General features: G+C 42.0%; 47 protein-coding genes, 1 tRNA gene and 1 pseudogene. 44 read left to right on the forward strand and 5 right to left on the reverse strand.

Translation table 11 applies throughout. From position 1 onward, the window contains the following. Positions 1 to 71 precede the first annotated feature (71 nt). The 3 genes from V8I28_RS12225 to V8I28_RS12235 form a co-directional block, all read right to left on the reverse strand. Positions 72 to 359, reverse strand: a complete 288-nt coding sequence (locus tag V8I28_RS12225) for a hypothetical protein (RefSeq protein WP_258115713.1) — start codon at positions 357 to 359, stop codon at positions 72 to 74. Between the two features lie 287 nt (positions 360 to 646). Next, positions 647 to 769, reverse strand: coding sequence for a hypothetical protein (locus V8I28_RS12230; RefSeq protein WP_341780375.1), 123 nt, complete (start codon positions 767 to 769; stop codon positions 647 to 649). Positions 770 to 895: 126 nt separating this feature from the next. Then, on the reverse strand, positions 896 to 1,645 hold the full coding sequence (locus V8I28_RS12235) for an XRE family transcriptional regulator (protein WP_341780376.1): 750 nt from the start codon (positions 1,643 to 1,645) through the stop codon (positions 896 to 898). Positions 1,646 to 1,800: 155 nt separating this feature from the next. Between V8I28_RS12235 and V8I28_RS12240 the strand changes: the two genes are divergently transcribed. From V8I28_RS12240 to V8I28_RS12450, 43 genes and pseudogenes are all read left to right on the forward strand, one after another. Further along, entirely contained in the window at positions 1,801 to 2,043 is a 243-nt protein-coding gene (locus V8I28_RS12240; RefSeq protein WP_341780377.1) for a helix-turn-helix domain-containing protein, read from the forward strand. 20 nt (positions 2,044 to 2,063) lie between these two features. Then, a complete protein-coding gene (locus V8I28_RS12245) occupies positions 2,064 to 2,777 on the forward strand; it encodes a Rha family transcriptional regulator (RefSeq protein ID WP_341780378.1) in 714 nt (237 codons plus the stop codon). Positions 2,778 to 2,950: 173 nt separating this feature from the next. Continuing rightward, a complete protein-coding gene (locus tag V8I28_RS12250; RefSeq protein ID WP_341780379.1) occupies positions 2,951 to 3,073 on the forward strand; it encodes a hypothetical protein in 123 nt (40 codons plus the stop codon). After that, complete coding sequence (locus V8I28_RS12255; protein WP_341780380.1) at positions 3,064 to 3,354, forward strand: hypothetical protein; 291 nt, start codon at positions 3,064 to 3,066, stop codon at positions 3,352 to 3,354. Before V8I28_RS12250 ends, V8I28_RS12255 begins: the two co-directional genes overlap by 10 nt. Then, a complete protein-coding gene (locus tag V8I28_RS12260) occupies positions 3,345 to 3,557 on the forward strand; it encodes a hypothetical protein (protein WP_341780381.1) in 213 nt (70 codons plus the stop codon). The genes V8I28_RS12255 and V8I28_RS12260 overlap by 10 nt, the downstream gene beginning before the upstream one ends. A gap of 2 nt (positions 3,558 to 3,559) precedes the next feature. Continuing rightward, positions 3,560 to 4,045 carry a siphovirus Gp157 family protein gene (locus V8I28_RS12265; protein WP_341780382.1) on the forward strand — a complete coding sequence of 162 codons (486 nt, stop codon included), beginning with the start codon at positions 3,560 to 3,562 and terminating at the stop codon, positions 4,043 to 4,045. A 9-nt stretch (positions 4,046 to 4,054) separates the two neighbouring features. Continuing rightward, positions 4,055 to 4,738: an ERF family protein gene (locus V8I28_RS12270; protein WP_341780383.1), complete on the forward strand. Its 684-nt coding sequence runs from the start codon at positions 4,055 to 4,057 to the stop codon at positions 4,736 to 4,738. Next, positions 4,731 to 5,162, forward strand: a complete 432-nt coding sequence (gene ssb, locus V8I28_RS12275; protein ID WP_341780384.1) for a single-stranded DNA-binding protein — start codon at positions 4,731 to 4,733, stop codon at positions 5,160 to 5,162. Before V8I28_RS12270 ends, ssb begins: the two co-directional genes overlap by 8 nt. A 10-nt stretch (positions 5,163 to 5,172) precedes the next feature. Next, positions 5,173 to 5,730, forward strand: a complete 558-nt coding sequence (locus V8I28_RS12280) for an HNH endonuclease (RefSeq protein WP_233670540.1) — start codon at positions 5,173 to 5,175, stop codon at positions 5,728 to 5,730. A 9-nt stretch (positions 5,731 to 5,739) separates the two neighbouring features. Continuing rightward, positions 5,740 to 6,447, forward strand: a complete 708-nt coding sequence (locus tag V8I28_RS12285) for a putative HNHc nuclease (RefSeq protein ID WP_341780385.1) — start codon at positions 5,740 to 5,742, stop codon at positions 6,445 to 6,447. Beyond that, entirely contained in the window at positions 6,422 to 7,141 is a 720-nt protein-coding gene (locus tag V8I28_RS12290) for a conserved phage C-terminal domain-containing protein (RefSeq protein WP_341780386.1), read from the forward strand. Before V8I28_RS12285 ends, V8I28_RS12290 begins: the two co-directional genes overlap by 26 nt. Before the next feature lies 1 nt (position 7,142). Next, positions 7,143 to 7,913 carry an ATP-binding protein gene (locus V8I28_RS12295; protein WP_341780387.1) on the forward strand — a complete coding sequence of 257 codons (771 nt, stop codon included), beginning with the start codon at positions 7,143 to 7,145 and terminating at the stop codon, positions 7,911 to 7,913. Positions 7,914 to 8,083: 170 nt separating this feature from the next. Then, the gene (locus V8I28_RS12300) at positions 8,084 to 8,503 is read left to right on the forward strand and encodes a hypothetical protein (RefSeq protein ID WP_341780388.1); all 420 of its coding nucleotides are present in this window, start codon (positions 8,084 to 8,086) and stop codon (positions 8,501 to 8,503) included. Between the two features lie 155 nt (positions 8,504 to 8,658). After that, on the forward strand, positions 8,659 to 9,054 hold the full coding sequence (locus V8I28_RS12305; protein ID WP_341780389.1) for a YopX family protein: 396 nt from the start codon (positions 8,659 to 8,661) through the stop codon (positions 9,052 to 9,054). Between the two features lie 126 nt (positions 9,055 to 9,180). Further along, complete coding sequence (locus V8I28_RS12310; RefSeq protein ID WP_341780390.1) at positions 9,181 to 9,372, forward strand: hypothetical protein; 192 nt, start codon at positions 9,181 to 9,183, stop codon at positions 9,370 to 9,372. A gap of 28 nt (positions 9,373 to 9,400) precedes the next feature. Then, positions 9,401 to 9,616: a hypothetical protein gene (locus tag V8I28_RS12315; protein ID WP_341780391.1), complete on the forward strand. Its 216-nt coding sequence runs from the start codon at positions 9,401 to 9,403 to the stop codon at positions 9,614 to 9,616. 12 nt (positions 9,617 to 9,628) lie between these two features. Then, positions 9,629 to 10,054, forward strand: a complete 426-nt coding sequence (locus tag V8I28_RS12320) for a transcriptional regulator (RefSeq protein WP_341780392.1) — start codon at positions 9,629 to 9,631, stop codon at positions 10,052 to 10,054. A gap of 74 nt (positions 10,055 to 10,128) precedes the next feature. Further along, positions 10,129 to 10,186 (forward strand) — tRNA-OTHER (locus V8I28_RS12325). Between the two features lie 374 nt (positions 10,187 to 10,560). Further along, complete coding sequence (locus tag V8I28_RS12330; protein WP_341780393.1) at positions 10,561 to 10,728, forward strand: hypothetical protein; 168 nt, start codon at positions 10,561 to 10,563, stop codon at positions 10,726 to 10,728. Continuing rightward, positions 10,706 to 11,218 carry an HNH endonuclease gene (locus tag V8I28_RS12335; protein ID WP_341780394.1) on the forward strand — a complete coding sequence of 171 codons (513 nt, stop codon included), beginning with the start codon at positions 10,706 to 10,708 and terminating at the stop codon, positions 11,216 to 11,218. Before V8I28_RS12330 ends, V8I28_RS12335 begins: the two co-directional genes overlap by 23 nt. A gap of 482 nt (positions 11,219 to 11,700) precedes the next feature. After that, positions 11,701 to 12,159, forward strand: a complete 459-nt coding sequence (locus V8I28_RS12340; RefSeq protein ID WP_341780395.1) for a phage terminase small subunit P27 family — start codon at positions 11,701 to 11,703, stop codon at positions 12,157 to 12,159. A 30-nt stretch (positions 12,160 to 12,189) separates the two neighbouring features. After that, a pseudogene (locus tag V8I28_RS12345) lies at positions 12,190 to 14,097 on the forward strand (terminase large subunit). Then, positions 14,087 to 14,284 (forward strand): DUF1056 family protein, encoded by a 198-nt coding sequence (locus V8I28_RS12350; protein ID WP_341780396.1) that lies wholly within the window; start codon positions 14,087 to 14,089, stop codon positions 14,282 to 14,284. The pseudogene V8I28_RS12345 and the gene V8I28_RS12350 overlap by 11 nt, the downstream one beginning before the upstream one ends. Positions 14,285 to 14,286: 2 nt before the next feature. Next, positions 14,287 to 15,468: a phage portal protein gene (locus V8I28_RS12355; protein ID WP_341780397.1), complete on the forward strand. Its 1,182-nt coding sequence runs from the start codon at positions 14,287 to 14,289 to the stop codon at positions 15,466 to 15,468. Beyond that, entirely contained in the window at positions 15,446 to 16,177 is a 732-nt protein-coding gene (locus tag V8I28_RS12360; protein WP_445928214.1) for a head maturation protease, ClpP-related, read from the forward strand. Before V8I28_RS12355 ends, V8I28_RS12360 begins: the two co-directional genes overlap by 23 nt. Next, positions 16,177 to 17,409 carry a phage major capsid protein gene (locus V8I28_RS12365; RefSeq protein ID WP_341780399.1) on the forward strand — a complete coding sequence of 411 codons (1,233 nt, stop codon included), beginning with the start codon at positions 16,177 to 16,179 and terminating at the stop codon, positions 17,407 to 17,409. Before V8I28_RS12360 ends, V8I28_RS12365 begins: the two co-directional genes overlap by 1 nt. 22 nt (positions 17,410 to 17,431) lie before the next feature. Further along, entirely contained in the window at positions 17,432 to 17,758 is a 327-nt protein-coding gene (locus tag V8I28_RS12370) for a head-tail connector protein (protein ID WP_341780400.1), read from the forward strand. After that, entirely contained in the window at positions 17,742 to 18,098 is a 357-nt protein-coding gene (locus tag V8I28_RS12375) for a phage head closure protein (protein WP_203561590.1), read from the forward strand. The genes V8I28_RS12370 and V8I28_RS12375 overlap by 17 nt, the downstream gene beginning before the upstream one ends. Next, on the forward strand, positions 18,091 to 18,510 hold the full coding sequence (locus V8I28_RS12380; protein WP_341780401.1) for an HK97-gp10 family putative phage morphogenesis protein: 420 nt from the start codon (positions 18,091 to 18,093) through the stop codon (positions 18,508 to 18,510). The genes V8I28_RS12375 and V8I28_RS12380 overlap by 8 nt, the downstream gene beginning before the upstream one ends. Further along, positions 18,497 to 18,892 carry a DUF806 family protein gene (locus V8I28_RS12385; RefSeq protein ID WP_341780402.1) on the forward strand — a complete coding sequence of 132 codons (396 nt, stop codon included), beginning with the start codon at positions 18,497 to 18,499 and terminating at the stop codon, positions 18,890 to 18,892. The genes V8I28_RS12380 and V8I28_RS12385 overlap by 14 nt, the downstream gene beginning before the upstream one ends. 3 nt (positions 18,893 to 18,895) lie before the next feature. Then, entirely contained in the window at positions 18,896 to 19,531 is a 636-nt protein-coding gene (locus tag V8I28_RS12390; protein ID WP_341780403.1) for a phage tail protein, read from the forward strand. A gap of 163 nt (positions 19,532 to 19,694) precedes the next feature. After that, entirely contained in the window at positions 19,695 to 20,063 is a 369-nt protein-coding gene (locus V8I28_RS12395) for a phage tail tube assembly chaperone (RefSeq protein ID WP_341780404.1), read from the forward strand. A gap of 218 nt (positions 20,064 to 20,281) precedes the next feature. Next, positions 20,282 to 25,243 carry a phage tail tape measure protein gene (locus V8I28_RS12400; protein WP_341780405.1) on the forward strand — a complete coding sequence of 1,654 codons (4,962 nt, stop codon included), beginning with the start codon at positions 20,282 to 20,284 and terminating at the stop codon, positions 25,241 to 25,243. Beyond that, the gene (locus V8I28_RS12405) at positions 25,230 to 27,218 is read left to right on the forward strand and encodes a distal tail protein Dit (RefSeq protein WP_341780407.1); all 1,989 of its coding nucleotides are present in this window, start codon (positions 25,230 to 25,232) and stop codon (positions 27,216 to 27,218) included. Before V8I28_RS12400 ends, V8I28_RS12405 begins: the two co-directional genes overlap by 14 nt. Before the next feature lie 16 nt (positions 27,219 to 27,234). Further along, positions 27,235 to 29,829, forward strand: a complete 2,595-nt coding sequence (locus tag V8I28_RS12410) for a phage tail spike protein (RefSeq protein ID WP_341780408.1) — start codon at positions 27,235 to 27,237, stop codon at positions 29,827 to 29,829. Continuing rightward, positions 29,826 to 30,896 (forward strand): tail fiber domain-containing protein, encoded by a 1,071-nt coding sequence (locus V8I28_RS12415; RefSeq protein ID WP_341780409.1) that lies wholly within the window; start codon positions 29,826 to 29,828, stop codon positions 30,894 to 30,896. The genes V8I28_RS12410 and V8I28_RS12415 overlap by 4 nt, the downstream gene beginning before the upstream one ends. Beyond that, positions 30,893 to 31,132 (forward strand): hypothetical protein, encoded by a 240-nt coding sequence (locus V8I28_RS12420; protein WP_341780410.1) that lies wholly within the window; start codon positions 30,893 to 30,895, stop codon positions 31,130 to 31,132. The genes V8I28_RS12415 and V8I28_RS12420 overlap by 4 nt, the downstream gene beginning before the upstream one ends. Beyond that, the gene (locus V8I28_RS12425; RefSeq protein ID WP_341780411.1) at positions 31,125 to 33,470 is read left to right on the forward strand and encodes a hypothetical protein; all 2,346 of its coding nucleotides are present in this window, start codon (positions 31,125 to 31,127) and stop codon (positions 33,468 to 33,470) included. Before V8I28_RS12420 ends, V8I28_RS12425 begins: the two co-directional genes overlap by 8 nt. A gap of 163 nt (positions 33,471 to 33,633) precedes the next feature. Beyond that, positions 33,634 to 33,993 carry a hypothetical protein gene (locus V8I28_RS12430; protein WP_341780412.1) on the forward strand — a complete coding sequence of 120 codons (360 nt, stop codon included), beginning with the start codon at positions 33,634 to 33,636 and terminating at the stop codon, positions 33,991 to 33,993. A 1-nt stretch (position 33,994) separates the two neighbouring features. Further along, positions 33,995 to 34,168, forward strand: coding sequence for an XkdX family protein (locus tag V8I28_RS12435; protein WP_341780414.1), 174 nt, complete (start codon positions 33,995 to 33,997; stop codon positions 34,166 to 34,168). A 56-nt stretch (positions 34,169 to 34,224) separates the two neighbouring features. Continuing rightward, the gene (locus tag V8I28_RS12440) at positions 34,225 to 34,653 is read left to right on the forward strand and encodes a hypothetical protein (protein WP_341780415.1); all 429 of its coding nucleotides are present in this window, start codon (positions 34,225 to 34,227) and stop codon (positions 34,651 to 34,653) included. Next, positions 34,646 to 35,464 (forward strand): GH25 family lysozyme, encoded by an 819-nt coding sequence (locus V8I28_RS12445; RefSeq protein ID WP_341780416.1) that lies wholly within the window; start codon positions 34,646 to 34,648, stop codon positions 35,462 to 35,464. Before V8I28_RS12440 ends, V8I28_RS12445 begins: the two co-directional genes overlap by 8 nt. Further along, entirely contained in the window at positions 35,464 to 35,736 is a 273-nt protein-coding gene (locus V8I28_RS12450; protein ID WP_341780417.1) for a hypothetical protein, read from the forward strand. Before V8I28_RS12445 ends, V8I28_RS12450 begins: the two co-directional genes overlap by 1 nt. Positions 35,737 to 35,886: 150 nt before the next feature. Here V8I28_RS12450 and V8I28_RS12455 read toward each other — a convergent pair whose 3' ends face one another. Both V8I28_RS12455 and V8I28_RS12460 read right to left on the reverse strand, forming a co-directional pair. Further along, positions 35,887 to 36,216 (reverse strand): DUF5388 domain-containing protein, encoded by a 330-nt coding sequence (locus V8I28_RS12455; RefSeq protein WP_233449253.1) that lies wholly within the window; start codon positions 36,214 to 36,216, stop codon positions 35,887 to 35,889. Next, positions 36,209 to 37,018, reverse strand: coding sequence for a ParA family protein (locus V8I28_RS12460; protein WP_015474642.1), 810 nt, complete (start codon positions 37,016 to 37,018; stop codon positions 36,209 to 36,211). Before V8I28_RS12460 ends, V8I28_RS12455 begins: the two co-directional genes overlap by 8 nt. 2,078 nt (positions 37,019 to 39,096) lie before the next feature. Between V8I28_RS12460 and V8I28_RS12465 the strand changes: the two genes are divergently transcribed. Then, entirely contained in the window at positions 39,097 to 40,545 is a 1,449-nt protein-coding gene (locus tag V8I28_RS12465; protein WP_341780419.1) for a hypothetical protein, read from the forward strand. The last annotated feature ends 286 nt before the right edge of the window (positions 40,546 to 40,831 follow it).

A 40,831-nucleotide genomic window follows, 5' to 3' on the forward strand; every position in this document is an offset into this window, starting at 1 on the left:
CTAATTAATCAACGACCATTAAAAATACATCATCAACAGACTGCCATTGAAAGATTCCGGGCTTGTTCGGATTAAACTTGTAATTTGCCTTGAGAATAAATCATATCGTTTTGTTTTATTAGTAACCAATTTTGTTCAACTACGGCGTTTAGGTCATTTAACATGGCATTCTCTGCATTGGTCATATTAAGGGAAGTGAATGCCTTAAAATATCCATTCATGAATAGCTCATCTGTTATGTTTTTGACCAGCTTATGTGTTTCTGGGTCCAATGATTCCAGACCCTTCAAATGTAGAAATGATTGTATTTTTTGTTCTTGTTGTTCTTGCTTTTCTTCAGCAGATTTAAAAAGTCCCATAGCATTATTCTCCTAGAACGGGTCCAGCTTTTACCGACTTCCGTATCTGGTCTTATATAGTTATAATACCGCTAATCATGAGAATTGACGGTATTTATTTAAACAAAATCCAGATCCATTAGGGATTCTTCCAAGCTATCAATGGTTTCATTGCGTTCCATATAATCAACCCAGCCATCATAAGATTTTCGCTGACGGGGCTTCATGGCTGAACTCAATTTGGCTTGGATATTGCTAATGAATTTGATGACAGCACTGCTGGTCTCATTTTTAATGCGCAGGCTACTCTACTTCTTATTGGTGGGGCGGTCTGCGTTTTGTTCGTTTAAGAACGCAGCATATTTATCCCGAAAATTGTCGACAATCTGGCTATGTGCTTCCAAGTATTCTTCTAATTCAAACGTTGTCATAATAGCAACCTCCATATTTAAGTTGTGACTCGACTGATTACATAGGACTCGGACCCATGATCAACCACCCGGCTAATCAAACGTATGTTCTTTTGAAGTGCTAAGATAAGTCCCCATATAGGGGACTTATGAAAATACAACGCCTAATACTTTGACGCCAGTCTCTTTATCAACCTTGATATTAGGATATTGTGGGTTGAGTGATACCAGCGTAGCCTCACCATCAACTACTGACAGCTTTTTCAGATACGCGCAACCGTCCATAACCGCGGCGATGATCTGACCATTACGGTAATCGTCTTCCTTTTTGACGAAGACAACTTGCTTGTCCTGGTAAACAGGCTCCATTGAGTGGCCGTTGATCTGGAAGGCATAGTCATAATTACTAGGGACAGGCTTATGCACGGTTACAGTGAATGGATTAGTAGAATCATCAAGGAACTCACCAACACCAGCAGAGAGGACACCGCTGGCCGTAATTTCGATGGTGTCATCGTCTTTGGGGAACTTGATGACGTTAGATGCTGTAGACAAACGTTTTTTGATGAAGTTAATTGTTTCTTTTTTCCCGTTTGAATCTAGCTGGTCGTATAAACGCATTAATTCAGAACTATCATTCTGTACATTAACAGTTGAACTAAACCTAGGGTCAATGTCTGACTTTAGTACATTAAAAAAGTCTGCCAATTTTTGCACATTTCCCAAGGTGGGAAGTGAAGTACCTTTAAAATATCCAGTTAAAGTGCTCTTGGGTATCTTCGTTGCTCTATGAATGTCGATCTGCTTTTTGTTCTGAGAATTGAGCAAATTGTTTAAATTTGCTGATACTATTTTCTTATTTAATGTATCTTGTGGTGTCAATTCTGGACGTGCCATAAATGTACCCCCCCATTTCATTACCTATATTATATCGAATTAATCCGAACTATTCAACAAAATATTTAAAAAAATACTGATTAATTCGAACTTTAGACTTGAAAGTTCGAATTAATTCGTATATAATCAATTATGCTGTTAGGAGGTGATAATAAATGAAACTGATTAAGTTCTCCTTAGAGGCTTGCCGAAAAAATGTGGGAATGAATTTAAAAGATGCGTCGGAATATGTTGGGATAAATTATCAGACACTATCTAAGTATGAACACGATAGCTCGAATATTCCTCTGAGCTTGCTCAACAAATTATCTGTTCTATATAACGTTCCAACGGATTATATTTTTTTGGGTAAAAAGGACGAATTAATTCGAACTTTAAGATCAACGCAGTCTGCTTAGACTAGAAAGGAATGATCCACATGAATGACTTAGTAATTATGAAAAACAAACAAGCAGTCACCAGTAGCTTGCAAGTAGCAGAAACATTTGGTAAGCGACATGATCATGTTACGCGTGATATTGAAGAACTGATTGCACAATCTGGTTCCCCAAAATTGGGGAACGAAATGTTTGCCACAGGAACTTATGAGAATCGTGGTAAGCAATATCCAATGTATTACATGAACCGCGACGGCTTTACCTTGTTAGCAATGGGCTTCACAGGAGATAAGGCACTGCAGTTTAAACTTCAATACATTAAGGCGTTCAATGAGATGGAACAGCAAGTTAAATTCCAAGTGCCATCTACGTTGCCAGAAGCATTACGTTTGGCCGCTGACCAAGCAGAGAAAATTTCAGTGCTGCAGCCTAAAGCAGACTACACCGATAAGATGTTAGCTAATCCAGGATTGGAAACAACATCGGTAATCGCTAAGAACTACGGATACTCAACGCGTGAATTTAATAAGCTGCTGCACGGACTGGGCATTCAATACAAGCAAGGCAAAACGTGGTTACTGTATGCCAAGTATCAGGATCAAGGCTACACGCATGTCGAACCTTACGGATACGCCAACAGTGATGGCATCGAAATGGTACGCAACACCATGAAGTGGACGCAAAAAGGGCAACGTTTCCTTTATGAATTTCTCGAATCAAAGGGAATCATGCCTAAAGTTGAGCAGACAGCATAAGGAAGGAATGGTTATATGTACGAAATTTATCTGATAGTTGGCTTTCTAGCTTTTTGGGCAACGGTAATTGTATTGATCGCCTCAGCTGGTTATCAGCTACGGAAGTCAGTGGTGCGTGCCGGCGGATGGGCACCATTTTGGAAAGACTTCTTTGGAATGGAGGTCGTCGATCGATGAAATTATGGCATGAAAAAAGAGCCCTGACCTGGCCGCCAGAGCTCGAAAAGATGAAACGTTTGTCAAAACTATTCTATGACAATTCTACTCAGAAAGTGGGGCGTTGGCAATGGCTTTAGCACCAGACGCAGCAACGTTTGATTTTGTCCGGTACATGAATCGGCTGGAATCGCAGCCTGAGACGGGACTCATGGTCAAAGATACCAATGGCAACCCCATGATTTCTGGTGAAACTTATTGGGAAGCAGAAGGCCGATATGTACCAACCGATGAAGATTCAATGCACGACTTTTTAGATGCTGAGGGTGAGGATTACGGAGCCCAGATTGATTGGGACTATGACCATCTGGCAGCTATCTTGGAAGATTTTAAAGGCGCGGAGGTGATCTCATGGACGTAGTCAAGGTACACACAAGCAGTCGTTTCCAGCCTAAAGCAGTGGTTGCTACTAATTTAGCTGAACTAGATGACATTAAATCTGATCTATTCAAAGAAGTTCAATTGTTGGCCGAGAATGATCGGCTTAGCAATGATGAGATTGATCGGCTATACAGTATCAGCGACGAGCTTGTTGCTTGGTCACCCAATTTGGAGGAGGAATAAGCATGAATCTATACGAACTTGATGGCAATTTATTGAATGTCGTTGAATTAGCCAGCAGTGCCAAACCAGAAGATCAGCAGCTGTTCGATGACACAATTGAGAGCTTGCAAGATAGCATCGCTGACAAAGCAATTGACTACGGAAAAGTTATTAAGCAGCTGGTAGCTGACAAAAAGCAACTGACAGACAAAATTAAACACGACCAAGAACGAAATCGTGCGTTGTCCAACAATATTAGTCGGTTGAAATTGGCACTACAGCACGCGATGGAAACAGCGGGCAAGGACAAAATCAAAGATATTGACCTGTCTATTTGGATTCAAAATAACCCCGTTAGTGTTGCTGTGACGAACGATAAATTTATTCCTGATGAATTTACTGAGGTAGAAAAGAAACTGAATAAAGCGGCCATTAAACAGGCACTCAATGATGGTGACGAGGTTCCTGGCGCCAAGCTAGTACAGACACGGTCAATTCGAATTAAGTAGGAGGAAGTCATGGAAAAAAGTGAATCAATTAAAAACTTGGCCACCAGTATGGCACAATTCCGTAAGAATTTACTCAAAGCACAACCAAGTAAAGATGGAAAAAGTCATTATGGGAACTATGTAACTTTGGAAGACCTAACCGCTGCAGTAGATGGAGCGTTGCCAGAGTCGTTAGGTTATACGCAGGAAGCGACCAGCGATCCTAATGGTGTTTCTATTACGACTATGCTGTTTGATGCTAGTGGCGAGTACATTATTTACAATCCGCTTAGCATGCCAGTACAGCGCAAAGATGCGCAGGCATTCGGATCTGCTGAAACTTATGCACGACGATATAGCTTATCAGCAGCGTTCGGCGTATCCGCGTCTAAAGATGACGATGGACAACAAGCAACTAAAGCGGCTCCTAACAACCGTACGGCACAACAGCCAGCTCATAGGAATAACGGGACACAACAAAGCAATCGTCAACTCCTGCCTGTAACTAAACAGCAGGCCACAACACTTAATGGATTGTTTGAGGCAATGAGTAAGGCAGCAAGCGCCCCAATTGAAGCCGTTAGAAACGGTTATCTGGAAAAATTAAACGTTAGCCAGGTCAAAGATTTGACGCATGATGGTGCTAACCAACTGATCAGCCTAGTGACTGCTCAATTAAAAAAACAAAGTGAGAAGGGGAATTCAAATGATTAATCGAGTAGTTTTAACTGGGCGACTAACCCGTGACGTGGATTTACGGTATACGCAAGGCGGTGCTGCTGTAGCTACTTTCAATCTGGCCGTTGATCGGCGGTTTACCAACAAACAAGGTGAGCGCGAAGCTGATTTTGTTAGTTGCGTTATCTGGCGTAAGTCGGCAGAAAACTTTGCCAACTTCTTCCACAAAGGATCTTTGGTAGGCATTGAAGGCCGTATTCAAACACGCAATTATCAAAATAAGCAAGGCCAACGCGTATATGTTACGGAAGTTATTGTTGATAACTTCTCGTTCTTGGAACCAAAGAACTCTACTGGTAACGGTAGTTATCAAAACAATCGACCGCAAAATAATACGAGTGATCCGTTTGCTAACAACGGTGAGTCCATTGATATTCAAGATAGTTCGTTACCGTTTTAGGAGAATTTAAATGAGTGAATATAGACAAATTCCGGGGTATGAAAATCTTTATGAAGCAAGTAGTAATGGCACGATTTGGACATGTGAAGGTAAAACGACATTTAGGAATATACACGGAAAACGGCAAAAGCGAGTTTGGAAAAGGCGTCAAATTATACCTAAACGTGAGAAAAGGCAAAGCAGCACACATTATGATTTACGTGTCGAACTATGGAAAAATGGCTCACACCAAACAAAACTGGTTCATCGCTTAATTGCTATGTCATTTATACCGAACCCACAAAATAAGCCCTGCATTAATCATATTGACGGAAATTCTGAAAACAACCGTCCAGAAAATTTAGAATGGTGTACCTATAAGGAAAATCAAATACACGCATTCAGAACCGGTCTTAACAAGCATTGTAAACGTGTAGAGTTAATAAGCACGTATGATCATAAGCATCATACATTTTATAGCATGGCTGAAGCCAGCAAGTTTTTAAAAATGAGTCACGGTTTTGTTTCAGGACTTGTCAGTCGAGGAATCATGAATTTTGGTGAATACAAAATCCTTATAAAGGATTGAGGTGATTAAATGCAGCGGTCACGATCAAAATACTTTGAACGTAATGGCAAGTCATACTTGCTAGTCGAGCTTGAACAAAAGCCAAATTTAGACCATATCGAGACCGTTAGCGGTTCGCGTGACCAACTTTACCTAGATTGGGAACTAGCCGACACACGCAAAGCTAGGCCGCAACAACGGCGTCTATTCTTTGCCCTGCTAAATGATATTGCTGATTACTTCGTGGTGCCACAAGACTTCCTGAAAGCAATGTTTTATGGCCAATATCGTGAGTATACCAACGGTAATGAGATTAGCCTGTCAGACACGACAGAATCGTCTGTGAGCGATGCTAACGTGTTACTCGACCTAGTTATCGACTTCATGTTTACGTGGCGTGTACCGTTCAAACAAGGCTATGAATTGCTACCGAGAGAGCAAGAGTATTACCAATATCAGTGTTGCCGGCATCGTCGGTGCATGGTGTGTGGCCGTGAACATTCGGATATTAACCATGTTGATACGGTTGGGTCTGGCCGTGATCGGAATCATCTTGACCATACGCAACTACGAGTTAACTGTTTGTGTCGTGAGCACCATACAGAATGGCACAAAATCGGGCCGACAGCGTTTGGCGAGAAGCATCACATTCCGGTTACTGGGATCAAGCTGGACGAAGAAACGTTGGAAAAGATTGGAGTTAGAGGAGATTATGGCGAGACTCATAAAGAGCACTAATAATACTTACACGAACGTAAGCAATAAAGTTGTCAGAGATTCTAACCTTAGCTGGAAAGCAAGAGGAATATTCCTTTATCTTTGGAGCCAGGCAGACAACTGGAAATTCTACGTAAGTGAAATTGAGAAGCATTCAGTTGTTGATGGACGAGAATCCTTACAAAACGGGTTGAAGGAGCTGGAAAAGGCCGGATATTTAATCAGATCTGTAAAATTTGATGAAGCTAAGCAGATAAAAGGAATGGAATGGTTTTTATCCGATTATCCGTCGAACGGGAAACCCGTCGGACGGGAAAGCCGTCCAAGGGAAAACCCGTCACTAAGAACTACCAATAATAAGAATTACCAAAAACAAGAAATACTAAATACAAGTAAAAACCATTGTGCAGCTAACGCAGCACCTGATTTTTCTTGGCAATCTGTAATTGACTATCTCAACGAAAAGACTGGCAAGCATTTCAAACACACTAACACTAACAAGGGATTAGTTATGGCACGACAGCATGATGGATTTAGCGCCGAAGATATGCAAAAAGTGATAGACCATCAATGCAAACTGTGGCTCAACACTAAAGATATGGCTCAGTATTTAAGGCCATCTACTTTATTTAGAGCTAGTAAATTTGAAGGCTATTTGAATGCAGTACCTGATGAACCAAAACATGAGGGCCGCGAGTATTGGACGGGAGGTTAACATGGAGCACGTTACTTTTGACCAGGGATATATTCAGCGGCTAGCCAATGCCCACCATGTTGACCTGAACCACTTGCCCACTAAGGAAGAATTAGATCGTAAGACGGCTGAACAAGCAGCTCAACAATTGAAACGGGACAAAATGGCCCGGTACTATAGCTACTCGGTCTGGTCCGGAAACATACCGCTCAAATTCTCGTTTGGCAACTGGAATATTGCTAAACAGGACAATCCACACTTAGCTAAATCACTAGGCAAAAAAGCATTCGTGTTGGCTAAGCAATTAGAAAACCAAAACTTCAATGTGGCTATGATGGGTGATCGTGGCGTTGGTAAAACGTCTTTAGCACTAGCTATGTTGGACCACCTGATGAGCCATGGACGTAGTGGCATGTTTGTATCAACTGCTGAGCTGCTAAGAATGGTCAATGACAAATATGAGGACACTTCACTTCGTTCCAAACTACTCAACATAACGCGTTCAATGATTGAGGTTGATGTATTGGTACTAGATGATTTTGGCACAGAAGGCGGTATGACTGGCAACATTAAACCGGTTCATAAGGATCTGCAAGACATCATGTATCGGGTTTCTAACGCTAGAGTTGATTTTAATCACAACACCGCTAAAGGTATCACCATCATTACAACCAACAACACCAAAGGACAGCTAAAACAGATGTATGAAGGCAAGTTCATTGATCGCGTATATCCAGACAACCCGGAACAGCAACTTATTTTTGACGGCATGAAAGGGGTGCGTCACGTATGAGTGAATGTCCATTGTGTCATGGCACTGGCGTTTTTCACCACTGCACGGAAAGCACCGTCACAGCTAGCCCATGTCCTAATTGCAATGAAGTTTTGAAAGAACGGCGTAAACTTGAATTTGAAGAACTAAGGAACGAAGCAAAACGACTATTGAGAAAGGAGTAGAGGTGTATGTCATCAAACAAGAAAATGGCGGCCGCAATCAGGTCGGCTTATGCCAATTATGGCGACGATCCAGATGATTGGCCGGAAGATGTTAAAAAAGAGATCCGCGGTCAAACTGAGGAAGAACACACCGCAGAAAATAATGTGCTGCGCCACATGATTTTACACGGATATACCAGCGAATACATTGCACAAGAACGATCAAATTCACTGCATTATCTAAAGCAATTACGTGTCAAAATGAAAAATCGTGACGAATTGGATTACCAAGCCACACCAGATGAATTGACACAGCTAAAATACAACGTCGATCACATGAACAAGCCTAACAACCAAGGAATTGCTAGTGTTATGGGCCGCGACAAAGATTGGGTGCGCTGCATGCGAGAGAAGCTACGGGAGGCAGCCAATGAGACACGGCGATAAGGTATATTACCACCGACACCGCCGCGTTAAGCAATCAGCCACATGGCTATGCTGGATCGTTCGCGGCGATAGGCGGTTAGCGATGATTAAAGTTGAAGGTGGTCACGGGCATATTGAGGTGGCACCAAGTGATGTTGAGATTGGGAGGGCGAATGATGACACCAAAATTTAGAGTGTGGGACGAAACGCAGCATAAAATGCTACAAGTCGACTATATAGAGTTTATAGATGGCAAGGCGTACTGGTTTGAAGCTAGTCCTGCTGATGGTAATGTGCAAGGTGAAAATGATGGCCCTGTTGGAGGCAATAGCCAGCTTAAATTGGAGCAGTCTACCGGACTGAAAGATGCCAATGGTGATGATATTTATGAAAATGATTTAGTGCTACTTGACCCAGACGATCCACCTTATCAAGTTATTTTCGATGAAGGCAAATTTGAGCTGTCTAATGATTATTTAAGATTAGTTTATGATCTTAGTGAAGAACATATGGACTGCGAAATTATCGGTAACATTCACGAAAATCCGGAACTATTGGAGGAAGAAAAATGAATAAATGGAATTTTCGACTTTGGCTGGCACTGAACGGCGCACAGCATATCAACACATTATTTTGCAAGCCAATCAATCAAAGCAAGCCGCGTTGGCGACGAGTAAAAAAACTATTGGAGGCACAGCATGACACACGAACAGATTGAGTATCGCAAATACGTGCTGCAAGGCATGGCAAGCTATGATGGCGATGTGGCACAGGCCTTAGTGTGGTGCGGCAATCACTTTATCAAGCTGAACGACAGCCAGTGCAACGCGATTAACAAATTGTCAGCGAAGGAACGTAACCAGGTTATTCATGAGCTGACAATGAGATAAAATTTCTATTTTATGTAGAGGTTAGAATATGGATAAAACACGCGACGAAATGAACGGTAACCAGCGTATGTTGCTTAACTATCTGGAAGCATTGGTGCCGAAAGACGATGTATTGATGGGGATAGCTGAGTTTCAATCCAAATTAGGCAATCACAGCGCGCCTAAGGAAGTTTACATTATTTTGGGTATGCTGAGCAATGCGGAGATTACTAACGTGCTACACGAGCTTACACGGCCATTTTAGGAGGCGTGATTGGTGAGACGATCGACGATTAGAACGGTAGAGGATATTTTACGTGATTATCCCAAGATTGATAAGTACATTGAACAGCGCGAACAGGAGTTACGTTATCCGGTAACGCCGGTTGATGAGAATGTTGGCGGTGGTCGGGCACAGAACGGATTCAACGATAGCACAGAACGGTTAATTATCACGCTAGATGAAGACAAGCGGATTAACGCACTGAAGAAGCAGCGCCAAGTTATTGATGACTGCTTAGATGAAGTTGGAGAAGACACCGAGATTATTATTGACGAGCTGTATTTCAGAAAACGGCCTCGATATACGATTGATGGGTTAATCACTAATGGATTGATCCATGTAAGCCGTAGAAAGGCATTTTATTTAAAAAAGCAGTTCATAAATGATTGTGCTAAAGAATTAGGGCTATATGATTTATAAAATCGTGCACTAATTGCGCACTTTTGACCCCTAGTTTGGGTGTAAATTGGTACCATAAGCGATTGATGAAATGGACGTGCATAGCTCAACGGCAGAGCAAAGAAGATACGGGTTCGACTCCCGTTGCACGTATTGCAATTAAGTTAGGTCCCGTAATGTATAAAGGCTAGTACGCACAACTTATAATTGTGAAATGTTTTGGGTTCGATTCCCACCGGGACCATTGGTCAGCAGCCACGGTATTGCGCAATACTAAAATGCGAGTTATACGCTAAGCTTAAAAGCGTAAGTCGACGGGTGGTTGAAACGTGGCTAAAATAGAAAAAGCCCACGTCAGGAGGCTCATTACCGCGCGTGGTTCGATTCCACACCAATCACATACACGGTCGTCTCAAACGAGGCGGCCTTTTAATTTGGAGGAATGGCAATGAGAAACTATCAACGGAGCAACTTAATATTCGGCCTGCTGATGGTGCTGATCATTATTGTGTTGGGGGTGTGGATACATGCGACGCACTGAATATGGCTACGTTAGCCCAGCAGAGAACCATTGCTATCGTGACTTAGAGCGTTGGTTGGCTGACAAGAAGAAACGTGAGCGTCGTGCTAAGAAGCATGGCGCTTTTAACTTACAAAAAGGCGGTGGTGATTATGCCAAGAGTAAGACGCTGTAGACAGCCAGGATGTCATGCCATGGTTAACTTCCCTGATCATTATTGCCAACAGCATTATGAACATGAAGCAGAGTACTTGGCTAGTCGACAACGCTGGGCACGCAGTAATGACAAACAATACACACATAAGTACAATACAGTTACACGTAATCGCAATGAGACTAAGCGTCAGCAATACAACTTCTATCGTACACGACAATGGTCACACCTAAGACAACAAGTCCTAGAGCGTGACCATTATTTGTGCGCGTATTGTCGTGTACAAGGAATCATCACGGCTGCTAAAACAGTTGACCACATTATACCCATTGAGTACGACCAAGCAATCAAAGCAAACGTTGATAACCTTGCTGTCATCTGTGGTAAGTGTCATAGACGAAAGACTGATTGGGAACAGCGATACTACGGGACTGGACAAGGTAACGAGCTAAGACAAGTTGATGAGATTACTGATGTGAGTGCTATTAATGTATTGATGAATAAGGAGTGATTAACAATGGATTTGAAACAAGAATACATGTGAAAAAAGTATGATGCAATTCCAAGCTATGAAGAAGTTAAGCTTGCTATGAATAGTGAACTAACGGATGAACAGATTAGAACTGCTGGACTAATTATTAAGCAAGCGGTGCTTTACAACTTATGTGATGTACACATTGATTTGATTAAATTTACACCAAACCAAGCTAATTCCATGCTCAGACTGCTTAAAGCCAAAGGGTATTCGGACTGTAAAATTATGTTTATCGATAGCACACCTAATTATCTGGCTGTCCAGTTAAACACGTCTAATTTTCGTTCTAAGGAATAATACAACAATCAGGTGTAATGTATCGAAAGCTAAATAAAAATCACCCCCGCCCCATATTAACGGTCGAGAGAGCCGCACATAACCCTCATCTTGTGACACAAACGTTTTTTGGAATATTTTAGGTAGGGGGGGTCACCCAATAATGAAAGGAGGCAGAGAAAATGAAAAAAGCGGATAAAGACGTCAACAACGGTCAATTAACGCGCACACCGCCAGCTTACTTAGGACGGCAAGCTAAGGTCGTTTGGCGTCGATTAGTGCCTTTTTTAGAGGATAACACCCCAGTTAGACGCATTGATAGCGGTCTTGTGGAACAATATGCTTCTCAGTATGAGATTTACCGCAATGCCTATAAGCACATTCAAAAGAACGGTGAAGTTCAAGCAATCTATAAGACATTGCAAGACCATACTGGTCAAAAAATTGGTCAGGACTTTACAGGTTACAAGCGTAATCCTATGACACAAATTTACGATTCAGCGGTTAAAAATCTGACTAAACTAGGCGCTGAATTGGGACTATCTCCTAAGTCACGTAGTGATTTGCTCAAGTTAAACTTAGATGACCACAAGGATGAGCGAAGTATTAGTGATCGTATGAAAGAATTTTTGGGAGATTAAAAAAGACTACTTGTGAAAGGGGGTGATCTTATGAATATTGACCTTACTCAATCACACGATGTGTTAGGAGCATACCGTGGAATTGATGTTAAAAGTATTCGTGACGAATACACAGACGCAGGAACTCAGTACGCTTTAGATGTTTTAGATCAGAAGGTAACCACTGGTTATTTGATTAAGTTAGCGGCTTTTCGCCATATTAGAGACTTACAACGACAAGGTAGCGTTGAATTCCCGTTTACTTACTCGGTTAAAAAAGTAGACCAAGTGCTTAAATTTGCTTCTATCTGTCCGAACGTTGATACAGGCGAACCAACTAAACTTATGCCATGGCAAGAATTCATTATGGCTATGCTAATTGGCTGGCGTAATGATGACGGTGGCAAGCGTTTCTCACGGGCTATAGTTTCAGTTTCCAGAGGCCAGGGGAAAACTGTGCTTATGGCGATTATTACTGCCTATAGTTTTTTAATTGAGTCATTGGGACTATCTAACCAAGATTACTTAGTTTCATCTATTAATTACAAACAAACGAGCAAGATTCTGGGCTACATTAAATCAATGTTAGCCAAAATTGCAACGATTGAACCGTTTAAAACACTAATGCAAGATAGTGGGCTAGATACACGTACATTATCATCTCAATCTGATCAAATTGTTATGAGCAGTAACAATAACAAACTGCGAGCAATTAGTCACGAAGCAGGCCAATATGACTAGCTAGGCTCATTTCATTTCACAACTGCTATTTTTGATGAAATTGGTGAAATTAAGACACGTCAGAAGATTTCTAAAATCGTTTCAGGCCAAGTTAAGGTGCGCAATAAGCAATTTGTTCAGATTTCAACGGCTTATCCCGATCCAACCGTGCCATTCCATGATGATGAACGTATGATTCAACAAGCGATGGAACAGGATTACTTACGTGATGCTGATACGTACTTAGGATTGATTTGGGCCCAAGACAGTTTAGATGAGACGTTTAAGCCGGAAACTTGGGTAAAAAGCAATCCTTTGCTTGATTTACCAAGCCAGTATGAAGTCTTAATGAACGGGCTGACAGATAAGCGTGATTCTGACGCGTTGTCAGGCACGATTAATGATTTTCAAAACAAAAACCTTAACCTTTGGCTAGAACAATCAGTGGACAGCTTTTTAAAACTTCCTGACGTTGAAAAAGCCATTGTGCCATCATTTAGTTTTGATGATCGGCAAGTCTATATTGGCTTTGACTACTCAATGTTTAGCGATAATACCGCTTTGGCATTTGTGTTTCCTTATCAGGATGCTAAGGGAAAACCGCGATGGTTTATTTACCAGCATAGTTTTATCCCGTGGCAAAAGGCTGGATCGATTGAAGCCAAAGAAAAACAAGATGGCATCAACTATCGTGATTTAGCTCAAAAGGGTTTCTGTACGATCAGCAGTCACCCACAAGGGCTAATTAATGATGAACAAGTCTATCAGTGGCTGCTAAACTTCGTGGATCGTCACCGGTTAGAGGTGGTCTTTTTTGGTTATGATTCGTGGGGAGCTACTCCGGCTATCAAACAGTTAGAGCTTAATTCTGGCTGGCCGCTAGAAGCTATTCGTCAACGAACCAGTGAATTGAAAGACCCAACCAAGTTTTTACAAAAGGTGTTTGTTGAAGGGTCAGTTGACCGACTCGATGATCGAATTATGGAAAAGGCGCTACTGAATGCCGAGATTTATGAAGATAAGATCGGCATTCAGGTTGATAAGGCTAAAGCCACACTAAAAATTGATGTGGTAGATGCACTGGTCGATGCTTTGTTCCAAGCCATGTATCACTTTGAAGACTTTTCAGACGTTAACAATCCTGATAAGCAAGTGGAACGCATGACTAAGGAACAGGTCTTAGAATGGTTTAACAATCCAGAGTCGGGGCTGTTAGGAGATGATATTGATGATTTTTAAACGCTTTTTTGCCATGATTTGGCACTATTTTGACTTTTTATGCTTCGTAAGTGCCTTGATTGTGGCGGATTACGGGGCATTTTTATTTGGCAAGCCTTGGGGTGTCATGGCAGTAGCGGTGACACTGTTTGTAATTGGCTGGCTGTCAGAAGTGATTAACACGTCCCAGAGTAAAGGAGGTGATTAAAAATGCCAGTTTTTAGACCACCTGAGATTAAGAACCAAGTACAAAGTGTTCCCGTTGAAGATAGTGACATTGTTAATTTCTTAAACCCCAATGGTCAACGTGATTATGTCAGTGCAACAGATGCGTTAAAAAATTCTGATATTTATTCGGTAGTCAGCCAATTATCCGGTGATCTGGCGACGGTACAGCTTAGCGCCAATATGCCACGAGCACAAGGAATTCTGAACAATCCCAGCAGCACGGCCAGTGGTCATGCGTTTTGGCAATCAATGTTTGCCCAGCTACTACTAGGCGGTGAATGTTTTGCTTATCGTTGGCGGAACGTTAACGGAGTAGATTTGCGCTGGGAATACTTGCGGCCCAGTCAGGTTGAAACGTACTTGTTGAAAGACGGAAGTGGCCTAACTTATACCGTGACGTTTGATGAAACGCGATTAGGTGTACGGCAATACGTACCACAGGGCGACATGATTCACATTCGGTTAACTGGTATTAATGGCGGGCAAACGGGTATCAGTCCCTTAGAAGCACTAACTAGTGAGCTACAGATCAAGGACGCTTCCAACGACTTAACGTTGGCTGCATTAGCACGTTCAATTAGCGCGCCTGGTGTGCTATCTATTCAGCATGGCGGCCTGTTGAGTGAAAAAATGAAAGCTAGTCGATCACGTAACTTTATGAGGCAGGTCAATACGTCAAATGGCGGTCCAGTTGTAATTGATGAGCTGGAAGACTATAAGCCGCTTGAGATGAAAGCTGATGTAACTAAGCTGTTAAGCCAGACTGATTGGACCAGCAAGCAGATTGCCAAAGTATTTGGTATTCCGGATAGCTATTTAAACGGCCAAGGTGATCAGCAAAGCAGCATTGACCAGATCAAAGGCATGTACGCCAATGCGCTCAACCGTTATATGCAATGTATTGTATCTGAGTTGGACAACAAGCTGAACGCGACTATCACCGCCAATTTACGGCCAGCAATCGACCCATTAGGAGATGCCTTTGCCACGACACTATCTGGATTAGCTAAGGACGGTACAATTGCTAATAACCAAGCGACATGGGTACTGCAACAATTGGGATACTTCCCTGCAGATATGCCAGAAGCTAAAAATCCGGCAACGCAACAAGTTGTGACCCAGTCAGCGGAAGGAGGTGGAAATAACGAAGAAGGTAATGATTAAAGGTAACGTAGTTGATGATGAGACAGCCGGTTTCTATCAATTCTTTGGTATGCCAGCTGTATCACCAGCCGGCGTGTCGGATGTGCTAGATAGCGCGGGTCCTAATGACGATGTAGAAGTTGACATTGCGTCTAACGGAGGCGACGTGTTCGCTGCTAGCGAGATCTACACGATGCTAAAAAATTATCAAGGGAACGTCACGGTTAATGTCCAAGGATTAGCTGCTAGTGCTGCTAGTGTGATTGCTATGGCTGGGGACAAAGTCTCCATCTCACCCACAGCACAAATTATGATTCATAAGGCATGGTCAGGCGTCCAAGGCAACGCAGATGACTTATCGCATGAGTCGAATGTGCTAGATAGCATTGATCAGTCTATTGTTGCAGCGTATGTTACTAAGACTGGCATGGACGCTGACGATGTGCTGCAATTAATGGCTAACGAGACTTGGATGACGGCACAAGATGCAGTGGATAAAGGCTTTGCTGACGAGATTATGTTTGTCGATGACAAGCAACCTCAATTCACTAATTCAATTTCAGAGATTCCTTCTAAGGCAGCAATCAACAAATTTATGAATCTGATTTCCAAATCGCAACCCAAACCTACACAACAACCTACACAGCCTAAAGAAAGCCAACCTGCTAATGCACTAATGCAAAGCAAGTTGGCTATTTTAATGGGGAAAAATAAAGAGGAGGCCAACTAATGGCTAAGAATATTAATGACTTAAACGATGCCTGGATTGCCCAAGGGCAAAAGGTATCAGATCTGAATGACAAGCTTAATGCTGCCGTTTTAGATGATAAATTTAACAAAGAAGAATTTGAAAACATGACTGCAGAACGTGACAATGCGGTTGCCCGGCGTGACGCTTTACATGAACAATTGGAAGAAGAACGCAAGGCTAAAGAAATTGCCAATATGGATGATAAGAATAAGACCCCACTTGATGATAATGAAAAAGACATCAAAGCTGAGTTCATTAAGAACTTCCAAGGCATGATTAAAGGTGACCCGAAAGTTATGAACTTGGTAACTTCTTCTACTGACGCAGCTGGCAACGCAATTGGTTTGACTATTCCTCAAGATATTCAAACAGCAATTAATACGTTGGTTCGCCAATATGATTCATTGCAGCAGTATGTTAATCGAGAAGCCGTTACAACTCAAACTGGGTCACGAGTTTACGAAAAGTGGACTGACGTGACTCCTTTAGCTGATTTAGATGATGAAACGGCTACCATTGGTGATAATGATGATCCTAAGCTATCCATTATCAAATACACGATCCATCGGTATGCTGGTATTACCACTGCCACTAATTCGTTACTAAAGGATACAGCTGACAACATTTTGGCTTGGCTGTCTCAATGGATTGCCAAGAAGGTTGTAGTTACTCGCAATGCTAAGATCATTGAAGTAATGAACAAGGCGCCAAAGAAGCCGACCTTAGCTAAGTTTGACGATATCGTGACAATGATCAACACGGCCGTTGATCCAGCTATCAAGTCTACTTCATTCTTAATGACGAACACGTCCGGTTTAAATGTGCTGTCAGAAGTTAAGGATGCTATGGGTCGTTACTTATTGCAACCAGACCCAACACAACCCGATAGCTATTTAATTCGTGGGAAGCGCATTGTTGAAGTGGCCGACAAGTGGTTGCCAAACACTGGTACGACTTCTGCACCAGCTTACCCACTGTATTACGGTGATCTATCACAAGCTGTGACGTTGTTTGATCGGGAAAACATGTCGTTGCTGACGACTAACATCGGTGGCGGTGCTTTTGAAACCGATCAAACTAAGATTCGTGTAATTGATCGGTTTGACGTTGAACCAACGGATACCGAAGCTTTTGTTGCTGGTTCATTTGCGGCGATTGCTGACCAACCAGCGAACTTTGCAGCAGGTTCTACAACCACACCTGGTAAGTAATAATTAGTAAGGAGGTGGTTAAATGCCAACACTAGATGACCTCAAACTATCGCTACGCCTAGATGGTGATGCCGATGATCAACTTCTGAACGGATATTTAAATACTGCAAAAAGCTATATCACACAAGCAGTTGGGACGGAATCAGACAGCTTCTATGATGATGCCAGTGTGATTGATTTGTTTAATACAGCTGTGCTGGCATTGGCCTCGGCCTACTATAATTATCGCAGTTCATTAGTTCCGACCACAGCAATCAGCATTAATCTTCCAGTTGATTCGATCATTGGGCAACTGAGAGGGCTCTATGATCTGAAAATGGAGGCGATCACTGATGACCAAAGCAATTAATCCTTCACGAATGACTTTCCGTATCTCCTTTGGTCATGATGCCGATACTGGCGAGATTAACCCGAATACTGGAACGCCAATTCAACAATTTTCAGCAGATTTCAGCTGTTGGGCGGGCCAGTGGTCGTTGAATGTGCAACAGCAATTAACCATAGCCGGAGCTGGGATCACTAATGCAGTGGTCTTTTTTATTCGCCATAATCCGGCCGTTAACGAGACGCTGCAAGTTCAGCGTGGATCGGATCTGTACAAGATTGACAGTATTGCGGCGGATGACGGCTTACAAAATGAGGGATTTGACCTAATCACGTGCCATCGGGTGGTGACTAAGCATGGCTAGTTTAGATGAGCAATTGCAGCATTACTTTTCACAAGTTAAAAAGAAGGTGCCAAATAAAGCACAGCAACAAGTGATTACTAAGGCTGGCGCTGATCAACTACGGGATAGTTATTTTCAGGCTACCAAGTCTAAACATTATCGTTATGGCCGGAACACGAGCCATGTTAAGCATTTAGCGGACGCGGTAGTTGCTGACGATCACGATGTAGATGGATATGCGACGGGAAGTTCAACGGTAGGATTTGAGAAGGATCCAATTAATCATGCCAGAATCGCGTTATTTCTTAATAATGGAACGGTGCATATTAAAGGCGACCATTTTATCGATACAGCCATTCAGTCAAGCAAAGATAAGGTTTTAGCTGCTGAATATGTCAAGTACAAGGCACTGACGGGTGGTGATCCTCATTAAACTTCCGGTTACTCAAGTTTACGAGATTATCAAAGCAAATAAGCCCTCCTGGATAGATGGTTTATATCCAGAAAACATACCGAATGTTGTTGATAAAAGTGGTTCAAAGACGCTAGTGCTAATTACTAGTGTTACTGAGCCACTCTCTGGATATAAAAACGATACTTTTTCTGAGCTTAACGCGTCAATTCAAGTGCAAATTTTCTTTTCTAAAACAGTTGCGATCAATGTACTAGACGCACAGCTGGAACTGATGAACTTACTTGATGATAATGGGTGGATTATCGCTACTCGATACCCCAACGTAGTTGATCCAGATACTGAACAAGTCACAGCCACATTTTCCGTATTTAAAAAAATAAAAATAAAAAGAGGTAATTAATTAATGAGTACACATGGTGTTAAAGACGTCACCTTTGGATTAATTGATTCAACAGGTGCCATTATTACAGACGCTACAAAGGGGATTTCTGCCACTGGTATCTACTTGGTAGATGGGGACGCAGAAGGTGCTACCCAAGCTAACGTAACCGGATTGGAAGCTGCTGGTACAATCGGTTATGCCAATGACGGCCCTAAGCGGGTATCGAACGGTTCAATGGAACCCCAAGTTGCTTTGGAATTCTTGGATATCAACTTTGATATTTTGCAAAAATTAAAGGGATTCGTTAACGATGGTAAAGGTGGCTGGACACGTCAACTACCTAAGCCTCACGTTGCGATGTTAGTACATTCCCGGTCGTATGGTGGTGTGGATATTTATGAAGGTTTTGCCAACGGCCAACTAATTGAAGCTGGTATGAACCACGGTACCGACAACAACAATGAAACCGATGCTAATACCACACTGACTTACCAAGCATTGGACCCATTGAAGGCTGATGTATTTGGTGGCCAACCATACAAGATCTGGACTAGCGCTGATGAAGGCTTCGACGAAGCGACAATGATGGCCGAGGTATTTGGCGGCTATAAAGCGGCGAGTAGCAGCCCAACCAGTAGCAGCCCAACCAACGGTTAAACCAACTGATAATGGGGCACCGACTGATCAAACAAGTGGTCAGCCCTCTAGTGCTTCAGAAAATTCCACAAACAAATAATGATTAAAGCCACCCTTAATTCAGGTGGCTTTTCTTATACATAGCTGGTGTTTAACCAGCAATAAAAATGTTAGGAGTACAAACATGAAAATTAACATTGCAAAATTAGGCTTAAAGAAAAAAACAGCAGAAGTAAAAACCACGGTAAAGGTTGTCAATGAAGCTACTAATCTTCAAATTCTGATGTTGAAGATGGACAAGATGCAATTGGATTCAGATGCTGACCCATTAACAGTTATGGAACAATCACAACAAGCGGTTACCGCCATGACTAGCTTCCTTCAAGCCGTTTTAAAGTTGTCCGAAAAGGACTTAGATACGGTAATGAATGCCGTCACTATGGAAGAATTGTCAGATTTTATCAGTTATGTATTGGCACGTATTCAAGGATTAACTGATGAACAATGGCAACAAACACTCAAGGAAAATGAGGAAGAAGACCCAAAAAAGTAATGGGCCGTCTCAACGTTCTAATTCATGACTTAGAAGATGCCCAAGAAGACCAAGCCTACTTTAAGCAACAGATGATGGCTAATTCTGGGGTACTTCCTTCACAATTGGACGGAGAAGACTATTACGAACTGATCAGAATTAACCAAGCAAAGCCTAAAGATAAACGTGCTGAAGACCCTATGGCAATGGTAAATAGACTAAGAGGAGGCAATTAATAAATGGCAAAAGTATCGAACACAATGGCAACCGAAGTTAAGCTAGATACTGTCTCAGCGGCCTCTAGTCTGAAAACTCTGAACAACGCTATTAAAGCAACCACTAACGAATGGAAGGCTAATGAGATTAGTTTGAAGTCTGCAAAGGACAGTCTGGGCGCAGCACAAGCTAAATACGAAGGCCTTGGCAAGACCATGCAAGCTTTGCAAGCCAAAATTGATAAGTTGAAAGAGCGTCAAGCGAGCCTTGATACTTCAACGACTAAAGGCAGTGATAACTATGCTCGGCTTTCTAAGGATTTAGCTAATGCTGAGAATAAGATGGCGTCCTTAACTGCCCAACAAGGCCGTGCCAAAAAATCAGTAGACTATTATCAATCTGGTTTGTCTGACTTGCAAGAACGGTACAAGTCAATCACGTCAGTCTCCAAGTCTTATGTAGAAGCTTTAGAGAATCAAGGAAATAAAGCTCAAGCTGGTAGGGCTAAGCTTAATGGATTGCGGGAGTCCTACCGGAACCTTTCGGATCAGTTGAAAATCCAGCAAACTGAGTTAGCCAAGCTTAAGACTAGTTCTGGTGGGGCCAGCGAAGCTTACAATAAGCAACTTGTTCGGGTTAATCAAACAACTGCCTCAATGGCTAAACAGAAAACTGAGATCGGCCGATTAGCCGGTAAGTATGGCACCATGAGTAGTAGTATGGCTAAGATGTCAGATGGGGCGGCCAAAGCTAGACACAGGATTGCGAATATTGGTCAAGCATTTAAAGGCGCCGCAATTACGGCCGCAGCCGGTTTGACTAGTTTGGGTGCTGCGACGATTGCTGGTGCCAAAAAGGCCACAAATTTAAACAAGGTGTACCAGGTCAATCAAAATTTGTTAGTTACTTCTGGTGAGAAAGCACGTCAGGCTATTTCCCAAGTCTCTAAGATGCAACGAGATGGCGCCAAGTATTCCGTTAAGTATGGGGTAGCACAGCAAGAAATCGCAGAGCAATATCAAGACCTGATAAAACGAGGACATACTGGTGCTGAGACTATTGCTGTTATGAAGTCAGAATTACAAGCTTCCGTGGCTTCCGGAGACGACTTTAAAGATGTCATTAAGGTTTCTTCACAGGCAATTGAAGCCTTCGGCATGAAGACCAATAACACGGCTAAAATGGTGAAAAATACCAAACGAGTGGTTAATGACTTGGCATATGCTTCGGATGTTACCGCGACTGATTTTCACAGTTTGGGAAAAGGTATGGAGTACGTTGGTGACTCAGCTAATAACGCTGGATTCTCAATTGAACAAACTTCCGCCGCCTTAGGCGAGTTGTCTAACCATGGTATGGAAGCGGATAAGGCAGGTACTGGTCTACGTAAGACAATTACTAGCCTGGCTTCACCAACGAACACGGCCATGGGTGCCTTAAAAGAGATTGGCATTAAGTCTACCAAAATTTTCCAAGATGCCAAAGGCAACTTCAAGTCTCTACCAGCAATCTTCAAAATTATCGAAGATCATACCAAGAAGCTTGGTGGTGCTGATAAAGCAGATGTCTTTAAGCGAATTTTCGGCCAAACCGGTATGCAGGCGGCTCAGGTACTTGCTAAGTACGATGGATCACTGAAAAAGTTAACCGATGAAGTTACCAATGCGGGTAAAAAAGGTGAGTACGTCCAAAAATTGGCCAATAAGAACTCGAATAACGCCAAGATGAACGTAGAGCGATTCAAGATGGCTGGCCAACAGCTAGAAATTATGATGGGTTCTAAGCTTTTACCTGTCATTACTCGATCGGCTCAAGATATGACTAAAGCCTTCAATAATAAGGATACCCAGAAGGGACTTACTTGGTTAATTGGTGGCGTAGCTAAACTCGCCAGTGGGCTTCTTAAGATTATCGAGTTCACCTCAAAGCATACGAAAACTATTGCCGCCTTCGGAATTGCTTTAGGTTCAGTGCTAGCCGTATCAAAGATCGCTCGATTTATCGCTGCGACTACTGATGCAATTGATGTTATTAAGAATTTCACCATAGTTCAGAAAGCGTTGAACAGTGCCTTCCTGACCAACCCAATTGTGCTTGCAGTGGCAGCAATCGTAGCACTGGGAGTGGCCTTCTATGAAGCTTATAAACATATTAAGCCGTTCCGAGATGCCGTTAATGGCATTGCTTCTACAATTGGCAAATGGGCCAAGGGAACTTTTAAGGCCGCTGAGAAAGCTTTATCTTCATTTGGCAAGACAATTAAAAATGTCATGAAGGGAATTGGCGAGCTCTTTACCGGTAAACTTGGTTGGGAACAAGCGATTAGTCATGCGATTGGCAAGATGACCAGTTCAGCTAAGAGGGCATTCAAACCAGTTTCCAATGTATTCAAGTCATTTATCAATGGTGTTAAAGCTATATTTAAGGGATTTGGTAAGATACTTGGGATAATTCTGATAGCTCCGCTTGCATTAGAAGTAGGAATTGCCATCAAGACTTGGCAGAAAATTAAGAAACCAGTTATGTCAGTTGTTAATGCCATTAAATCTGGTGTATCTAAAGGTTTCAAAGCGGTATCCAAAGCAGTATCCAGTATCTGGAAAGGGATTACCTCAAGTACCAAGAAAGCTTGGAACTTGGTTTACAAGTATGTAATTAGCCCAGTAATCAAGGTGCATAAAGCGGTTACTAAGTACATTGTTAAAGCAACTGTAAAAGCTATCTCTACTGCTTGGAAGACTATTAAGTCATTAACTCACAATGCTTGGTTGTTGATTCAAAAGTATATCGTAAAGCCAGTTGAGTATATCTGGAAAATCATTAAGAAATACATTATCAAAAACTTTGTGAGAGGTATTACCAAGACTTGGAATACCATCAAGGACTTAACTCACGATGCTTGGTTGCTCATTAAGAAGTACACGGTAAATCCAGTTATATCTGCTTACAAGACTGTATCTAAGTGGATTAACAAGCTGTTAAACACCATTACCCATGTTTTAGGTAGCATTAAGAAAGTATGGAATGGTATCTGGAACAGCATTAGTAATACCTTCAAGGGAATCTGGAAGAACATTAAGTCCATTGCCCAAGATGGTATTAATGATGTTATCAGAATTTTAGATACAGGTATCGATGGCATTGATTCGGTTATCCATGCCTTTGGTGGCAAGAAGAAAGCCATTGGAACCATTTCTAAGGTTCATTTAGCCACTGGTACTGGGGCAATCTCTGGTAACCGTAAGGCAATCACTAAGCCTACCATGGCGGTACTTAACGATGGCAATGATTCCCCTGAGACAGGTAATAAAGAGGCTGTATTCCTTCCTAACGGGCAATCCGGAATTGTACAAGGTAGAAATACCCAAGCCATGTTACCAGCCGGTACAGAGGTGTTAAATGCCTCTGAGACCAAGCTATTCATGGGTATGCAAGGGATTACCCACTTTGCTAAAGGTAGTAGCAACTGGTTCGGCAATATCATGAGTGGTATCGGCTCAGGTATCGGTGGTGTATCTGGCTGGTTAGTCAAGAAGGCAACCGGATTGAAAAAGTTCTTCACCACTGCTGAGAAGATTATTGCCCACCCAATTAAGAGTCTGGACTCAATGTTCAATTACACTAAGGCCGGTGCTGGCGTTGTTGAGGACATTACTAAAGGTATGTTCAACAATGTTAAGAAACAAGCTGGTAACTGGTGGAGTTCCCTTTGGTCAATGGTTGATTTAGACGGAGGTTCTGCTGGTGGTGGTAACTGGCGGCACAATCCTGGACTATCTGAGACCAATGGCTTTGGGGCTTCTCGTAGCTTTGGTAGCCATGATGGTGTTGACTTCTCAGGACCTCTTGGTTCAGCTATTAGAGCGGTCCATGGTGGGAAGGTTACTCACGTTGGACGTCCATTGTACGGCTGGCCTTACAGTCAATTAGGCGATGTTATCACAGTTGCCTCCAAAGATGGATGGCAAGAAATCTACCAAGAATTTGGCGGAATGAATAACGTCAAGGTTTCAACTGGTGATGTTATCAAGACTGGACAAAAGATTGCTACCCTTGGCCGTTTAAACGGTGCTGGTAGTGGCTCACACGTTCATATTGGGGTATCTCATGGTTCTCTATGGGACCACGGAGGTTCCTCAACCAGAGGCTGGTACGATGTAACTAAGATGCACGGTTCTTCTGATAGTTCTCCTAAGTCTAGTAAGCAATCCGGCAACATCAAAGGGATTAAATCCCAAGTTGGTTCAGGATTCTTCAAATTTATGGAAAAACTAGCCAACATGTTTAACAGTAATGGTTCAGATAGTGGAAGTTCAGCTAAGCCTACTGGTAGTCATCTGCACTGGCTAGAACAAGCTGGTATTCCAGCATCTCAATATTCGGCTTATAACTACATTATTTCTCATGAATCAGGTTGGAATCCTAAAGCTACCAACTCTGGTAGTGGTGCTTATGGATTGCCACAAGCATTGCCAGGAAGCAAAATGGCAAGTGCTGGTTCAGACTGGAAAACCAACCCAATCACCCAGATTAAATGGATGAAGAAATATGTTGGCCGGTATGGTGGCATTGAAGGAGCACAAAAGTTCTGGGAAAGTCATCACTGGTACGCTAACGGTGGTATTAGCCGATTTGAAAAGTTAGCACATATCTCAGAAGGTAACAAGACTGAGTCAATCGTGCCTTGGGATATTACTAAACGTGCCCGAGCATATCAGATTATGGATTCAACCATGAAAGAGTTTGCTAAGACGGATAAGCCACAACAATCCACTACTCAATCAACTCAATCAACTGATTTATCTGAACTGATTAAGCAAGGAAAAGAGATTATCGGATTGATGGCTGAATTAATCTCTGGGCAACAGAATCCTGTACCTGCTGTTGTATCTGATAAGGCTATTTACAATGGATACAACCGAATGAGTACAAAAACAAAGTTAAGTAAAAATTTAGGAAGGGGTTACACTAATGGCATTCAATGATGTTAATACCTTTGATTATGCCTTTGATGAGAATGGTAACGGTGGTTTCAATTCCGACAAGGATTTGGAAGTTCTGGTTAACCATGTATCAAAGCCAATTGCCCCAACGATAACCGAATCATTCCAAGACGTTCCCGGTAGATATGGGGGCGTTTTTTTAGGCAATAGTTACGGGGAAAAGCAGATAGATATTCCGATTACAATGTATCCCACTGATCGAGACGATTACAACCGGATTATTACCAATCTATCGAAGGCCCTCATTAACACGCATGATGACGCTGATACTCAATACCCGTTACGGTTCAACGACCAACCAGATGTGGTTTATTATGGTCACTTTACAGCCATTCCTACCCCAACCTTCATTAATGAAGGGGTACAGGACTGTACAACTACACTAACCTTCATGCTGGCTGACCCACGAGGATTCTTGCCTCAACGGGATATTAAGATTACCAGTAACGAGCAGGTTATCAGCCCGGCTGGTAACACTGCTGTTCAACCAGTTATCCATATTATCCCCAAAACTGACCTGTACTACTTCGGTTACACCTTGGGAGACCAATATGTGGCAGTTGGTTACCATGTTGACGATGGTTCAACGGTTACTGATGCTGATGGCAATGTCACTAGCTTAACGCCTCACCAAGAATTACAAGTACACGACCCTTGTAACTCAATGAGCACGTGGTTTCAGGCTGGTACCGATACCCAAGCAATTAAGGTATATCGTGGGGAAAATGATGGTAAAGCAACCGCTACAGCCTCAGCATTAATGGTCGCCAAGGATAGTAAAGGCCATTACAACTGGGGTACAGTCGGTAAGCACAAGGACTTCTACGGACCTGTTATTATTCACCAAGGTATTCCAAAGATTAGCAATTACTGGAAAGTATCCATGAGATTCCACCATATCAAAAGAATGAAAAATGAACGGGCCATGGGTAAGGTTGAAGGTTATCTGCTGGATTCTAATGGCAATGTATGTGGACGGATGGGTATTACCGATTATGCACAAGGCCGGTACCCTCGCGGTTACATTCAACTGGGTAGTTCCTTTAATGCTACCAAAGACAAGGGCAAGTACCTCACCCTTTTGTACAACGAGGGTGGCCGTAAGAATAATGGTAAAAATCATCATGATGTACGGGTCCACTTAACCAAGACGGTGAAGGTTAAGGTTAAGTCCAAAGCTAAGCACAAAGCTAAATCAGCCAGGATGTATCAAAACACCATTAAGCGGGAAGCCTTCAAGGCCAAAGCTAAGAAGAAAAATAAGAAGAGAAGGAAAAAGGCAACTAAGAAGGTTACCAAGAGGAAGTCTGGGGGTAAGAGGAAGTCTACTAAGGTTTCTAAGCCCAAAGTTAGGACTAAATCAAAAACCATTAAGACTTATGTCATGGAAACAACGTACATGAACCAGGACGCTTACTCTAACTTCTTCGGTGAGTTCTCATTGGAGCGCCAAAAGAAGACCATTGGTGGCAAGGTGTATGACAACTGGGTGGCTGAGATTAACGAGTTCAATCCTAAGACTGGGGTTGTTTACTCAAAAAATACTGAGGGTAAAGTTCACATCCATACTGAAAAGTTAGACAAGTCGGGCAAGTTTGGATTTGCTTTAGCTAACGTAGCCGCAACATTCATGAAGCATGATATTAAGGAAGACTTGGTTAAACCACCAGTTGGATATTATTCTGACTTTGAGACTTTGACTGACCTTAAAATATACACTTCTGATGGTAGTGATGACCCCGATGATATTCCTCATGTAATTGCCCACGCTGGTGAAGAAATCATCATAGATTCAGCTGATAACACGGTAACAGTTGCTGGTAGAAATGCTGATAAATATGTCTCATGGCTATCTACATTCCCGTCAATTGAAGGTGATGTCAGCCAAGAGATGCACTTTACTCCTGACCCAGCCAATGCAGATATAACTTTGGAATACAAACCAGCGATTAAATAGAAAGGAGTTAAGACGTGTGTACGTCATTCTTGATAAGAACCTCAAACGGGTCGCCACCTTAGATGAGGCGACTGATACGAATATCTTTTGGGGGGAGACCATTCAGCAACAACTTGCCGATGATAATTCTTCAAACGACAGCATTGCCGAAGCCAGTCTAGCTAATACCTCTGACCCAAACGCTAACAGCAAGTCATGGAATGATACCTTCACTGGTCTCACCATGGTAGCAGATAGTCCAGCGGCTCAGTATCTGAAAGTAGGCAATCACTTAGCGGCTTACGACCAAGCCAATGACCGCTGGCGGGTTTACCGGATATATACCGTTGATGAGACCATGGACAATACCTCTGGAACTAACCTCATCTCAGCTGATGCCATTAACCTCTTAATCTGGCGATTAGGGAAGACAATTCCCACCAAGAAAGAGATTAAAGAGTGTACCCTACCAGCGGCTATGAACTGGATTATTGCTGGCACTGGAATAACGCTGATTGATAATGCGACTTCTGGACTTCTTTCAGATTTTTCCATTGATGGGGGGTCATCTTCTCAAACTTTACTTCAGACGATTCTGACTACTTATGATTGTGAAGCTGATGGGTACGTAAAATTAGATAGTTCTGGGATTGTTACAGATACCATTCTGGAATTATCCGACCAACGGGGACAGAATACCGGTCGAAGAATCACTTACGGTGATAACATGCTGTCCATTAAGCGAGAGACGGTCGATACTACCCTTATTACCAAGCTGTACGTCTATGGTTCCGGTGGAGCTTCAATTAGTACCGCCAAAGGTAATGGTGGTCGTAACTTTGTCACTGATGCCTCTGCTAACGCCTTGTACAACAACGATGCCAATACTTGGCTGGAAGGTAGTATTACCAGTTCGACTGTCAGTGAACCCGATGCCTTACTATCGCTGGGATTGAAGACGTTACGACTGTATAATCACCCGCGGGTCAATTATTCCGTAGATGTAACCAGCGATTTTGATGCCCAATTAGGCGATACCATTAAGGTAATTGACCTGACGATGACCCCAGTATTAACTTTGCAAGCCAGAGTAATCCAACGGACAACTTCTGAGAGTGACCCAACTCAAAATAAGGTAGTCATCGGGGAGTTCTCAACGGTTACAGTCGTGACTCCCAATTTCATTAAAAACATGGAACAGCGGTGGAATGACCACGTAAAAAAGCTGTTTGAAGATGCCAAAAAGAACCAAAATGCTGCTAGTATCAGCTTAATAACCCCACTGGGTCAATCATGGACGAATACTGACACCAGTAAGCGAGTCATTGCCCGATTGTTCATTGAGGGTGAGAATGTTACGTCCTTCTTGTCAGCCGCGGCTTTCAATTGGGAGTATATCCAACAAGATGGTACCCATAATTTAACTTGGGAGAGTCAGCACTCAAAAGATGGCTATGAAGTCACCATTACCCCACCATTTGTCGGATCATTAGTGGTATCAATTGATGACGCCTTCGTGAAGGATGAGTCTGAGATGTGGATAGACACTGGTACTAATGCTGATGGAACTTTCAAGAAGTTGTGGGAGACTACCGACGGTAACCCTGATGAGTTTGGCAATAATCACGTTGGGGCATTGCAATTCTCTTACAAAATGAGTAATGGTGAGGTACTTGCCAGCTACGCGTACAAAGGAAAGCAAAATCAGTCCAATCTAAGTGATTGCCAATACCTACATTGGAGTGCTGATGGCAAGTTAATTAATTCCATGATCGTTCAAGGAGGTCAACATGGCTCTTCCTTTGGCTACGATGAAACCAACAACCTTATCTACTCTCAGATTAAGGATTTAAGTGGTGGCAAGAATTGGCTGGCAACCTTCCCATACACCCCTCATGCCGTGATTACCAGTGGTTCCAGTGGGGTAACAAAATGGTGTGAGATGGAAACGTACGTGAGACCTAACGTTGACCTTACCAATGGATTATGGATTGGTAGTCAGATGGATGGCACGGTAGAAGTATGTAACATCTCGGATTTGAAAGCTGGTCATTATTCCCCAACTATTCGCTTCAAATTGCAAGACTTCGGTTGGAATCCAGTACCAAGTGGGGTTACCAATAATGGAAAATACAACACGATACAAGCCAATTCAATTGCCTATCCATATGCCTTCTTTACAGCAGGGGACGTCAACAACAAGGATGACCGACTAGTAATGTGCATTAACCTCATTACCCAGTCAGTCATTTTTAATTACCAGATTGAACCTTCACAAGATATTCAGCTGACTGTACCGATTGAATACGGTGGCCACTTTGAACCAGAAGGGATTTATCCTGACTTAGCTCATGACCAGCTAATGATTGGCTTCAACGTCAGCGAGTACCGAGACGCGGCTCATAACGTCATGATTAGCCATTCTGGCCTATGGTCAATCCCAATTGGTATCCGTGATGATAGCAAGGACTTAGCTGTCACTTACCCCGCTGAAGATGAAGGGGAAAACTCCGAGGTAGAAGAACCAGTGGTAATCCCTGATGATACTGACGACTCAGATAGTGCCAGTGATGACGATTCTGATTTTAACATTGATGACGGTTCAACATTCAAGGAGGTGGTTGAAGGATGATTATAGCAACTGGTTCAGTTGATATTAACGAAGCCACCAAGATAGCTCAATTGGCTTCAACGAATGCTTCAGACTTAGCCGATAAGATTAAAAACATCAAAACTTCCCTTGATGGAACGATTACCGAATCAACTAGTACACCATTTGATGATGGCAAGCAACATAATGACGGCGATATGTGGGTGGTTATGAGTGGCAATTCTGCTACATCAATGTACTTTTATTCTGGTGGTAGTTGGACGCTTAAGAAGTGGGACGTAACTAGCTTGGCGGTTGAGTACCTGTCAGCCTTATCAGCCAACTTAGGTAACGTTCAAGCTGGGAATATCAATGGTGTCAACATATCTGGAAGTACCATCAATGGTGGCACGATTACTGGTAGTTCTATTGACCAAGACTTTACCTCATCTAGCGGTACCCATTACCAGTTATGGGCGGATTACAACGGTTTCCATTATCGGGTTACAGAAACGGGAAATACAAAGGATATGTTAATGACTTCAGACGGATTTACCGTTAATGGTGATGGAAACTCGTCAACCATTTCTGGTAATGCCATTTATGCTCCCTGGGTGTCAGGTAATACGGTACAGGGTAACGGATTATCTATTAGTGGACACACCATAGCCTGTGCGGATAGTGGTGCATTATACCTTGAGCGTAATACTGGCGGGGGAAACATGGCCGATATCCATGCCGCTAGTGTTTATTCCAACGGTACAAAGTTGAAGTCCGCCTTATCTGCTAAACGAGATGTATCTGAGTATTCCCCAGATGAAGCCTTATCAGCTGTCATGAACACCGATGTTAAAAAATGGAAGTACAAGGATTCCGATAACTCCGCTGACTCCCAGCATATTGGCCCAATCATTGATGACATTAATGAGGTTGGTAAAAAGTCTGCAAGTATTGACAATAACATGATTAGCACTGATGAAAAAGGCAATTACTATTTGAACGAGTCCAATACCATTTCAATTCTTCTTGCGGCTTTGAAGAAGTCCAATCAACGAATTGATGAACTCAGCTACCGAATCGCACAATTAGAAAGGAAGAACGTTCAATGATTACAAGCTTAGACGTTAAGCAGAACAGCGATAACACCACTCACGTTACCTACACGGTCGTTTTTAGTGGTACCAATCACCAAGCCTACGGTAACTTTGATGCAACGGCTGATGAAGCTTCTACAGCCTTCTCTGGGTCAACCAAGGAAGATATGTGGGCTGGATTCAAGAAGTTGGTACTAACCCGGTTAAAAACTGAAGCTACGAATGCCCTAGGAGGCGGTATTAGTGAGTAAAGAACTTTACTTTACCGATGGTAACAATGAGGTTAAATACCTCGATACCACAGCATCGTTCAATCTGGCGATTACCCAAGATGGTTCAGCATTCGACTTAACTAATGCCACGGCCATTGATGTTAAGGTGGCCAACGATACCGGTTATGTATTCGATAAGTCGATTGATATGACTACAATTAAGCAACCATTGGCTGGTCTGATTACCATGCCAGTTGATGCCGAAGTTATGAATGCCTTAGTACCCGATGATTACACGATTGAGGTGTGGGTAACCTTATCCAGCCTGATTACCCCGGGTAGCCAAGAGGGATTAACCGATACTGGTTCAACCACGACTACTGCTACCCCAACGACTACGTACAATGCCATCTTCCCAAGTGATGACCCACAAGGATTTACGATTACTGAAAATGTTATGAGTGATTCTGGGGATGTTATCCCAGTTATGAGTTTTGACGAGTTTCAGCAGGAGTTCGACCAGCTTAAAACTGACTTAACTAACAAAGTCGCCACATTGCAAGGTCCCAAAGGTGACCCTGGTGAAGGACTTGACATTAAGGGACAAGTTACTTCAGTTTCTGCATTACCAACCACTGCAACCGAAGGTGATGGTTATTTAGTTAACGAGGAACTTTACGTTTATACTAGTGGAGCATGGAAAGATTGTGGTCCAATTCAAGGCCCTCAAGGAATTCAAGGAAAAACTGGTACGGGCGTTTCATCAACGACTATTCAATATCAAATTTCAAATAGTGCAACAACAGCACCAACTGGAGCTTGGTCAAATAGTCTAATTGCAACTACGCAAGTTAATCCATTTTTATGGACGCAAGTGACCTTAAATTATGATGATGGAACTTCAAAGTCATTTTATCTTGTATCCTCAAAGGGTGATAAGGGTGACACTGGTGCAACAGGTGATACTGGTCCAGTTGGCCCACCAGGTCCTGTTGGTGCTGGGTTAGTTGTTAAAGGCACAGTAAGTAATGAATCTCAATTACCAATAACTGGTAATCAAGAAGGGTACTGTTATTTTGTTGGTACTGATTTATATGTTTGGGATTCTGGAACATGGAAAAATTGTGGTAGTGTAAGTCCTGATTTAAGCAATTACGTAACTGTTACTGATTTAAACAATGGACTTAGCTCAAAAGTTAACGTTTCAGATATGCGTAAACCAGCTAGCGATGTAGCGGGAATTGAAGAAGTTAACGCCAAGCAAAATAAAATTGGCTACACACCGGCTGATGATTCCAAAGTTGTTCATACTACCGATACATCAAATTGGCAAAAGCAGGCAATGTTTAATCCCGGAGATTACGTAACAGATGCAACTAATTCAACTACAGATTTTGCCAAATTGCTGAGAAGTAAATATAATAAACCCGGCGTAGTATATATACGTGACAACACGTCATTCGTTGATGCCGTCGCCATTTGTGAAGGAAATGGTTGGTGGCATGCATATGGGCCTGACGCACACGGCAATTTTATTCACAGAAGAATACGGGAATCTGATGATACTGGGTGGGTTATTAATGCTGACGATTCCAAAGTTGCCCACCTATCTGGTGCTAACAATTTTGACACTGTTCCAACTGTTAACAATAATCCGCTATTACTAGCAAGTAGCTTGCCAAGTGACCTAGCACGAACGGGTTCAAATCAAGAGTTTACGGGTAAAAATACTTTTGACGTTGCACCAATTGATAAGACAACAGGTAACCCATATATCACTAAAGACGGTGTACCAGCAGTTCCATCAACACTTGCAGATACGACTAAGGATGCCAATTTTACAGGAAAACTTCAAAAGTCTGGTATTGACGTGGCAACTAAGTCTGATGTTACAACTGCCGTTAATACGGCTACTGCAAACATGGTTGACTCCAGCAAGTCTACTAACTTTACTGCAGGATTGAAGTCAGGAGGTGTCGATGTCGCAACCGCGGCTGATTTAAAAAGCGTTGAAGCAAGTGCTTGGCGTCAGCTAGATAATAAATATATTTCAGGTGACAAGTTTACTGTATCCTCAGACACCATTATTTTGTATAGAATAGATGAAGGCAACAAAAGATTATATCTACAAGGCACAGTTGCAGGTAGGGGTGACGTAGTTTTGGTAACAATTGCCCTTACTAGCATTGTCAAAACTGTTTTAACTGCATCTGGTAAATATCTAGGCTATAATGATAGTTCTACTTATACTACTGCATATACCTATGGTAGTTTATCCAATTTTACTTCTACCGAGGGGATATTCATGAGGACTACTTCTGAAGGAAAAGCAGTGATAATAGGGTCTTCATACATTACCTATGACGAACTGGTATAGACAAGATTAGCAAAACATTCACCATATGGTTTAGATAATCTGACATTAAGTATTGAGAAATTTAAGGATAAAAAAAGATGCCAATTTATTATGTAAAACCAAATTCATATAACCAATTTTCATAAACGGAGTTAGTGGAGTTAGTTTAGAAAGGAACGATTACATGTTTATTTATATCAAATATGATACAGATGGTTTCATCACGGCGTACCAGAACACTGAGGCAGACGGGTACACGAAGGTATTCATAATCGATTCATGGATTACCCAGTTTGCCCAGCATTCCGACAAATTCCGATATGACACGGATAAAAAGGTTGTACTCAATCCGGGTAACTTGCCAGAAGTATCCCTTGATGAGTTGAATACCAAGTATTCTGATGTGCTGAAGACTAGTCAGGAAGCAGTTAACTCAGCCACTACCTTAGCCCAGCAACAGACGGTATCCACAAAGAGTATCAACCAGTTACAGAAGTCAATTACAGAACTTGCACTCAGTCAATCAGCAAAGGGGACGGCATAATATGGTTCAAATTTTTACATGGGCATATCAAGATTGGAAGACAATTACCAAGGAAACATTAGCAACAGTCGTTGGATTACCGGATGGGATTACCGCTGATGATTACAAGGCTATCACCGGCGAAGCATATGTAGCACCAACCACGCAAGCAACGACCACAAGCACCACTAACTAGCTTCTACTCAGCCAGTTAGTCAGTGCTTTTAATTTACCCAAAATTGGAGGAATATTATGTTCAAAGAAATCACAGATGTGTTCAATTGGCTTAATAATGCTGGGGTATTCGCCTTCTTAATGGTGTTAATTCCCGCCGTGTACAAGTTGATAAAACCACTCTTAACTCACAAGGTACAGACTGAAAAGAATATCCATGTCAAGCAAGGATTAGAAGTGGGATTAAACTTGGCGAATACGATTGTTCCGGAAATGGCGGTTATGGCTGGCTTATCATTATCTGACCGTAAGAAGGAATCAATCCGCTTCGTCAACGCTCAATTAACGGCCAATGGCTTTGATTTAGATGTTCAAACTATCTCAGGATTGGTTGAGAAGGCTTACCAAGCATACAAGGTAGCCGGTGGGGATAATCATGCCCCAGTAGTTACACCAGCACCAACGGAGGTCATGACCCCATCAGAAGGGACTGACGACAATGACTAAGAAAATTGTTGACCTATCATCGTACCAATCCGATTCCTTGGCTTACCTGAAGCAACTCAAAAAGTGGGGCGCTGATGGGATTATGGTCAAGTTGACTGAAGGCACTGGTTATCTCAGTCCCAAGGCTGGCAATCAGATTGCTAATGGATTCAAAGTATTCGATACCGTCGGGGTTTACCACTTCTTCCATGGTCGGGGAACGGCTGAAGCTCAATACTTTCTGGCTTGGGTGAAGAAGATGGGCTTAGATAAGTCCACGGTATTAGCCATCGATGTTGAAGCACCCGACTTACCCTATTCCACAACCAGCCAGGTTAACGTATTCCTTCGGTATCTGATTAGTCACGGGTACAAGAACGTTATCACTTACGGTTCAGGTAGCTGGTTCAATGCTGGCCGGATCAATCGTTCCCAACTGGTAGATAAAGCAATCTGGGTGGCGGCTTATGGTGTCGGTCAACCGGGGGTAGCTAATGCCAACGCTTGGCAATACACCGACAACTGGCACGGGGTAGATTGCAGTTATGATTTCGATGGTAAGCTGTCTGGTAAAGTTACCAAGGTAACCCATAAGAAAGCCTCATACTGGTCTGAAAATGGTTTGTATGAAGTGGTTACCAATCAGGTTAACGTATATGGTAAGCCAGCCCTAGACAAGGCTAATAAGCGCCGTATTCACTTCTCCAAGGGCAGTACCATTTATGGTAAGGCCGTCAAGTACGGTAAGGTGTACCGGATTAAGACTGACGTTGGTTACATCTCAGCTAATAAGGACTATGTAAAGCTGGTCAGAAAGTCGGGTGGTAAGTAATGACCTTTGATCGTTGGATCGAATTAATCACCTTGGCTTTGGCTGTAGTTGCAGGTATCTATGCGGCTTTGATGGTTGTCATGAAGCCTTTTACGGATCGGCTGCAAGAAATTGCTCAAAGTATGAAGGATAGTAGCCAGCGGATTGAGCGTCTGTTTGATTCGCAAAATACGCTGCGTGAAGATTTCATCACTAGCAGAAGCGAGCACAAAGTTATCAACAAACGCTTAGACAACGTTGAAGGCGATGTACGTGAACTGAAAAGTAAATAGTGCTAGGATTAAATTAATCCTCCAAAGTCGACACAACCAAAAAGCCACTCATCTCATCACGAGGTGGGTGGCTTTTTTGCGTGCATTCTGCTTCATTTAAACGGACAAGTATACGTCTAAAAGTTGAACGTGTTGTCTGAGCGCGCGTGATTATTTATTTTTTACGCGTACATCACGTTTTTCTAAAGAATCAATTTGAAATTCTAATTCTTTACGTTCGTCTGAAGTCAAAGATTCAATATAAACAGATAAAGCTACTTCAATAGCTGCCTTTTGATTGTCACTATACCCTAATACAGCCATTGCTTGCAATTTGTTTCTAATGTGGTTGTTGATTTTTAGGTTTGTGTCAAAAGTAACCGAAGCAACTTGATTTTGTGGGGTTTTAATTCCTTTATTTGAATTTGAAAAATCCGAAATTTCAGCCTGCTTATCTGGCTTAATTGGGTTGCGGTTAGACCGAATCAATTTATTAGCCATTTTCAATTGCCTCCATTCTTTTTAGCATCTCGTCAGTTACGTCTTTGTATACTTTGAATACACGCCTATCAAACTGAGTATTGAAAGTAATACCAGTTATTCCATAACGCTTGATCCTCTGCATCGAGTGAATTTTATGTTTAAAAATGTTTTCAGTTCCAAACTGATTAATAGCATTTTGAATAGTTGCTTCATCTACAGGAGCTCCGGCTTGCAATAGAACAGCCAATATACCAACGATTTCCAAACGGGGAGCCTTGTAGGTATCAATAACTTGTTCCTGGATATACTCTATAAATGCTTGAGCTCCCTCAAAACTATGTTCATGAGTTTGCATAACAATTACACAATAATCGCTGGCATACAATGCTGAATCGGTGATTAACGAGATAGTAGGCGGCGTATCTATGATGACATAATCATATTTATCTTTAATAGGCTTGATAAGATTACTGAATTCTTTGACGCGTTCATTATAGTCTTTGATTTTTTCCATATAGCGTGGGAAAAGAGCAAAGTCAGGTGCGGAAGCTAGGATATCGAAGTTTTCTTTTATATGTATTAAAGATTGAGTTAAATCGCCATCTTCAATACTAGCCATGAGAGATTTTTTAAAATGGCCAACTTTTCCATCAATATTAACTTTAGTATTCAAGAGTAGATTTGTGGCGTTTCCTTGGGGGTCCAAATCAACTAGTAGTGTTTTGTAACCACGATTGCTAAGGTCTAGAGCTACTAATGTTGAATTACTAGTTTTTCCAACTCCACCTTTAAAATTTCCAAATGTTATGGTTTGTGTCATGATAACGCCTCCTAACGATTGTTGTTATATTAGCACTATATCGTTTTTGAATCAACACGATATAGTGCTATAGTGCGTTAGTTCTATAGTTCTATAATGCTGTTGTTCTGTAGTGCTTATGTTCTACAGTGCTATAGTGCTGTAGTTCTTTAGTTCCGTAGTGCTAGCACTACCGTATAGCTTTAAGCCCTATGTGCAAGCATTTACTAAAAGAAAAAACAGTGCCGTAGTTCTTTAGTTCCGTAGTTCTATAGTTCTATAGTGCTGTAGTGCTTATATTCCGTAGTGCTGTAGTGCTTTTATTCTATAGTGCTGTAGTGCTGTAGTGCTAGTTTTTAAAAACATTGACTTTTGTTGTGGTTGAGCTATAATTCTAAATGAAATCGATAAATAGAACATAAAAAAACACCCACCGACAGGAATCGGTGAGCGCCGCATAAAAGTCATCGTTGCTTAGTGACTATTATATCATGGCCGGTGCGATTTTTAAAGCCCTAGGGGACAAGCTGGGGTCTAAATCCAAGGGGACACGTTTGCCAGTGCGACTTCAATAAGTCTGGCTATACCACAACAAGGTCATCTGTACGACTGGGTGGTGAATGGCGAGCGCGACCATTAACGGCGCGGGTGGTAAAACGAAGCTTCGGCTTGGTGCCATTGATTAGTTGGTGATCGAACAAACATAAATACGTATCATCAACGCCTACTAGGGCGTTTTTTAGTAGGTTAAACCGAAAACGTAGGTTTATAATGAGTGGTGGTAGCAATACCGCAATTGTACAGACAAGCGACGGGCGTTAACGACCGACGAACTAAGGGGAAACTTTTAGTCAGCAGGATTGTACTCTGGTTCAGTTATTCCAAATAGCTGTTTCCAGGGAACAATTCTGCGCTCAAAACGTCACTCCCTCTAAACTGAATGGAAAACCGTAACCCGTCAAGTCAAATTCCAAAGAAAAAAGAAAGTTGGTGGAATTGTTGGAATGTAAGGATTACATTGTTCCGTTGAATCCAGATGTGATCATTAAGAAGACAATCTATCGGAGTTCTGCAAGAATTACTGAGCGACAAAGGAACCAAGTGAAGAGAGTTTTGCGTAGTCAAGGGTATAAGGGGAGAATTAGTAGTATTCGATACACTCGAGTAGATTACAAGTATTCCTTTAAAGTATCAGTGAAGTATCAGGGAAATGTCGGTAAGTTTTTGGTTAATACAAAGAATGAGACAGTTAAATTTAAGGGAATGGTCTAGGAGTAATACCAGTAAATTTCACAAAATTTCTTTCCCCAATTAAAGCCAATCTGCGACCTATACCACTTCTTTTTTGGGCAAGTTCACAAAGGTAAAATAACGGATCGTTGTTTTATCAGGGAGTGAGGGGGTTACTTGGGATAAGCCCCATTATGTAAAGTAAGAATCGGTATAGCTAACAGATGAGGTGATCACATGATTAATTGGGTTAATATTGCAGTTTTAATTCCATTCGTAATTTTAATTGGGGTTATTTGTCTAGTTGTTGGGTTCTGGCATGATTTTAAGGACTTAACCGTTATTCAAAAGACCGGTATTATCTTGTGTGTCATTGGCTACGTCGTCCCTGTCGTGTTAAATCAGGTAATGAGAATTTTTCACTTGGAGTAAGAGGTAGGTATATTAGTTATTGGCATCGCGATTATGTAAAAAAAGGCAAAAATTAGTTTGACTTTACTGGAATTATAAGCTATTATACTTGAAGAGATTTCTTTAAAGTTGGTTTTTATTCTTCCTTCTTTGAAGATTGGACGCTCCTTCAAGCAGGGCGCCCTTTTTCGTTACAAATATTTCATCGTCATTGCATTTTTACTACATATAAGATATAATTGTTCCTGCATAGATGAATCCATGATTTCTTCCCTTCCGCTGACCTGTTGAAGGGTTTTTTTATGCACTTTTTTGGTAGTTGTGACTTTTTTGTGAATTTGTTAAAATTTTCTTTTGGCATAGTCAGTAACATATGCTATAATTGCCGTTAGCAAGAATGATTGTGGACATTTACATAATGTTTTTGCTAAAAAGAAATTATTAGGAGGTTTTCATCTATGCGTTCATCATTCGCAAAGTCTATTTATGTAGGCGCTGCAGTGTTAGGTTTAGCTGGTCTTTCAGCTGTTACTACCACTACTGCAAGTGCTAAGAGCTATGCAACTGCCGGTGCTTACAGCAAGCTGACTACTGACGCTACTAAGCGTAACGTAGAAGCTACTGGTACTCACGCACTTTACACTAAGCCTGGTACTGTTAAGGGTGCTAAGATAGTTGCTTCTAAGGCAACGATGGCTAAGTTAGCTTCTTCTAAGAAGTCTGCTGACTACTTCCGTGCTTACGGTGTTAAGACCACTAACCGTGGTTCTGTCTACTACCGTGTTGTAACGATGGACCAAAAGTACCGTGGTTATGTTTACGGTGGTAAGGTTGCCGACACCTTTGGTGGTGGTATCAAGGCCGCTGAAACGACTACTGCTAACACGACTGACAGCACGATTGGTAAGACTGTTACTTTCACTAATCCTGGTACTAAGCATGTTACCTGGACTGCGCCTAAGTACACTCAATACAAGTCTGGTGCTGCTAAAGTTGTTAAGAACACCACTCCTTTCGCCGGTGACACTTTAAAGGTTACTAAGGCTGAAACTAAGACTCGTGAAGGCTCATTATACTACTACGTTGAAGACCAACAAAACCCTACGGTTAATGGTTGGATCTACAGCAAGGCCGTTACGACTGATGCTTCCGCTGTTTATAACCAAGCAACTGATGTTAAGGTAAACTTTGTTGCTACTGATGGTACGACTAAAAAGTCCACTACTTTAGCTAATTTGACTGCAAACAACGCTGACAACACTGCTGTTGGTACTGCTAAGGCAAATGCTAAGGGTACTGCTGTTGGTTTTGACGCTCAAGCTAAGGCAACTAATAACTGGGCTACTCCTTTATTGAAGGGTACTGGTTATGACTACAACGCAGCTACTGCATCTAACACTGCTGCATTGTTAAGTGCTAAGACTGGCGACACTATCAACTTGACGGTTACTAAGGGTGCACAAGCTGTTCAAAGCATTGCTGCATACTACCAAGATGGTGTTAACGCCCCAGTTAAGTTGAGCTCTGCTAAGGCAACTACTGACGCTAATTTGGTTTACCAAGTAACGTACCCGAAGTTAACAGCTGCCTTCTCTGGCGCTAATGGTGCTAACTACACCGCTGCTGACGTTCAAAACTTCTTGACTACTAACAAGGCCAACACTTTGATCTCTGTAGGTTACGCTAAGGATGCTACTGGTAACATTGTTAAGGCTGACGCCGATAACGCTGTTAAGGAAAACGGTAAGGTTGTTGTATACCACACTGTTTACACGTTAACTTCTGGTGTTGCTGGCACTTACACTACTAATAATGGTATTGCATCTGCCTTCTACAACACTGCTAAGGAAGTTAAGGGTAGCGCATCTACTACCACTAACACTGGTAATGTCAGTGTCTTCGGTTAATATTTAAATATTAATTGATCATGAAAAAGTCCGAATTTATTCGGGCTTTTTTTGTTGCAAAGGTACATAATAGTTCTTTGTTAACTGGTACTGATAAGGATTAGAGTATGGATCTAGTCCAAGTATAGATTGAATTTTTTGCTTAAAAGTCTGGATCTTAAGTTCTGATCGATTAAAAACGATTTGAATTAATTAGGCAAATTCTATAATTAATCCGAACAGAAATTAAAAAGCCCAAAGCAATCACTTACAATGGTAGTAGCTAATTCCAACCAATATAGGGAGT

Origin of the sequence: Levilactobacillus sp. HBUAS70063, assembly GCF_038374745.1 — a bacterium.
Classification (GTDB): Bacteria; Bacillota; Bacilli; order Lactobacillales; family Lactobacillaceae; genus Levilactobacillus.

Coding starts and splice junctions, on each gene's coding strand:
- V8I28_RS12225 (WP_258115713.1), bottom strand. CDS start 359: ATGGGACTTTTTAAATCTGCTGAAGAAAAGCAAGAACAACAAGAACAA.
- V8I28_RS12230 (WP_341780375.1), bottom strand. CDS start 769: ATGACAACGTTTGAATTAGAAGAATACTTGGAAGCACATAGCCAGATT.
- V8I28_RS12235 (WP_341780376.1), bottom strand. CDS start 1,645: ATGGCACGTCCAGAATTGACACCACAAGATACATTAAATAAGAAAATA.
- V8I28_RS12240 (WP_341780377.1), top strand. CDS start 1,801: ATGAAACTGATTAAGTTCTCCTTAGAGGCTTGCCGAAAAAATGTGGGA.
- V8I28_RS12245 (WP_341780378.1), top strand. CDS start 2,064: ATGAATGACTTAGTAATTATGAAAAACAAACAAGCAGTCACCAGTAGC.
- V8I28_RS12250 (WP_341780379.1), top strand. CDS start 2,951: ATGAAATTATGGCATGAAAAAAGAGCCCTGACCTGGCCGCCAGAGCTC.
- V8I28_RS12255 (WP_341780380.1), top strand. CDS start 3,064: ATGGCTTTAGCACCAGACGCAGCAACGTTTGATTTTGTCCGGTACATG.
- V8I28_RS12260 (WP_341780381.1), top strand. CDS start 3,345: ATGGACGTAGTCAAGGTACACACAAGCAGTCGTTTCCAGCCTAAAGCA.
- V8I28_RS12265 (WP_341780382.1), top strand. CDS start 3,560: ATGAATCTATACGAACTTGATGGCAATTTATTGAATGTCGTTGAATTA.
- V8I28_RS12270 (WP_341780383.1), top strand. CDS start 4,055: ATGGAAAAAAGTGAATCAATTAAAAACTTGGCCACCAGTATGGCACAA.
- ssb (WP_341780384.1), top strand. CDS start 4,731: ATGATTAATCGAGTAGTTTTAACTGGGCGACTAACCCGTGACGTGGAT.
- V8I28_RS12280 (WP_233670540.1), top strand. CDS start 5,173: ATGAGTGAATATAGACAAATTCCGGGGTATGAAAATCTTTATGAAGCA.
- V8I28_RS12285 (WP_341780385.1), top strand. CDS start 5,740: ATGCAGCGGTCACGATCAAAATACTTTGAACGTAATGGCAAGTCATAC.
- V8I28_RS12290 (WP_341780386.1), top strand. CDS start 6,422: ATGGCGAGACTCATAAAGAGCACTAATAATACTTACACGAACGTAAGC.
- V8I28_RS12295 (WP_341780387.1), top strand. CDS start 7,143: ATGGAGCACGTTACTTTTGACCAGGGATATATTCAGCGGCTAGCCAAT.
- V8I28_RS12300 (WP_341780388.1), top strand. CDS start 8,084: ATGTCATCAAACAAGAAAATGGCGGCCGCAATCAGGTCGGCTTATGCC.
- V8I28_RS12305 (WP_341780389.1), top strand. CDS start 8,659: ATGACACCAAAATTTAGAGTGTGGGACGAAACGCAGCATAAAATGCTA.
- V8I28_RS12310 (WP_341780390.1), top strand. CDS start 9,181: ATGACACACGAACAGATTGAGTATCGCAAATACGTGCTGCAAGGCATG.
- V8I28_RS12315 (WP_341780391.1), top strand. CDS start 9,401: ATGGATAAAACACGCGACGAAATGAACGGTAACCAGCGTATGTTGCTT.
- V8I28_RS12330 (WP_341780393.1), top strand. CDS start 10,561: ATGCGACGCACTGAATATGGCTACGTTAGCCCAGCAGAGAACCATTGC.
- V8I28_RS12335 (WP_341780394.1), top strand. CDS start 10,706: ATGCCAAGAGTAAGACGCTGTAGACAGCCAGGATGTCATGCCATGGTT.
- V8I28_RS12340 (WP_341780395.1), top strand. CDS start 11,701: ATGAAAAAAGCGGATAAAGACGTCAACAACGGTCAATTAACGCGCACA.
- V8I28_RS12350 (WP_341780396.1), top strand. CDS start 14,087: ATGATTTTTAAACGCTTTTTTGCCATGATTTGGCACTATTTTGACTTT.
- V8I28_RS12355 (WP_341780397.1), top strand. CDS start 14,287: ATGCCAGTTTTTAGACCACCTGAGATTAAGAACCAAGTACAAAGTGTT.
- V8I28_RS12365 (WP_341780399.1), top strand. CDS start 16,177: ATGGCTAAGAATATTAATGACTTAAACGATGCCTGGATTGCCCAAGGG.
- V8I28_RS12370 (WP_341780400.1), top strand. CDS start 17,432: ATGCCAACACTAGATGACCTCAAACTATCGCTACGCCTAGATGGTGAT.
- V8I28_RS12375 (WP_203561590.1), top strand. CDS start 17,742: ATGACCAAAGCAATTAATCCTTCACGAATGACTTTCCGTATCTCCTTT.
- V8I28_RS12380 (WP_341780401.1), top strand. CDS start 18,091: ATGGCTAGTTTAGATGAGCAATTGCAGCATTACTTTTCACAAGTTAAA.
- V8I28_RS12390 (WP_341780403.1), top strand. CDS start 18,896: ATGAGTACACATGGTGTTAAAGACGTCACCTTTGGATTAATTGATTCA.
- V8I28_RS12395 (WP_341780404.1), top strand. CDS start 19,695: ATGAAAATTAACATTGCAAAATTAGGCTTAAAGAAAAAAACAGCAGAA.
- V8I28_RS12400 (WP_341780405.1), top strand. CDS start 20,282: ATGGCAAAAGTATCGAACACAATGGCAACCGAAGTTAAGCTAGATACT.
- V8I28_RS12405 (WP_341780407.1), top strand. CDS start 25,230: ATGGCATTCAATGATGTTAATACCTTTGATTATGCCTTTGATGAGAAT.
- V8I28_RS12415 (WP_341780409.1), top strand. CDS start 29,826: ATGATTATAGCAACTGGTTCAGTTGATATTAACGAAGCCACCAAGATA.
- V8I28_RS12420 (WP_341780410.1), top strand. CDS start 30,893: ATGATTACAAGCTTAGACGTTAAGCAGAACAGCGATAACACCACTCAC.
- V8I28_RS12430 (WP_341780412.1), top strand. CDS start 33,634: ATGTTTATTTATATCAAATATGATACAGATGGTTTCATCACGGCGTAC.
- V8I28_RS12435 (WP_341780414.1), top strand. CDS start 33,995: ATGGTTCAAATTTTTACATGGGCATATCAAGATTGGAAGACAATTACC.
- V8I28_RS12440 (WP_341780415.1), top strand. CDS start 34,225: ATGTTCAAAGAAATCACAGATGTGTTCAATTGGCTTAATAATGCTGGG.
- V8I28_RS12445 (WP_341780416.1), top strand. CDS start 34,646: ATGACTAAGAAAATTGTTGACCTATCATCGTACCAATCCGATTCCTTG.
- V8I28_RS12450 (WP_341780417.1), top strand. CDS start 35,464: ATGACCTTTGATCGTTGGATCGAATTAATCACCTTGGCTTTGGCTGTA.
- V8I28_RS12455 (WP_233449253.1), bottom strand. CDS start 36,216: ATGGCTAATAAATTGATTCGGTCTAACCGCAACCCAATTAAGCCAGAT.
- V8I28_RS12460 (WP_015474642.1), bottom strand. CDS start 37,018: ATGACACAAACCATAACATTTGGAAATTTTAAAGGTGGAGTTGGAAAA.
- V8I28_RS12465 (WP_341780419.1), top strand. CDS start 39,097: ATGCGTTCATCATTCGCAAAGTCTATTTATGTAGGCGCTGCAGTGTTA.